This window comes from Bilifractor sp. LCP21S3_F8, from assembly GCF_052117805.1.
GTDB lineage: Bacteria > Bacillota > Clostridia > Lachnospirales > Lachnospiraceae > Bilifractor.
Window position 1 is genome coordinate 1 of sequence record NZ_JBQKIK010000027.1, and the last position, 48,881, is coordinate 48,881.

A 48,881-nucleotide genomic window follows, 5' to 3' on the forward strand; every position below is an offset into this window, starting at 1 on the left:
TTCTTATAAGCTATGTCCTCCGATCTGATAGATTATAGAAAGTAATATTCTACCATAATCGGGACATTTTCATTTGTGGTACATCAGGACTTTATCATTTATGGCTTATATTTTACCGAACAAACATTCGTTTTTTATTGACACGTTTACAGAAGTGTAATATAATCGCAATATAAGAACAGGTGTTCGGAACCTGTGTTCGGGTTTTTCTGTTAAGCATTTTAATTGAGGGGGCAGATTTATGATTTCGAATAATTATTCCGTACATTCCCGTCGTATTTACTATAATTCAGCATATTCAGGATCAGACAGATCAGGATCGGCTAATTTTGCCAGAAGAGACGCTGCTGATCGCGCCGCAGGATATCGCCGTTCCAGTGGAAGAAGATCGCTCCGGAGAGAACAGCAGAGAAAACTTCGCCATATGAAGAGAGCTATTGTCATAATGATGATTTTCCTCGCTGCAGTCCTTCTGCTGCTCCACTTTACCGCGAACCGCACGGAAGCGGAGAAGGTGAATGTTCCCACCTACAAGTATTATACCAGTATCGAGGTGGATCAGGGCGAAAGCCTCTGGTCCATTGCCTCCGATCATATGTCGCCCGAATACAGGGATATCTACGACTACATGAGCGAGATTGCCTCTATCAACCATCTCCACGGAGATCAGCTCGACAGAGGGCAGCGGATTATCATCCCCTACTACTCCACGGAGCTCAAGGAATGATCCATACCTTTTCATCCCGTTGGAATCGAATCCTGCGAAAGGATACGATAAAGGCATCAGACAGCCCATGCAGGCCCATGAGAATCGATCGGAGTACCGGAAGCGCCAGAAAGTCTGGAAATCATCAGAGGCGTGGAGATCATCTGCGCCTTTAACACTCGACGCATAGACAACAGCAACGGACTCTGCTATGCTAAATGAAAGGATACAAATGGTGTGACAAATACGATAAACATCGGGGATACAAATACGAATTGAAGACAGAAGCGATAAATAAAAAAAGTTCCTTTGAAAGAATCTATGAGGTCGTGCGGCAGATTCCCGCAGGCAAAGTGGCGACATATGGTCAGATCGCGTCTCTTGCCGGCAATAAACGGTGGGCGCGCGTTGTCGGTTACGCCCTACACGTGAATCCCGACCCGGAACACATACCCTGTTACCGTGTCGTTAACCGGAATGGACAGGTTTCTCCCGCCTTCGCGTTTGGCGGAAGAAACCGTCAGATCGAACTTCTTGAAGCAGACGGAGTGCCCTGTCCCGATGGGATTGTAGATCTGGCAAAATATCAGTGGAAGAGATTTTCTCTGGCCGACTTTCAATAAGCCTATCAGAACACCAGATCCTGTTCTTGTCTTCCAGCCTCTAATGCCCGTCCGTCAAAATCCGTCAAAGGGAGATCCTTCCATAAGAACGGACTCTCCCATATGAGACCCGGCATTATACCGATTGTGGTGCCTCTCTTCCGGGGCATTACGGTTTATTTCTCCTCCGATTCAGATCCATCCTCAAGTGCTTCCGGAGAGATGACCCTGCCGTCTCTCCAGATCCGCTCCAAATCATAGAACAGACGATTTTCCTCATCAAACAGATGAACGACGATATCACCATAGTCAAGCAGAATCCAGTTCGCGTTCTGATACCCTTCTGTGCTTCTGGCATGAACACCTGTTTTGTCAAGTGCCTCATCAACGGCATCTGCCATCGCCTGAACCTGACTGCGGTTAGATCCGCTGGCGATAATAAAGTAATCCGCCAGTGTCGAGATATGAGAAATGTCGATGACCTTGATATCAATAGCCTTTTTCTCTTCCAGTGCTTTTACGGCAATATCTGCCATTTCTCTGGGCTCTGTCATTTTTTCCTCCTTAATAAATCCGTAGCTTATACAGTTTGTGGCACGATGTATCATCCGGCATTAATCGATGTGTTTCGTGAGCGTCCGATAGTAGTCATATGCTGAAAGCGTCGTCTCGTCCATTGACTTCGGATTTTCACTGAGATACTGCACCGTATCCTTCAGGATCATATACATGCATTCATTAATATCGCAGAATGCGACTTTCCGTATCTCCGCCAGATGAGGAGCCTTATCACGATTCGGTTCGATATAGTCCGCGATAAACGTGATTTTCTCAAGCGTTGTCATCTCCGGCTTTCCTGTCGTATGCCAGGTAATGGAATCCAGAACCTCCGTATCCTGGCACCCGTAGTCCTTCCTTGCAATATACGCGCCGAGCTTTGCATGAAGCAGCACCGGATGCTCCAGTTCAAACTTTTTCACCGGAATATTCTTCTTGGTGCAGATTTCAATTTTCTGCGCATTCGGTATGCACTTTGCACAGTCGTGCAGAAGTCCCGCCATCCGCGCCTTCTTCAAATCCACATCATAGCGCATTGCAAGTGCGCATGCCGTATAAGTGACTCCAAGCGTGTGGCGGTAACGGCTGTCCGTCAGTTCTTTCTTTAACTTGGATTCGATTGCATTCCACTCTGTTTTATCTTTGCCCATTTTCTGTCCTTCTTTGAACATTTTCTATGCTGATCATCTGCCCATCAGTTAACAGGGCTGTATTATCTTTTTCCGGAGCACGCCACCTTCTCCTTATTCTCAGCGGAAGACAGATAAATCCTGTTTTTCCGGATATATTCCCGCACCGGATCCGGAAGATAATATCTCGCCGATATTCCGTTTCGGATCAGCTCGCGGATATGCTTGGAGGAGATATCCAGATTCGGAGTGTCAAGCTTCAGGAAGTCTCCGTGAAACTCTTCTCTCCGCTGATCCAGAAGCCTGTTGAAGACATCCGGATCTGTCTGATTTCTTGTCGCGACAACGATATGGGCAGCATTGACAATTCTCTGCGGTTCACGCCACTGGTCAAAATCAAACAGAGAATCTGCACCCATGATAAAATAAAAATCCATGTCCGGATTTTTCTTCCGCAGCATCTCCAGTGTTCGATACGTGTAGCTGTAGCCATCCTCATTCATCTCAAAAAGAGAGAGCTCAAAGCCCGGATTCGATGCGATGGCCAGTCTTACCATATCCACCCGCTGTTCATCTCCGGCTCTTCCGGCACGGTTCCTTTTGTGAGGCGGGTTGCCTGCAGGCATGAAGAAAACCTTATCCAGACGAAACTGCTGCCTCGCTGCCTCTCCCAGTATCAGATGCCCGATGTGAATCGGATCAAAGGTTCCTCCCATGATACCGATCTTTCGTTTTCTCTCTTCTGACATAGAAATCCCCTGTCCCAAATACCCATATGAACGGTTCCGTATCAGATGATGTCCGCAGCGCCGCCCTATCCCCGGTATGCCCGTTCTGCGGCACTGCCCGCAGGGAGTGCGAACGGAACAGCAAGGCCGACGAAGCCGGTCACCTCTTAACGGCGCAGAAGCTGTGAAGTGACGCGGGAACTTATACATATTATTGCGTCCCGTCTACGGGGTATGACGGTTTTTATTATAATAGGTGCGGACCTCTTGCCGGCCTTTTACTTCGGGAATACAATTTTCCTGTCATCACCCTGTCCCTCTTTATACAGAACGATCTTCTTGCCGATGATCTGTACAATCTGGGATTTGGTCCTCTCCGCCAGCATCTGTGCCATCTCCTTTGGATCGTCCATGCAGTTCTGAAGGATGCCGATCTTTATCAATTCCCTCGCGGCAAGCGCAAGGCGGACATTTTCCGTCAGTTCCGGCGTGATTCCGCTCTTTCCGATATGAAGAATAGTATCCACGTTCATTGCCAGCCCTTTCAGGTAGGCTCTCTGTTTACTTGTCATCTGATTCTCCTGTTTTTATCTATCAATGTCATTTACGCGGCTCTCCTATACATCTGACAGACAGCCGCTGTCCTTTGTTCGTTCTCTCTCCGGCAGCGCTCACGTCCCGCCGCCCTTTGTTCATTCTCTCTCCGGCAGTACCCATGCCCCGCGGCCCTTCAGATCATCAAAACGAAGCTTTGACGCCTCCCGGCATTCCCGGAACGCGATTTCCTGATAATTGTCCTCATCGTCGGTGTGAAGAGAAAAATACTTCTCAACCCGGATCGGACTCTCTTCAAAAGCCGTAATCGCATAATGACGTGTAACCTTCTCCCTGGTTTCATTTACCCTTATGGAAAAAGAAGTGATCTGAGAAGTCTCGCAGAGAATCAGATGTCTTCCCTGCAGATTACGGAACAAAAAGCCGCAGGAATTATTTTCCTGTTCCAGATACTGCTCAAGCTGCCACGGAGAATCCGCATCCGGCTCGTCCATCCAGGTTCTCAGTTCAAAATTGCAGTTTGCGAACGGTTCTATCGTCTGGCGAAAGACCAGAAGATGCTCATTGCGCGGCGCCCCGAACCACTCTCTCTTCGAGGTGAACCGGATCCCTTCCCAGGTGAATTCCGCATCTCTGCAGAAAATATCGAAAGGCGGAATCTTCCGTGTCTCCGAGTAGGTCTCATCCCTGTCGGAATGGCTCAGGTAATTAAATTCCAGATTTCTGACTTCCGGCAGCTCCTGCCAGATCTCGATCAGCCCCATTTGCAGGCACCTCCGTTACTTATACAGTATGTGGCAGCCGCGGGAATTGCGAAGCAGCTCCCGCACCTGGCTTTATACATATTGTGGCGCCCCGCTTGCGGGGCATGAACGTTTACTTATAATAGTCAAAATGAAGTCCGTACATCCGTACTGTATCGCCGTCCTGAATACCTGCCTTCTCGAGATCACTGAGAATACCGGAATCCTTCAGGAACTTCTGGAAGAACTGGAATCCCTTCTCGGAATCCAGATTCGTGTATCCGAGCATCTTCTCGATCTTTGGTCCCTCAACGATGTAGGTGTGATCCTCCGTCTCTGACTTTGTGACGGTATAAGGAAGGTTGTCCTCGGGGATCATGATTTCCGGATCAAACTCCTGCGCGTACAGCTCCGTATTCTTCGGGATCTCATCCAGACGGTTCTGTACATAGTATAGCAGTTCTTTAATTCCTTTTCCAGTCGCAGCCGAAATCGGGAATACGCGAATGCCCTTCGGCTCGAACTCCTTTTTCAGCCTCTCCACCGGATCCTCTGTTCCATCCTCCGGGAAAATCAAATCAACCTTGTTTGCAGCGATCACCTGCGGCAGCTTCTCAAGGTTCGCATTGTATTTCTTCAGTTCGCCGTTTATGGTATAGATGTCTTCCACAGGGTCCCGTCCCTCTGTACCCGCGGCATCCACGAGATGGATCAGCATCCGGCAGCGCTCAATGTGACGCAGGAACTCGTATCCCAGTCCCGCTCCCGCAGAGGCTCCCTCAATCAATCCCGGAATATCTGCCATGACAAATCCATTGCAGCCTTCCAGGTCAACTACACCGAGATTCGGAATCAAAGTTGTGAAATGATACTCGGCAATCTTCGGCTGCGCATTGCTGACTCTCGACAGCAGTGTTGACTTGCCGACACTCGGAAAACCAATCAGTCCCACATCGGCAATCATTTTCAGCTCCAGCCTCAGCTCAAGCTCTCTGGACGGCTGACCCGGCTGCGCGTACTTCGGTACCTGCATGGTAGGCGTCGCGTAATTCATATTACCCTTGCCTCCCCTTCCGCCCTTCAGAAGCACCACACGGGTGTTTTTGCCGGACATATCCGCGATAACCTTCCCGCTTTGTGCCTCATAGATCACCGTTCCGTCCGGAACCTTCAGGACAACGTCCGCTCCGTCCTTCCCGGTACAGCGCCTTTTTCCGCCCTCCTGTCCATCCTCCGCCTTGAATTTGTAATGATGACGAAAGCTGGCAAGCGTATTCAGTCCGGGATCCACCTCGAAAATGACACTTCCGCCATTTCCTCCGTTTCCGCCGTCCGGTCCGCCTGCCGCCACAAACTTCTCACGGCGGAAGCTCACATGGCCATCCCCGCCCTTTCCGGATTTCACCGCAATTTTCGCACGATCTGCAAACATAATGATCACCTCAGTTCATAAAAAAAGAATGTAACTTATATCGCCGACTCAGAAAAAATAAACAACAACTACAAAAACACATGGGTAGGCCATATAAATTGCATTCTCAACAATAATTTGCCCTGTTCCGCGCTTCTGGCCCCTGCAATTCTCTGTATAGCACAGGCAGCCTAAGCTTCGCGTCTGGCACTGCCGCAGTTCTTTGCCCACATAGCAGAAAGAGCCGTCACAGCGAATGTGACAGCCCTTATGTTTCAAAAATTATTCAGCTGCTTCAGCCTGCGGAATAACAGAACAGATCTTTCTGTCTCTTCCCTTACGGGTAAATCTCACGATACCATCTGCTGTAGCAAACAGAGTATCATCTTTACCAAGGCCTACATTCAGACCCGGATGAATATGAGTTCCACGCTGTCTGTAAAGGATGTTGCCGGCTTTTACAAGCTGTCCGTCTGCTCTCTTGGCGCCCAGTCTCTTGGACTCGGAATCACGGCCGTTCTTTGTAGAACCTACTCCCTTTTTATGAGCGAAGAACTGAAGATTTAAATTCATCATTTCTTACACCTCCACGAAATTAACATCAATGAAGTCCTGATAGGACTCTTCTTCCTGCATATCGGAAAGGGTGGAAGCCAATGCCCGAAGCAGCAGCTCCGATCCGTCAGACGGAATGCCCTTTACACGGACACAAATCACCGCATTCTCAGGATCCGAGGATTCCTCTATCTGATCTCCGGTAAAACGATCCAGTGAATTCACTGTGTGAATGACCAGAGCAGATATGGCTGCACAGACGATATCCTCGCCCGCCTCCGCATATCCGGAATGATCTCTTGCCTCAAAGCCGGTAATCCTGCCGTTCCGATTCTGATAAAAAGTAACCTTGGTCATTTAAGCATTGATCTTGCTGATCTGTACCTTTGTGTACTGCTGTCTGTGACCGTTCTTCTTATGATAGCCGGTTTTTCTCTTGTACTTGTAAACGATTACCTTCTTCGCCTTTGCATTGGCAAGAACCTTTGCTTCTACAGAAGCACCGGCTGTCTCGCCGCCGACTTTGATGGTATCATCGTCGCGAACTGCAAGTACCTGATCAAATGTTACTGTCTCTCCAGCCTCTGCACCGAGCTTCTCAACACGGATAACATCGCCTTCGGAAACCTTGTACTGCTTTCCGCCAGTTGCAATAATAGCGTACATATAGGACACCTCCTACTTTCTAAAACTCGCCAGATCCGGTGGCCTGCATGAATTCAGGCAGACTCTTATACCTCTCTGTGCGGCATACTTTGATATTATTGCATATGGCTTGATAATTGTCAACCAGAAAATCAAAAAATATGACTCGTTAATGCAGCTCACACTCCAATCACAAAGCCGCAGAATCCTCCTCCTGTCAGGAATGAGACTTATCCGGGACGTCCTTTCAGAAATAGCTGCTCGCAATGGTCTCTGAGGAACAGATCCGTGGAGAACGCCACCCGAAGATGCTCTCTCAGGAATGACCCCTGGGAACCTTTCCGAGCATATCCCTTTCATATGTGCGGTCGGCCACCATAAGCCGGATAAAGGTATACAGAAGAATCGGCACGCTCCCCCAGATCGCTCTGACCGAAAAAACCTCGCACAGCAACGTGGAAAGAATTCCTCCGGCCAGGAAAAACAGAATCATTGACCCATGCATCTTCCAGCGGAGTGCAGCCTTCGGATCCTTATCCCGCACAGCCTTGACCAGATTGCTGCCCGTCTGGCGGATATGATTAGTCACAAAGGTAGTTGCCATCGGAATTCCCTCATTCTGACGGAAGGTGTTGAATTGCATGGAACAGATAAAATTCAACGTAACCTGGCAGATCTGGTCAGGAGCGTTTTCCGGAAGAGCTCCGAGCAGGATCGCCACAGGGATCTCAAATCCAACCAGAATCGTGTCCCAACGCAGCATATGCAGCTGCTTCACTCGTTTGGCCAGAAACTCTGACAGAATTGCGCCGGCAAAGTAGGCAGAAATCGGTATCAGCAGGTATAATGCCTTATCCCAGTCTCTCTCGCCGATCGCCATGGACAGAAGAACGACATTTGCCGTCTGTGCGTTGCAGAACACACCACCCCGAACCATGAAGGTATATGCTCCGTAATAACCGCCTACCAGGATCAGCGACCAGAAAACCCAGTGCTTCTCACACTCCAAAAAAAATTCCCGATGTGCATCATGTTCGGATAGCTCTTTTGCATTATGTCTCATTTCGATTGCCTTTTCCAATTGTCTCTAAGGCAGAACCGCTCTTCCGCAGGTGCATCGAACTGCGCCGTCTGCATAATAAGCGGAAAAAGTACAGACAGTACCTGCGTCTTTGCGTTCCTGTCTGTACTTTAATGTTATACCGTGATTCATGTTATACTGTGATTTTATGATTGATGGTAATCGCCAGGCTTCCGGGCCCGATATGGCATCCGATGACAAGAGAAAGCGGATCGCCCTTGATTTCGTCATTCGGGAAGGCTGCCTGTATCTCATCCACCCACTCTTTCACTTCTTCGGGATCGTCTCCCTCAGAATATGAATAACGGATGGTATATTCTCCTTTATCCACAAATTCCTTAAATCTTCCGGTCATGTCCTTCCGCACAGCGTCCAGCATGATTTTCTTCGCCTGCTTTGTACCCCTGGCTTTCGCGTAAGCATCCAGCTTTTCGCCCTGAATCTGCAGTACCGGTTTGATGTGAAGCACACTTCCGATCAATGCGGCAGCAGCTGTGATGCGGCCGCCTCTTTTCAGATATTTCAGAGTATCTACCATAATATATATGCTGGAATTGAACTTGTCCTCTTCCAGCTTCTCGCGGATCTGTTCTGCATTCCACCCGGCATCTCTCAGCGTCTGTGCGTCTTCCACCGACTGGCGCATGGTAACGGAAATCCTCTGGTTATTCACCACCTGAACCTTGCCGTCATAGTTCTCCGCCAGCAGCCTGGCCGTCTGATAGGAATTGGAAAGTCCGCTGGAGAGCGGAATGTATACAATCTCATCATTCTCTCTGAGCACTTTGTCCCAGAGATCCGTAACCTCGGCGGGAGCCGGCTGAGAGGTGGAGACACTGACATTCGGGTCCTCAAGCTCCTTGAAAAATTCCGCCTGCGTTATATCAATATCTTCACGAACCACCTTTCCGTTGATCAGAAATGACATCGGCAGCACATATACCCCGAGCTCCTTCGCCATTTTCTGTGTGATTCCGCTGTTACTGTCGGTTACGATTGCAACCTTCGACATGAAATATCCTCCTCACCCTGCTTGTAAACATATTATTAATTCATTTTACAATAGCCCCGATAAAATGCAAACACCCACTTTTAAAAAATTGTGTCCTCATCAGGTTTTTCAAAAACCGCTCAGGAAAAGGAAAAAACCCCTATTTTAGTCTGCAGAGCAAAAAAAACAAAAAGCAGAAAGACGGCGCTTCCTGACGAAATAATGCCCATAACGGCTATCCTTATCTGCGGATCAAAAGAAAAAGAATTCCGGTCAGAAGGATCACCCCGGTCGGCACCAGAATCTGTGCCAGCCGTTTTTCCTCCAGACCCGGTTCGATAAAAGCAGGCTTCTTCCACGTGACGGATCTCCGGATCAGCCAGCATCCCGTGTAAATCAGTATTGGAATCGGAATACCGTAAAACAGCAGAGAAACTCCGACCATCTGCGAGGACGCAGTATACGACGCCTGGGCAGTGGTATCCGATGCGAGAAAGGAGATCACCACCAGAAGCCCGTTATAACAAAAATGCAGCAGACTTGTGTAGAAGATATTATCTGTCTCGAGAATTACCCAGGTCATCAGCGCTCCGAGGATTCCGGGAATCCACCAGCGGACGGGATAGATATGAAAGACGCCGAACAGAACCCCTCCCACGAGGATGATCTGCCATCTCTTCCGGAAGCTCGTACGAAGGCCTGATACCAGGACTCCGCGGTGAAGAGCCTCTTCACACACGGCAGGCATGAAGGCGGTGAGAAAAAGCTCAACGGGCAGACTCGAGGAATAGGTGCCCGCAAGGCCCTCATCGATGCTCTGCAATGCATGCGGAACGAAAAACATCTCCAGAATCGTCACAACATCTGCTGCCAGATAACCGACGACTACCAGAATCAGGACTCCGAAAACAGCGGACATCCGTGGTTTGTGCAGCGGAAATACCTCCTTCGGATCTGCTCTCATGAAAAACACAAAGAGAACGGAGGCCACAACAAATTCAAGCTCCATCGCAAAGGAATCCAGATCCATGTTCCCGGTCAGCAGGTAAACCCATCCATTCGTAAAAATCCAGACCGCCATCATGCAGATGAAGAAGACCAGGCACTGCCAGAATTTCAGCTCACGCTTCGTCCGCGGTTTCTTCAGTCCCCTGGGCGCTGTTCCGGATATGCTCTCGTATGGCACCCACTCGTGTTCATACCTGTTTTCATTCCCGCGTGGATCATTCTCCCAGTTTCTGCTTCCGAACGATCCATTCTGCCGGAATCTGCTTCCTGACGGGTCGTCCTGCCGGGATCTGCTTCCAGATAGATCATTCTCCTGCTGGTATCTGCTTCCTGAAGAATCGTCCTGCCGGTTCCTGTCTCCGTAGAGATAATCCTGCCGGCTTCGGTCATCTCCGGAATGATTAAGATTGAAGGAATTATTCTGCATCTGCTTCAATATCCTTTAACTGCTCCTTGAATGATTTTCTCTTCTTGGTCCGCGTAATTTCCATGATGTCAAGCGCGGTGATATCGATGACCTGAGGCCGTGAGGGGTCTTTCCGGAATTCCTCCGTCATCCTCTCTCTCAGTCTTCTCTGATCACCCGGTTCTCTCATATTGATGAAATCCACGAGAATCGTTCCAGACAGCTGCCGCAGACGAATCTGCCTCGCGATCTCGGGAGCCGCTTCATCATTTGTCATCTGAACCGTTTTTGAGAAGCTTTTATTCCCGGAATAACGTCCGGTGTTCACATCGACAGATACAAAGGCCTCCGTCTGCTCGATCACGAGGAATCCTCCGGACTTCAGCCAAACTGTTCGGCTCTGAAGGGCTTCGAAAAGCGTCGTCAGATTATAGAGCTTGTAGAGATCCACCATCCGGTCCTCATAGAAAACCGCCTCCGGCCGGTCATCCTCCGAAAATGTCCGGAGGATATAATCGTCCAGCTCCCGTTTCGTCTCCGGATCGTCGGTGACGAGGCGCTTCAGTTCCCTGACCGGGCATTGCTTCAGAAGATAGATCGCATCGCTTTCTGACTGATACAGACATGAATAACAGGTTCTCTCCAGTCCGTGATCCAGAATCCGGTTCATCTGACCCGATAGTGCGTCCCATTCCCCCCGGAGTTCCTCCTCATCAGCCTCGGCGGCGTTCGTTCTGACAATCAGGCCGAAGCGGCCGTCGCAGAGCGGACGGAAAAAATCTTCCAGGCGCTTACGGTCGTCTTCCGCAAGCTTTCTGGAAAAGTTCAGGGTCTTTCGCTCCGAGGTCAGCACCAGGAATCTGCCCGGAACCGTCAGGTTCTGCGTCAGCCTCGGAAGCTTCTGCTTCATCGCCTCTTTCTCGACCTGTACCAGAATCTCGTCTCCCGCCTTCAGTGTCCTGTCCTGCCTTGCATGCTTCGGAGGCAGCGGAAGATATCCGTTCCGGTCGGGGCCGATCCGGACAAAGGCAGCATTCAGATTGTTCTGGATGCTCTCGATCTTTCCCACATAAATATTGCCCAGTATGGACGGGCTGTCTTTTCTCCGGATATAAAATTCCACCGGTTTGTCATCCTCATAAAGCACCGATGCAAGACACGGAACTTCTCCCGCCGGATATTTTGCGATTACAATCTTCTTCTCTCCCATGTTCTCTGCTTCCCCCGCGGGTATACTCATGTCCTGTTTCTCAATCACCTTCAGACCTGATCTGTTTATACAGACAGCCGCTCCCACTTTATCGGTTTCTTCACAAAGCCCGCATGCCTGTGACGAATTATGATTATGTACAGACTTGCGCCAGCCACATCGATTTCTTCGCACAGCCCGCACGTCCCTGACGGACTATATACAGATAATCACTCGAACTGCCGCATCGATTCTGCCGCATGGGGAACATGATCCAGCGGCACAAGCTTTCTGTCTTCAGCCGTTCCGATATTCGTATAGATGTCGTTGCGGTGAATCAGAAGACTGAAAGTCGGAATCTCAAAGCCTGCGGATTCCGCGAATGCGCTCATGACCAACTCCGGCTTCAGATTGCTGACGCTTCCGGCGGAAAGCAGCATATGGAAGGCGACACGCTCCGCGTCCGTCCCCTGGGGATGCTCCGCCAGTTCCTGGTCATCCAGCTCTGTCAGGTTCATCACATAGATCCAGGGAAGGATATCCGTCTCCGCCTCACTGCGTTTTGTTTTTCGAAGTACAATGACGGAAGGCGACGACAGAAAAGCGTTCAGCTTATCCTGGAGTACGTCACGCTCCTGAAGCTTCACGCTTCCCTTCCGGAAACTTACCGTATAGTCAGCCGCGTTTACCAGCGTCATGCATTTCTCCGCCTTTGTGATTCCGATTCGGATGCAGCTTTCCGCATGCATCCCCGGAACCATCTGCCGGTTCAGTCTCTCAAGGATCTCTTTCTCGGGGATTTCTTCCTTCAGATCAAGATCAAAATATTCGCCGCTGCTTGTCTTGCCCACGCCGAGCGGAGCCGCGAAAGACATCAGCATATGAGGGCTGAATCCTTCGGACAGGGAAACCGGCAGCCCGGCTCTGCGGATTGCCTTCTGAAAGAAACGCATGACATCCAGATGACCTATGAATTTCAGACATCCGGTTTTTGTAAATTTAATCCTGACTCTCATAGCACACTCCTCCCCTGTAGACGCGGCATCCGCATCCACTGCATCTCTGCCGGCAGTTCGGTGTGATGATTCCCTCCTTGGCCCGCTTCCACTCCCGGATCAGAAAGTCCCGGCTGACCTGGCAGTCCAGAAAATCCCACGGAAGCAGCTCGGAGGTGTCTCTCTCCCGCGCGGTATAGAAATACGGATCAATTCCGCACTCCCGGAAGCTTTCCTGCCATCTGTCCTCATCAAAATACTCTGTCCAGGCATCGAAGATCGCGCCTTTGCGGTAAGCTGTCTCGATTGCCTGAGCAACGCGCCGGTCTCCTCTTGCGAGGACACCCTCCAGGACCGAAATATACGCATCATGATAGGTGTACCGGATGCTCTTCTGGTTCGTCATCGCGCGAACCTCGTCCTTGACCATATGCGCCTTATCAAGGAATTCCTGCTCCCGGTCCATCCGTGCCCACTGAAAAGGCGTGAAGGGCTTTGGAACGAAGAACGAGCTGCTCGCGGTTATGCTGATTTTTCCCGTTCTCTCCTCCTTTGGAATATTGTCATAGTAGCACTCGGCCACCTTCTGACAGAGGTGCGCAATATCCTTGACATCCTCTTCATTCTCTCCCGGAAGTCCAAGCATGAAATAGAGCTTTACCTTGTTCCACCCGCCGCGGAACGCCTCGAGAGCGCCGCCAAGGATATCCTCCTCGGTGATGCCCTTGTTGATAACATCACGCATCCGCTGTGAACCTGCCTCCGCCGCGAAGGTCAGGCTGCTCTTCTTCACATCCTGCACCTTCGACATCACATCGAGCGAGAAGGCATCGATCCTGAGGGACGGAAGCGAAATGTTGATGCCCTTTTCGTTGCAGATCTGAATCAGGAAGTTCAGAAGCTCATTCAGCTGTGAGTAATCGCTGCTGGAAAGCGAGCTCAGGGAAATTTCATCATAGCCGGTATTTTTCAGCATCACCTCCGCCTGCCGCTTCAGCCGCTCTACATTCTTCTCCCGAAGCGGACGGTAGATCATTCCTGCCTGGCAGAAACGGCAGCCACGGATGCAGCCTCTCTGAATCTCCAGAACGACCCGGTCCTGTGTGGCCTGAAGATAGGGAACAATCGGCGCGTCCGGATAGGTCACTTCACTGAAATCCATGACGATCCGCTTACGCACCTTTTCCGGCACGCCTTCCTCTGTCGGTGCAAAGGACGCGAGCGTCCCGTCCTCGTGATAGGACGCACGGTAGAACTGCGGCACATAAATTCCCTCGATACGGGAGGCTCGCAAAAGAAAATCCCGGCGGCTCATACCGGTTCTTTTTTTCTCCTGATACAGATCGAACAGCTCGTCGTACGCGACTTCGCCCTCACCGATATAAAACAGATCGAAGAATTCCGCGATCGGCTCCGGATTGTAGGTGCAGGGGCCGCCGCCAATGACGATGGGTTCATCCTCTCCCCTGTCCGCGGCGTGAAGAGCAATCCCGGACAGATCCAGGATCTGGAGGATATTTGTATAGCACATCTCGTACTGAATCGTGATTCCGAGAAAATCAAATGAGCGAACCGGTTCCTGAGACTCAAGGGCAAAGAGAGGAATTTTCTTCTCCCGCATGATCTCATCCAGATCCGGCCATGGAGAATAGACTCTCTCGCACCAGACATCCTCTCGTTTATTAAACATATCATACAGGATCTGAATCCCCAGATGAGACATACCGATCTCGTAGACATCCGGGAAACACATACAGAACCGAATCATCTTCTCCGGATCGAAAGATTCTGATTTGTCAACCGCATTCACCTCATTGCCGATATACCTGGCAGGCTTGTCAATTGACAGCAGAATTTCATCGCTCAATGCCAATCTTCTCATACATTCACCCTTTAAATATTTTATTTCGTTCAGGAAAAAACGAGATAAAACACGCTGCGCGAGTTTTATCTCGCTATCGCGACGCTCGCCGCACACAAATACTTCGCATTCGGCTGCGGCTCACTGTTCGCGTAAATCCACCTGTCCGCGGGTCAGAACAGAATCTCTGACAGCCGCGGGCAGGCATGCAGTTTATTCGGCGCTTCCCTGACCGGCCGGCTTCTGCGTCCCGTCAACCGGCTGTTTCCGGGTGTCACGGATGATATCGTCCCGGAACATGGAGAATTTGTCCATTGGATAATTCTCAAGGTTCTTCAGCACCTTTCTGCCGTCCGCCTTCTTCAGCAGCTTCTCACGGTCCTTCATTATCTCGGCGGCGGTTACCTTGCGGGACGGACCGCCCACGCAGCCGCCCGGACAGATCATACCCTCGATGAAATCTTCCTGAAGTCTTCCGAACTTCAGCATCGTGAGTGCCTTTTTGCACTCCGGACCGCCCGCGGCTTTCAGAAGCCGGATACCTGAGGTATCCTCACCGCGCTCCTTCATGCACTCAATCACGGCATTCGCAACTCCGCCGGAGGTGGCGAATCTCTTACCGAAGATGGAAGCCTCCTGATACGGATCGGTACAGGGCTTCAGCTCCACATCTTTGGAGCGTAAAAGCGCGGAGAACTCACCATAGGTCATGACATAATCCGCGTTTTTCGGCACACCCTCTACATCTGCCGCCTCGGATTTCTTCGCTACACAGGGTCCGAGGAAAACCGTCACGCATCCCGGATGCATGGCCTTGAGATATCGGGACACGGCGCACATCGGAGACACAACGGTGGACATGTTGTTCTTGTACTGCTCCGGGAAATGTACCTTCAGCATATTGATAAAGGCGGAGCAGCAGGAGGTCGTCATCTTCCGCCCTTCCTTCAGAGCTTCACTCCACTCTTCAGACTCAAAGGCTGCCGTCATATCTGCTCCCAGGCCGACCTCGACCAGATCCTTGAACCCGAGCTCCTTCACCGCCTGACGGATGGACCCCATTGTGATATCCGGTCCGTACTGACCCTCGGTCGCGGGCGCAACCATCGCATAGACTTCCTTTCCGGCCTTGATGTCACGGATGATGTCTACGAGGTAGGATTTTGACGCTGGTGCGCCGAACGGGCAGGAATGAATGCAGAGCCCGCACTGAATGCATTTCGAATCATCAATGACGCAGATCCCGTACTCATCATAGGTAATGGCGCCTACCGGGCAGGCCTTTTTGCAGGGCCGGACCAGATGAACGATCGCATTGTAGGGACACGCCTCCGCACATTTTCCGCACTCCTTACACTTTGTCGCGTCAATATGAGAACGATGCGCACCCATATCGATCGCCCCGAATCTGCACGAGCTCTGGCATGGCTGTCCCATACATTTGCGGCAGTTGTCGGTTACGGTATAGGCGGAAATCGGACACTCCTCACATGCCGGTCCGAGAACGCGCACGATATTCTTTGAGGTATCGTTCGGATCCGGGTTCTTGCCCTCCGCCAGACGAATCCGGCGCTTGATCAGCTCGCGGTCTTTGTAGACGCAGCATCTGTATTTTGCAAGAGGTCCCGGGCTCAGCTTCAGAATCAGTTTTTCCTTGCCGTCCTCATCCAGCTCGTCGTTCCAGGCGAGCCTTGCCGTTTCCTCAAGAATCTTATGCTTCAGCTGAATCAGATTTTCATCATTTGTAACCATACCACATACATCCTTTCCAATTTTAGGTCAAGTTCAAACTCACAAAGAACACTAACAGAGGAACGGATTCAACCGCAAGATCCGCCCCGCCAATTCTCCGAAAATAGTCTCCGCACCGGGAGAATTGTACTCTTTTTATACGCACGCACGGGCCCCTGCATTCGGAAAAAATACATATTATGTAAGCCAAATGCTCTGTGCAGCGCTACATACTGTATAAGCTGCGGATTGTAGACAGTCTCTTACACACGCTTCGCGCGTGACGATCCTGTCTGCGTTTCCGAAGAGCTTATACACTAATCTTACTATTTTTGGAAGGCTGATTCAACCGGTACCCTTTTGTGCGGACAAATGTTCTTTGAAAAATACACCTCATTGTTTTCCTTTGTGTTTTCTTTTGTTTTTTTTTCCGGTTCGTCCATGTTTTCTTTTTTCAGCGGATTTGCTATAATATAGCGGCCCGTATAATAGTGACCCGTGAAATAGCGGCCCGTGTAATTCGTGCCGCTATTTCAGGAATGTTTGATTCACGTATGATTAGGAGGTAAAGATGAAGTTTTATTATCCCGTTATTGTAAAGAAAACCGAAAACGGATATCACGCGAAGTTTGCTGATCTTGAGATGTGTGAGGCAGACGGCGATACCCTCGACGAGGTGCTCGACAACGCGAAGGATGCCGCCTATAACTGGATTGAGGCGGAGTTTCAGGAGCCGGATCCGCAGCTTCCTCCCTCTTCCGATAAAGCGGATCTCGAGGCGGAAGCCGCGGAAGGCGAGATTGTCCGGGAGATTCTCATCACCTACCGGATGATGGAGGGATGGGAGGAATAAACCCTGTACGATAGCTTGTTCCAAAAACTGTAGAAGTTACGGATTGCTCCGTGTTTCGCACTCCCGCTGTCAATATCCCCTGTCGCTGCTCAGCATGTACAGCAGAGCGTTGCAGATGCAGGCGGCGATGTTGCTCCCGCCTTTGCGCCCTCTTGCTACGATGTATGGCACATCGGTCTGCATGATAAGCTCCTTCGACTGCACGACATTCACAAAGCCGACCGGGACGCCGATGATGAGCTCGGGCTTCACCGTCCCGTTCTCGATCATCTCATACAGGCGCACCAGCGCCGTCGGCGCGTTTCCCACCGCAAAGATAAGCTTCCGGTCCAGCCTGGCAGCTTTTTCCATGCATACCGCGGCGCGGGTGACGCCCCGTTTTTTCGCCTCTTCTGCCACATCCGGATCGGACATGAAGCACAGTGCCTCTCCTCCGTATCGGGCAAGCGCATGCTTGTTGATTCCGGAGTGCGCCATATGCGTGTCCGTAACGATGCTCGCCCCGCCGCGGATCGCATCCAGTGCCTTTTCCACGACGTTCTCTGAGAAGCAGAGGTTATCCGCGTAATCAAAATCCGCGCTGGTATGGATACACCGCTTCACAATCAGCTCCGTTCCGGGTATCAGCAGACGATTCTTCTCTCCTAGTTCCTCCGTGATGATTTCGAAGCTTCGCTTCTCAATATCCATCGGCTTCACATTTTCCAGTTCGATCTTTACTTCTGACATATCGGTAATTCCCATCCTTTTCGATAAAACCTGCACTATTATATAATCACACGCCGGCATCCAGAATCTTAATCACACACCGGCATCCAGAATCCTGTAGATTTTTTTCAGATCCATGTTCTTGCGAAGCTCCTCTGCCAGAATGTCATACTGACTTTCCTTAAAGGTCTGATAATCCACGCCCGTCATATCCGAGGTGTCCATCCCCTTCCTTCGTCCCAGAGCCTCCACAATTCTGTCGGCTACCATTTCCCGGTCGAAGACGCTGTGGACATAGGTTCCATATACGTTTCCCTGCTGAGCGCCGTCCTGTTTTTCGGTCGCGCCCTCCACATTCGTATCCCGGATATGCACCGTCGGCACTGCGTTCTCATTCAAGGTGCTGACACCCATATGGATCTCATATCCCTCGATTGCCGTCCCGGACAGGTTTTTCAGTGCGCCCTGAAGCTGTCCGAAGTTTCCTTCCACACGGGTGCGGGTTTTTTCTCCCGCAAAAACAGTGTGCATCGGAAGCAGGCCCATTCCCTTGATGGAACCGCCGTTCTCAACGCCCAGAGGATCGGAGAGCGTCTCCCCGAGCATCTGATATCCGCCGCAGACGCCGAAAATCACGGTGCCCTCCGAAGCCGCCTTCAGGACAGCCGCCTCCAGACCGTTCTGTCTCATCCAGAGAAGATCTTCCATGGTATTTTTGGTGCCGGGAAGAATGATCATATCGGGATTCTTCAGCTCCGACACCCGATCCACATACCGAAGAGAGACGCCCTTCATCTTCTCAAATGGATTGAAATCCGTGAAATTTGAAATCCGGGGCGTGCGGATGACCACAATATCAATCGCGGCGACGGTCTGACTGCCCGAGAACCGCTCCGTGAGACTGTCCTCATCCTCTACCTCGATGTGAAGGTAGGGCGCGACACCGACAACCGGAATCCCGGATCTTTCTTCCAGCATCCGGATTCCCGGATCCAGAATGGTCCGGTCTCCCCGGAACTTGTTGATCACAAGTCCCTTCACCATCTTCCTCTCGTCCTCTTCCAGAAGCTCAACCGTTCCGATCAGCTGCGCAAAAACGCCGCCACGGTCGATGTCGCCGACCAGAAGAACCGGCGCACCGGCGATTTTCGCCATTCCCATATTAACGAAACAGTCGGCATCCTTCAGATTGATTTCCGCAGGGCTGCCCGCGCCCTCGATCACGATAATGTCATTCTCCGCGGCGAGGGACTCGTACGCCTTTCTGACCTCCGGGATCAGGTTCGGCTTATAGCGGAAATATTCCCTGGCATCCATGTTCCCCAGGACCTCCCCGTTTACGATGACCTGAGAGCCGGTGTCATTCGTGGGCTTCAGAAGAATCGGGTTCATCCGCACATCCGGTTCCACACCGGCGCACTCCGCCTGCATCACCTGCGCCCGTCCCATCTCCAGGCCCTGGCGCGTGATAAAGGAATTCAGTGCCATATTCTGCGCCTTGAACGGCGCCACCCTGTATCCGTCCTGCCTGAAAATGCGGCACAGTCCCGCGGCGATCAGGCTCTTCCCGGCGTTGGACATTGTGCCTTGAATCATTATTGCTTTTGCCATAATCAAATCCTCTTATCTGATGTCTTCTGATGTCTCTGTATCCCTGCGCACAATATTCCGCCGGGTCATTCCAAGCGCTTCAATCAGCCTTTCGTTGTCCGGATGCAGCCGTACCGCAACGCGGTAATACCCGTTTCCGAGATTGTGATAGTTAGAACAGTCCCGGATCATGATCCCGTAAGGCAGAAGCTTTTCGGAAAGCCCCTCCTCTCCCTTGAAGAAGATATAATTTGCGCAGGAATCGAATACCTGAAATCCCAGATTTTTCAGCGATTTTTTCAGATATGCCCGCTCCTTGCGCACAACTGCCCTTGCCTTCTCCACGTATTCCTCTTCTTGAAGAGCTGCCGTCCCCGCCTTCTGTGCCGGAATCGAGACATTCCATGGCTGCACCGCCGAACGCATCCGGGACAAAAGATCCGCATCCGACGTCATCCCATACCCGAGCCGAAGACCGGCCATCGCGTACCGCTTGGTAAACGCCTTCAGAATAAAGATTTCCGGCTCCTCCTCCAGATACCCCCTGACTGTCAGACGCTTCGGATTATCACAAAAATCCTGGAAGCATTCATCCACAAAAAGCCTCACGCCCCTTGCCCGGCAGGTTTGGATAATCTCCCGCATCAGCTCCGGATCAACAGGAATGCCGGTCGGATTATTCGGATTACAGAGAACGGCAACGTCCAGATCCTCTGTAATCGCTTCCGCGAAATCCCGCGTCAGCCGGTAACCATCGGACTCCCGCAGAGCATAGAGCCGCACCGCGCATCCGGTGCTTTTCAGTGCCTGCTCATATTCCGCAAAGGTCGGGGCAAGGATGAGTGCCTGTTTCGGCCGCTGCGCCCAGGCATACGCAAAAATCACCTCCGCCGCGCCGTTTCCGCAGAACAGATACTCCTCCGGCACCTTCTCGTATGCAGACAAGGCACGGATCAGCTGTTCCTGCCGCACATCGGGGTAATGGCAGATCTCTGTCATACTCTCCTGTGCCGCGCGGATCACGCCCTCCGGCGTCCCGAGCGGATTCATATTTGATGAAAAATCAATGACGCCGGGATGCCGGTAGACATCCCCGCCATGTACTGTCTTAACCATTCCTTCACCTCTCCCGCCGGCACAGAAATCATCACCTGCACCAAGCTCCGACTGTCCGGCCATTCCTTTCCGGCAAATCACAGCTGTGCTGAAATCCCCGCCTGTGCCGGGTCCCGACTGTCCGGTCTTTCCTTTCTTCCGGCGCACGGGCACAGGAATCAACGCCTGCGCCGGGTAATAACTCTGGTTCTTTCCTTCCGCGCCGCCTCACACCAGCACAAGAATCAGCACTCGCACCGCTGCTGACAGAAGGAAGGCAAGCACGGCAGTTCCGTACATGATCCGGTTTGCGCGGGGAATGTCCTCCGGTACAATCTCGCGGATCGGGTCCCCGATATATGGTTTCCGGTGCAATTCCCCGAAGTACCACGCATCTCCCGCAAGCCGGATATCCAGCGCGCCGGCCATCGCGGCCTCGGTGTGCGCCGAATTCGGACTGGCGTGCTTCCGCCGGTCGCGCTTAAAAATCTTCATGGCATTTTTTCCGTCATTTCCGCAGATCTGCGCGGCAAGCACCATGAGCAGGCCGGAAATTCTCGCCGGAATGAAGTTCAGAACATCATCCAGCCTTGCCGCGAAGGTCCCGAACCACCGATACCGGTCATTGACGTACCCGATCATGGAATCCATCGTATTAACGGACTTGTAGAAGAATCCCCCCGCAGCTCCTCCGATCATCAGAAAAATCAGAGGCGCCACAACGCCGTCGGAGGCGTTTTCCGCGACGGTCTCAACCGCCGCCTTTGTGACTCCTGTCATATCCAGTTTTTCCGTATCCCTCCCCACAATCATGGAGACTGCCTTTCTGGCCCTTCCAAGATCTCCGGTCTTCACCTCACGGTAGACCTTCATGCTCTCATCCCGGAGTGATCTTGCCGCAAGAATCTGATAACACCAGAACGTCTCGACAGCAAAGCCAAGCCAGAAATTGACGTGATAGAAAAGTTTCAGAAGAACCACGGGAATCAGAGTGCTCACCGCCATGACACAGAGCGCGGTCAGAACGCCTGCTGTCCGCTCTCCTGTTTTTCCGGAAGGGAAAATCTTCCGGAAGAGCTTTTCAAAAAAGGTAATAAACTTTCCGATAAGCTGAACCGGGTGGTACAGACCGTGCGGATCCCCGAACACAAGGTCCAGAATTCCGCCGAGCAGTACCGCCGGAACGATATGGTCAAAGGTTTCTATTAGCATGATACTCTGCACACCTCTCGATAAATGCCTCAGCGATCCCCGGGTTTGCATAGAAATACAGATGAGGGAACCCTGCATAAAGGGTATCCGTGCTTCTGACGCAGCGCCAGGAGCGGTTTCCGACCGGTTTGCGCGCGAGGAAAGTGCTGCCGGGGTCCTCTGATTCGTAGTAATGGAATTCGTGGGACCGGATCTCTCCGACATCCCTTCCGAACATGGTTCCTCCTGTGAGCGTCACATAGCCGAACCGCGTCAGACGTCCGGTATAGTACGCACTCTCCGGAAAAACACCCGCCATTGGCCATACATTACCCTCCAGGTCGGTCAGCTGCCTGTGCAGGTAGAGAAATCCCCCGCATTCCGCCAGTGTGGGGAGTCCCCCTGTCACAGCTCTGCGGACAGACTCCCGCATCGAAGCATTCTCTCCCAGCTCTTTTCCGTAAAGCTCCGGGTATCCGCCGTGGAGCATCAGACCATCCAGGTTATCGGGAAGGCAGGAATCGTGAATCGGAGAAAAAGGAACCAGCTCAGCGCCCATCTCCCTCAGAAGATCCAGATTGTCCGCATAGAAAAAACAGAAGGCCTCATCCTTTGCGAGGCCGATCCTGACCTTTCCACTTCCGCATTCTTTCCCGCTCTGCTCTGCCGCACCGCAATCCGGGGTACTGTACTTTTCAGGATTACTTTTCTGCACGGTCAGTGCCGGGGCGCTCCCGGCAATTTCAAGGATCTGACTCAGATCCAGCGTCCCGTCCAGTACGTCTGCCAGCCTGTCCAGCCTGTCCTGAAAAGAGGCAATCTCATCCGGCATCAGAAGTCCCAGATGCCGGCTCTCCAGCGCGCAGTCCTTTACGACCGGCACATAGCCGACAACGGGTATTCCGACCTCCCTCTCGATCATTTCTTTCATCCTGGGATAGAGTCCCGCGGAAACACGGTTTAATATCAACCCCCGGATACAGCGCTTTTCCTGAAAATCCAGAAAGCCCCGGATCAGAGGAAGTACAGAACGGCTGACTCCCTTTGCGGGAACAATCAGAAGAACCGGCGTGTCCGTGACAGAGGCCAGATCACTTGCCCCTGCTCTCGAGCTGTCAATTCCCATCCCGTCAAAATATCCCATTACGCCTTCCAGAACGGCCAGATCCGCGTCCTTTGCGTTCCGCGCCAGAAGACCTCTGGTCGTATCCGGGTCCGTGAAAAAGGTGTCCAGATTCCGGCTTCTCGTACCGAGAACCTTCGTATGGAACATCGGGTCGATGAAATCCGGTCCGCATTTAAAGGAAGCCGGCTTCAATCCCTTTTTCTTCAGAAGATTCAGCAATCCGCAGGTGATCAGCGTCTTGCCGCTGCCGCTGGAAGGCGCCGCGATCATGATCCGGCTGATTCTGATCTTCTCATAATTATCCGTGTCTGCTTTTGCAATTTCCGTACGTACCCGATTATCATCCATATGTACTGTATCATTTTTTATATGTGCCGTATTGTTTCCCATATGTACCGTATTCTTTTCTACATGAACCGTATTTTTTCAAGTGAACCGTGTTTTTCCCAAGTGAACCGTGTTTTTCCAAGTGAACCGTCTTATTTTTCACATCAGCAACGACTTCTCAGCTTTCCTCGTCGAACTTCTCGCCGTCAACTCCGGTGTGGACGAGAGCTCTCTCCAGTTCATTCTCCGATTCTTTCGCCTCAGCGCCTTCCGCTGTGATCACGTACACCGGATTCTGCCCCATCATCATGTGATAGGGCCCCGCCTTCTTCGACTTCGCAACCGTGATGCAGGCGATGTCCGGCTCACTAAACGGAAGCTTTTTCAGAATTTCCAGTGCCTGCGAGACTGTCTCGAGCGTAATGGCATTCAGTACGATGCGGATCCGCGGATTCTTGTCCAGCAGGGTCCGCAGAATCTCCTCCATATTTCCGCCGGTGCCGCCGAGAAAGGCATGCGTCGGTACCGGAAGGTCCTTCAGTGCCTCCGGTGCCAGCCCCTCTACGATCTCCATATTGTCCACGCGGAACTTCAGCTTGTTCGAATAGAGAAGCCGAACCGCCGCGGGGTTCTTCTCGATTGCGTAAACCTTTCCGTTCACCGCCCGCAGTGCCGCTTCAACCGAGCACGAACCGCTGCCGGCACCGATATCGTATACAACCGACCGATCCGTCAGCCGGAGCTTTCCGATCGAAACGATGCGTACCTCTTCCTTCGTCATGGGAACCTTGTCCCGCAGGAAATCCTCGTCCGGCACCCCGCTCGTCACGACAGGATTCACGTTCGGATTTTCCACCAGAATCACACTGAGGGCGGATGACTCATAATCCGCAAAATCGACCGGACGCCCCGAAAGAATTTTCTCCTCCGGATATCCGAGATTCTCACCAATATGTACCGTCACCTCATTCATGTCATAAGTGATTAGCTTCCGGCAGATCTCCGCCGCCTGATCCTTCGTGCCAAGGATGGAAAAAACCTTTCCGTTCCGGCAGATTTCGCCGATGAGGTTGCAGTTCATCCCGTGCATGCTTGTCAGCTTCACGTCCTCCCAGGCGATGCGGAGCTGACTGCAGAAATAGACGACCGATGAAATCCCCGGCATGACGCGGATCGAATCGTCCGGATTGTGCCGTGTGCCGAGCGCCGCGTACAGTTTCTTTGCTCCGCTGAAAAATCCGACATCGCCGGACATCAGAATGGAGATCCTCGAAGCATTTGGATGCTCTTCAATTGCCGCAGCTACCCTCGCGGGCAGATATTCCGCGCAGGTTTCCTGCCCTTTTCCCGCGACATCCCGCAGCATACGCTCCGCCCCGATCAACAGATCAGAAGAACGGATAAAATCCACCGCCTCCACGGTCAGTCCCTTTTCTGTTCCCATACCAATGCCAATCACGGCAATTTCACTCATAAATCATTCTCCTGTCAAAAAATCCCATCCCCGAGGCGTTCCAAATCCGACAATCACATGTCCGGCTTTCACGGAACGCATCCTGCGCCGAAGTCAGTTACCTGTCTGACACTCTCGAAACCGGCTTTCACAGAACGCATCCTGCGCCGAACCCGTCTTCTCATTCCAAATCAGCTGGTTTCCTGCCCGATCTTTTCACGGATCCGTTTTACACAATCCTCCACAGATATGCCCTTCTCGTCAAGAGGCCTGCGGATGATAATCATCCGGCAGCCGCAGGCCTTTGCCGCACTTTCCTTCTCCGGGAAGCCGCCCTCTCTTCCGGTATCCTTTGTAACCAGGTATTTCGCCTTCGTCTGATGGATCAGGGCGATATTCATCTCCTCGGAGAACGGTCCCTGCATGCAGATCAGGTTTCTTCCCTGAAAGCCGAGATCCGCGCATGAAGCCACCACAGAAGGAAGAGAGAGCACCCTGGCAAAGAGACGCTCCCGATAATCCGGAACCGAGGTGAAAACCCTCAGCTCCTTGCTTCCGGTCGTGAGGAGCACGTTTCCTTCTGTCCCCGCGAGCCATGCGGCAGCCTCCTCTGTGCTTCCGACCACAATATTTCCGTCAGGAAGCTCATAGAAAGAATCCGGCGCCATCTGCTCTCCGACCATCCTTCCTGCGACCTCAGCCGCACGGTCCGCCGGAGCATGGTCGTCCGGCGTCTCCTCCTCCATGGTCGTCCCGCGGAGCACCCGGATATATTCCCTTCCCGCTTCTGCACAGGCCTTCCGGATATTCTCCGTCACAGCCGCTGCATACGGATGGGTGGCATCTATGATGACGGCATCCTCTGGCGTGTTCTCGAGGATCTCACGGACCATATCCACTTGCGTCAGCCTTCCGCTGTGGACATCCAGATTTTCCCCCGGAGAGATCAGACTTTTCCCGTACTCCGTCGCGGTAAAGCAGCAGATCTGTATTTTTCTCCGGCCGTTCCGTTCCCCGATCTCCTTCAGACGATCCGCCAGGACGCGGCCCTCTGTCGTTCCGGCAAACAAGAATACATCATACATTCCGATATCCTCTCGGCGTCACCATATGTCCGTTGACGATTTTTGTCTGGGAGTTTCCGATGAAAACCGTCGTAAACATGTTGACCGGCGTATCCCGAAGCTCGCGGAGCGTCAGAATCTTCATCGACTCTCCCTCCCTGCCGATATTTTCCACAATCCCGCACACATTGTCATCCTTCCGGTACTGCAGCAGTATGTCACAGGCCTTCTGGAGATAGTCGGATCTCTTCCGGCTCTGCGGGTTGTAAATCACGATCGCAAAATCCGCCTCACCGGCCGCTGCCAAACGCTTCTCGATCTTTTCGATCGGCGTCAGAAGATCGGACAGACTGATCAGACAGAAATCATGAATCAGAGGAGCTCCAAGCACCGCGGCTCCTCCAAGAGCAGCCGTAACGCCCGGAATAATTCGGAGAGATACCTCCGGGTAACGCTCCCCGACCTCATACATCAGCCCTGCCATTCCGTAAACTCCTGCGTCTCCGCTGCAGATCATGGACACCTTCTTGTCCTTTTCCGCCTCCTCAAAGGCCAGGACGCAGCGGTCCACTTCCTTGCGCATCGGGGTCGACAGAAATTCCTTCCCCGGAAGATGATCTCTGACCAGATCGATATACACGGTATAGCCGATGATCGTGTCGCTGTTTTGCAAAGCCTCCGCGGCTTCCACTGTCATTTTTTCCCAGGCACCCGGTCCGATACCCACTACATTTATCTGTTTCATAAATAGAATCCTTTCGTTTTCTGCAGGCGGGAATCCGCTGCCTTTCGATTGCGGGCAGCTGACAGATTCCCTCCGGGCGGATCAAACCGCCCTCTCCGCTTTCATCGTATATGTGCATCTGCTGCCGTCCGGCATTAAGCTTCCGATTCAATGCTGTCCGGCATTGAGCTTTCGGTTCAATGCTGTCCAGCGCCAAGCTTCCGGTTCAATACTACTCTGCTACCCGACCTTGATCTTCCGGTTCAGCAGAGCGACTGCTACCGTAACCCCGTCCTCAGCGACCTTCCGGATGATCAGGTCTCCGCCGCCGTCACAGACCGCGCTTCGCTCGCACACATTATCGGTGCCCGTTGTTTTTCTCACGAAGTCTGATTTTGTGAAGCTGCCCTCTGCCATGTTCAGCTCATCCGCGGAGAAGGTATGCAGCGGCACTCCCAGGGATTTGCAGTACTCGACCAGCCCCGGCTCGTCCCTCTTCAGATCGATGCTCGCCACCGAGGCGATGGCTTCCGGGTAGAGGCTGTACTGCCGCAGGGTATCATCCACCAGCTTCCGGATCACCGAAGCCGGCGTTCCCCTCTTGCATCCGATTCCGAGGACAAGGCACTTCGGAATCAGCCAGAGCGTGTGATCAAAATACTGCCGGTTGTAGGAGGGACTGATGTAGATTCCCAGAGAAGTTCCCTCCTCCTCATTCTCCGCGCTCAGCGCTCTCGCCGTATCCAGCTTGTCAGACCAGTAAATGCCCTCGGGCAGATCTCCCTCCACCGGGAAATGTGTGTAAAATCCCACCGGCTCGCCGGCGAGAAGGGCAGCCGAAACCTCCTTGGCGTAGGTCATATTTGAGATCACCATGTCATTCCGGTCGGCATAGACATCGACCGCGAACTTGTGGCTCACATCGGTCGCCGTCGTGATGACCGGAACACTTCCCAGTCCCGCCGAAAGGTTCTCCACCATTTCATTGGCCCCGCCGATGTGCCCGGACAGCAGAGAGATGCAGAACTTTCCTCTCTCATCTACCACAATGACCGCCGGATCCGTGCGCTTATCCCGAACGTACGGCGCGATCGCGCGAACCGCGATGCCCGCTGCTCCTACAAAAATGAGGGTGTCGCAGGTGTGAAAGCACTTACCGGCCCACTCCTGAACCGGGACACTCAGCTCCCGGAAGCCTGTGCCGGCCAGATACTTGCCCTTCCCATACCACTCGATCTCCACATCGTCTGCATCCCCGGACGCGAATGATCCACGCAGAACCCGGATGATTCGTTTCGATACTTCACTTCCCGATTTTGTAAAACATATTCCTGCAATCTTCATCTAAAAGCCCCTGCTCTCTGTTGTGCCCCCGCATTCCGTATGTTCCAGATCCTTCCATATGTTTCTAAGCCAAGCCGCTCTTGGCGTCCGCGCCTTCCTCTCAGGATTTTTTCCCGGAGGAAGCCTCTCTGAATTCCGTCGTAAATTCCGGGTCATAGAGCTTTGACCGGTCGTAGTGGGAATGTGTAACCACATCTCCAATAATCATCAGCGCTGTCTTCGTCACATGGTTTTCTCTCGCCGTCTCGGCCAGAGTCCCGACGGTACAGATATACGCCCGTTCATCCGGCCAGGTTGCGCGGTACACGATTGCCGCAGGGGTGTCTGCGGTATATCCGCCCTCGATCAGCCGCTTCGAAAGCTCCTCCAGCATGCCTGTACTCAGAAATACAACCATGGTCGCGTGATGCGCGGCAAAGGACTGAATGCTTTCCTTCTCCGGTACCGGCGTCCGTCCTTCCATTCTCGTAATGATCACACTCTGAGAGACGTCAGGAAGAGTGTACTCCAGATTCAGTGCCGAGGCTGCTCCGCAGAAGGAGCTGACCCCCGGTGTATAATCATACGCAATGCCCTTCTCGTCAAGTACGTCCATCTGCTCCCGGATCGCCCCGTACAGGCATGGATCTCCGGTATGGAGACGGACCGTCATAAAGCCCTTTTTCTCTGCCTCAAAGATGACATCCAGCACCTCTTCCAGCGTCATCTTCGCGGAATTCCAGATTTTGCAGTTTTTCTTCGCGTACTGCAGAAGCTCCGGATTCACCAGCGAACCCGCGTAGATGATCACATCCGCCTTCTCCAGATACTCTTTTCCGCGGACTGTAATCAGATCCGCGGCACCGGAACCGGCGCCTACAAAATGTACCATTCTTTTTTCCTCCTGTCGCGTCCCCTATGCGGAACGCTGTCTTCAATTTTCTCCGTTGCGTCCCCGATGCGGAACGCTGTCTTCACTTCTTATATACAATACAATGCCCGCCGCTTCTCCGGATCATCCGGAGGCAGCAAAAACCGGTTGTTCAAAGTACAAAATTCTTCAGCCCTGTCTTCGCAGCTTCTCCACCAGATCCGGCACGTTCTCCGTCCCTCCGAGCTTTCCGAAGACATTCGAGAAGATCACGGCGCCGGTTTCGATTCTTCCCTGCACTCTGGCATTCAGATAAAAGCCGATCCGTTCGGTGATACGCTTCATCGCCGCGTCAAAGAGTCCGTCGCCGCCCTCCTGTTTCAGGATCTTCAGCGCATCCTCCGTCGTATTGGTGGAGAGAACCTCTCTCGCCAGATCCGCGCCGCCTCCGGCGCGCAGCACCGCTGCGGCCATCAGCTCTGCCCGGCAATCCGCCTCATGAGAATGCGTGTTCATGATTCCCCCGGAAACCTTGATAAATTTTCCGATATGGGAGATAAAAAGGATGCCCTTTACTCCCAGATCCACCGCCATGTCCAGCGTCTCGCCGACGAAATTGCTGCATTTCATCTCATGCGTGCGGACCAGATCCGGCATCTCCGAAGCAAACCTCTCGCCGAAATTTCCCGGGGTAATGACAAGATATTCTCCGCCGTTCTCCCGGCGCATCTTCATCTCCACCCGGATCGTATCGATCAGAGCCTTTTCACTCATCGGCATGACGATGCCGCTGGTGCCGAGCACGGAGATTCCCCCGACAATACCGAGCCTCGGATTAAATGTCTTCTCCGCGATCCTCTGTCCCTCCGGGATCCGGATGATCACGGAAATTCCTCCCGTGTAACCCTGTTCTCTGCAGACCTCCAGAACGCCCTTTGTGATCATTTCCCTGGGAACATGATTGATCGCCGCGTTTCCGACCGGCTGATCAAGGCCCGGCTTCGTCACCCGGCCGACTCCTTCGCCGCCGTCAATGGTCACGCCGGCCTCCCCGGTACACGAAACCTCCGCATAGATCAGGGCTCCGTTCGTCGCGTCAATATCATCTCCGCCGTCCTTTCGGACCGCGCAGCACACCTTTACGGGAATACCGCTCTCATCTCTCTGGATATGGATATCCTCGACCGGGAGATGCAGCCGGATTCCCTTCGGCGTATCCAGAACGATTTCCTCGGTCTCCACTCCGGTCAGGAGCGTTCTCGTTCCTGCCTTTGCCGCAGCCGCGGCACAGGAGCCGGTTGTGTATCCCATTCTGAGCTTTTTGTGATCATAGAGCACGAAGGATTCTTCCAGACCTGTCCGGGGTGAATCCTTGCTCTTATCCCTTCCACCGTTTAATTTTTTTTCTTTATCCATTGATGAATCCGTTTCTCTGACTGTGCAAGCCACTCGTCAAGTTCCGGGTCATCCGGAAAAATATCCTGAAATGCCCGATATTCATCCCGGATGCCCTGTCCGTGCAGAACGCGATAAGCTCCCGCGTCGCTGCCAAGAGCGACCGGAATCCCAAGCTCACGTCCCCTTCGGATATTTTTCCTGAGACCGCTCCAGATCTCTGTCAGAACCGCGTCGGAAAAACGTCCGGAACCGATCAGATTCCGAACCGTCGAGCAGGTCGGTACCCAGACCGCTCCGCTCTCCGCCAGAGCCTCCAGACTTTCCTCGTTCTGAAAATTTCCATGCTCCAGAGAATCCACACCGGCCTCCGCAGCGTCAATCACCCCTCTGCTTCCGTTTGTGTGACTCATGACCTTCATGCCGGACTCATGGGCGATATGAACCATCTCCCTGACATCCTCTCTTTTGAGCCCCTCCTCCGAAAGACCGTCGGATGTCTCAAAAGTCATGATTCCCGAAGTCATGATTTTGATGAAGTCTCCGCCCTGCTCCTTCACCTCCGAGACGAGCTGTGCGTATTCTCTGAGGTTCGAAAAAGGTTTTCCGACCACCCTGCCGTAATGTCCCTCCCGGAAAATTCCGAAAACCGGCGTAAGATACCGGATTCCGTACTCCGGCGCCAGCTTTCTTGCAAGACTTGAGACGCCATAGTGATCTCCGCCGTCGCGCACAAACGTGACGCCCGCGTCTCTGTATGCCTCAAGTTCTTTTCGGATCACCTTCTCATCCGGATGATCCCGGTGCGTTCTTACCGCGGCATGGTAATCATAACCATTCATAAACAAATGCGCATGACATTCACCGAACATTCCGATCTCCAGAATTTCCTCCTGAACAACACAGCTTCCAATACTCTACTCTCCAGAATTTCCTCCTGAACAACACAGCTTCCAATACTCTCCGGAATTCTCTCCTGAACAACACAGTTTCCAATACTCTCCGGAATTCTCTCTTGAATCAATCAAAGAGTGCTCTGCTAGAAACCGCGTCTGACAGAAAGTTGGAGATCGTCCCCCGTTTCCCTGACGGAAAGCAGAAAACCATCTCCGTTTCCTACATGCCATTCAAAATAGCTCTTCCGGGGATACCCGTATTTCTCAAGAACAGCCATGATTGTTCCTCCGTGTACCACCATGGCAGCCCGGATCACCGGATCGCCGGATGTACCGGAAATACTCCGGTCCTGCGCCTCTTCCGATGCTTTGCCGGTTCTCCCGGTTTTGCCGCAGAGATACTCCGATGCCCCGCCGGCTCTCCCGGCTTCGCCGCAGAGATGCTCCGACGCCTCTCGGACAACCCGGTCAAAGGCACGGCAGACTCTCTCCTGAAAGGAGCTCATGGATTCTCCGCCCGGAAAAGGCAGCCTTCCGCCGCTGTCAATCCAGCGCTGATAATCCACGTTTCCGCTCAGCTCCTGATAGTTCTTGTTTTCAAATTCACCGAAATCACACTCCCGGAAATCCGGAACGATCACCGGCTCCGATTCCGGAAACAGAATCGCCGCCGTCTCCACACAGCGCTTCATGGGACTTGCAAAGAGTATATCCGGATGATCCATCCGCATCTCTTCCAGCGATTTCCGCTTCGCCGAAAGACGCTCCGCCTCGGAAGCGAGCAACGGCTCGTCCGTCGTGCCAATGTAACGGTTCTCCGTATTCCCCTTTGTTCTGCCGTGCCGGATCATGACCAGCTCCATCATGCCTTCGTGAATCCTCATGTCTTCATGCCTTTTTCAATTCCCGTATCTTCAGGGGGGCTCGTGCCTCTTCAATGCTCGTTTCTTCAGGAGTTCAACTTCCTTCGAGCCTCGTGAGTCCTCATACCTTCTTGATAATGGTCGGTATTCCGCACACGATGCGGATCACCTCGTCCGCGCGCGACGCGATTTCCGTACAGATTCTTCCGTCCGTTTCCCTGTATCTGCGGTCAAAGCTGTCCGCCGGAACAATTCCGTAACCCAGTTCATTCGCCACAATGATGATGTCCGGATTACGCGCCATCAGCTCATCCACAAAATTGTCCAGTGTATCTCCATTCTGCAGGCTTCTTCCCACAAACTGGTGAAAATGCATGACGCCCCTGCTGTGATAGATCTCATTTCTGGAGCAGTCCTGTCCGTCCGCCCAGTCCTCCGGAGCAATCCCGTACTTTTCCTCCGCATAATGCGTTTTTCCCTGAAATGCACCGCCGATAATAAACTTCATACTATTAACCTCTCAACCATATTCTTCCGATACCGTCGCCGGCCACTGCCAGAATCAGCATCAGGAGCTCCGCGCCCGATACAAAAAATCCCGCAAGGTCTCCTGTCATTCCCCCGAAGTAATGCATGCAGGTCCGATAATAAATCAAAAATGCCAGCACAGAACCGGCGATCACACAGATGCCGGCAAGCGGGTCGATCAGAATCAGGCAGACGTAAAGTGCCGCAAGATAGACGATCATCACCCGTCGCACCATCCTCTTTCTCGCATGGCTGCCAAAAGCGGCAGCGGTTCCCTTCGGATTCGCGTTCGGAAAGGAAACCACGGATATCGCCGAATACGAGCGTGAAACCGCAAACATCAGGCACAGACATGCTGCTGTTTTCCCTGATACCTCCGACGCAAAGCCCAGTGCAATCAGAAAGAAGACACAGGCTCCGATCACCGCGAATGCTCCCACATGAGAATCTTTAAGAATGCGAAGGCGCTCCTCTCTGGTTCTCCATGAACTAAGCGCGTCCGTCGTGTCGAGAAACCCGTCGAAATGGATTCCGCCTGTCACCAGAAGCGGTATCACAACCGCGATTGCGGAGCGGAGCAGATCCGAAGCGCCGGTCCGTCCGCAAAGCAGAAACCACAGATACTCCAGCAGACCGATCACAAGACCGATCCAGGGAAAAAAACACATGGAATACTTCATGCTTTTTTCCGACCACTCGATATGCGGCATCGGAATCTTGGAATACATCGAGAACGCAACGATAAAGCTTTCAAATAAAGATTTCAATGTACAAAAACCTCTGTGCTTCCTTTATTTCACCGTGAGGGGAATTCCGTAAACCACCTCTGTGACCTTGTCGGCCAGCTCTCCGAGCTCCTGATTCACCAGACCCATGAACTGCTGAAAAACGCGGGTGGCATTGTCATAGTCTACTCCGTCCGAATTGATCTCATTCGTGACGATGATCAGATTTGCGGCAATATCCATCAGATAATTGAAGCCGTCCAGCACGGAGTTGACCGCATGGATTCCCGATGCATCCGGCAGAAACATCTCATTCGCCACAAGGTTTCCAACATCCTCCAGCAGAACATTCGAATTCTCCGGAATTGCAGCAGCGGACAGATTCGTCGGACATTCAATCGTCTCAAAATTCATCGGTGCTCTGCGGTCACGGTGCTTCTGTATGCGCTCCGAATTCTCCGGATCAACGCCCGGAAACATCGTCGCGACATAGATTCTTCTGCCCTCACCGAGCTCCAGAATCTTCTGCTCCGCATAGGCGGATTTTCCGCTCCCGGCACCGCCGGTAATTAAATGGATCATTTCAACTCCTTATATGCTTCAATATCATCCTCCGCGAAGGTTGACATCCGGTCATACACCTCAAGAGCCATGTCCAGCACCGGGAACAGAACAACCGCTCCGGTTCCCTCTCCCAGACACATATCCGCGTGCAGCACAGGATCCTTTCCGAGCGTCTTCATCATCAGCTCCGCCGCCGGCTCGTGGGACATATGGGAAGCAATCATGTAATCCTTTGAGATCGGACAGATCTCAGAAGCGACAAGTGCCGCGACACCTGAGATAAACCCGTCGATCACTACCGGTATTCCTTCCGCCGCCCCGCCGAGAAAAACGCCTGCCATTCCCGCGATATCCAGACCGCCGATCTTTGCGAGAACATCCACCGGGTCCGACGGATCGGGCTGATTCACCTCGATCGCCCTGCGGATCGCGTGGATCTTGCGCTGTAATCCCTCCGATGTAAGGCCTGCACCCCGACCGGTCATCTTCTCTACGGGCTGCTTTAAAAAGAATGAGGCAAGAGCGCTGCTCGTCGTGGTGTTGCCGATACCCATCTCACCGGTTGCGAGAATCCGGTAGCCGTCTTCCTTCTTCTCGCGGACGAGTGCAATTCCCGTCTCCAGGGCCTTCACCGCTTCCGCGCGCGTCATCGCCGGTCCCTTTGTCATATTCTTCGTTCCGTAGGAAATCTTGCAGTTCCGGACAATCGTGTCCCTCGCGATACCGATGTCGATCGGAAAAATATCAGCTCCCGCCTTACGGCACAGAATTCCCGCCGTTGCCTTTTCCGAAAGGAAGTTCTCCGCGACCTGCGCCGTCACTTCCTGTCCGGTCTGGGTCACGCCCTCCTCCACGACGCCGTTATCGGCGCACATTGTAATCAGGCCCTTTTTGTCAAGCTTCACACGCGAGGTCCGCTGTATGCCGGCGATCTGTATAATCATATCCTCCAGCTTGCCCAGACTGTGCAGAGGATGTGCAATCGCATTCCAGCGATTCTGCGCCTCCTCCATGGCGCCTTTATCCGGCGCCTGTATCCGGCTCACCGTCTCCTCGAGGAGGCCGTCATACAGATTCAGTTTTCTCTCTTCACTCATTCCTCATGCCTCTGCAGTCAAAATTTATTTTCAGATGCCGAGCATCTTCCGGATAACGTCCTTCATCTCGCCGATTTCCGCAACGGTGCTGTGACGGATCGGCGCCGTCTTGATCTCCTCGATCGCTGCCGGAATCTTCACGCCCGATACTTCGTGCAGAGCGTCAAACTGCTCCAGATCCGTCATCGGATCATACTTCGCCGCGTCAATCGCGTGCAGAACATTTCTCGCGAACTTGTACGGACTCGCCGTGGAGGCGATAACCGTCGGTGTCGTATCACCCGTCTTCTTCTCATAGCGGTCATAGACGGTCGCGGCAACCGCAGTGTGGGGATCAATGACATAATGATCCTTTGTGTAGATCTTGTGAATCGTGGCAAAGACCTCGTCCTCCGCAGCGTATCCGCCCACAAAATCTGACAGCTTAGCCCTCATCTCCGGTGTGATCTCGTACCTGCCGCCATCAGAGAGCGCCTTCATCAGAGAAGCGGTCTTTGCGGCATCCCGGTCTGCGATCAGATAGATCAGCCTCTCCAGGTTGCTGGATACCAGAATATCCATCGATGGAGAAGAAGTCAGAATGAACGGACGGTTCCGGTCATAGATTCCGGTAGAGAAGAAATCAAAGAGAACCTTGTTCTCATTAGACGCACAGATCAGTTTGCCAACCGGGAGCCCGATCTGCTTCGCGTAGTACGCCGCGAGAATATTTCCGAAGTTTCCGGTCGGAACAACGACATTGATCGGATCTCCTGCCTTGATCACTCCGTCGCGGACAAGGGTGGCGTAGGCGTATACATAGTATGCCGCCTGCGGAACCAGACGTCCGATATTGATCGAATTCGCGGAACTGAACTGAATGCCGTGAGAAGCCATCTCCTCATTCATCTCCCGGTCACCGAAGATCTTCTTCACGCCGGTCTGGGCATCGTCAAAATTCCCCTTGATGGCAACGACATGCGTATTCTCACCCTTCTGGGTCCGCATCTGGCGCTCCTGAACCGGACTTACGCCGCCCTCCGGATAGAACACAATGATCTCTGTGCCGGGAACATCCTGGAATCCCGCCATGGCCGCCTTTCCGGTATCACCGGAGGTAGCCGTCAGGATGCAGATTTTGTTCGTGATATTGTTCTTTCTTGCGGCGGTAGTCATCAGATACGGAAGAATCGAGAGTGCCATGTCCTTGAAGGCAATTGTCTTGCCATGGAAAAGCTCCAGGAAATAAGCACCGTCCGCCTTGTGAAGCGGAGCGATCTCCGGGACATCGAACTTCGAATCATACGCGCTGTCAATGCAGCGGCGAAGCTCCTCCTCCGTATAATCCGTCAGAAAAAGAGACATCACCTCGTAAGCCAGATCTCTGTAGTTCATCTTCGAGAGATCCTCCAGAGAAACCCTCAGTTTTGGAAAACTGTCCGGAACATAAAGGCCTCCGTCGCAGGCAAGTCCGTTCAGAACCGCCCTGGATGCCGGAATATCCTTTTCGCCGCCCCTGGTGCTCTTGTAAAGAATCTGCATTTGTTTATTCCTCCTGTCAGATGGCTTCCGCCGTCTCGATAAACTAGGCCTAAAGAAAACAAGCGCGGAACCGGACAAGCGAAACCTGTCCGAAAACGCTAATATTAGTATTATAGCATAAGCAAACTTGAGTGTGAAGTAGAGAAAACCGCCGGCTGGAAACTGCGGATGCAGTCCGATCGGCGGTTTTCCCGTGCAATATGAAAGATGTATTCGTCTCCGGCGGTTTTCCCCGGTTCTCAACGGTTGTTGATTGCGGTAATCAGTGCGTCAATGGATGCCCGGATAATATCCGGATCTACCGCGGCGCCCCATGCCTGTGTGCCGTCCGGCTTTGTAATTCCGACATAAGCGATCGCATTTGAGCTCGAGCTCTTGGAAAGCGCATGCTCCTGATATGTAGAGAGCTGATACTCGAAGCCGTATGCCTTCTTCAGCGCATTGCTGACAGCGTCAAGACGTCCGTTGCCTTCAGCCACGGTAACACGGTAATCTCCGCTTCCGTTCTTCGCATTGACGCTTGCCTCGATCTGTCCGTCATCCAGCTGTCTGAAATGAACGCCGTGAACAGAAAGCGGCTCCTGAATATTTTCAAATTTTTCCTTGAAGAGGCTGAAGATCTCATCGGGCTGCAGCTCCTTGTGCAGATGATCGGAGAGATCCTTGGCCGCATATCCCATGGCCTCACGCATCTTCTTCGGGAGAATGAGGTCATAGTTCGTCTCAAGAACATATCCGACGCCGCCCTTTCCGGACTGGCTGTTGATACGGATGACATCCTTGTCGTAGCTTCTTCCGATATCGGTCGGATCGATCGGAAGATATGGAACGGTCCAGTGATCCGGATCCTTTTCCTCTCTCCAGTGCATGCCCTTTGCAATCGCGTCCTGATGCGATCCGGAGAATGCGGCAAAGACCAGCTTGCCGCAGTACGGACTTCTCGGATTCACTTCCATTCCGGTGAATTCCTCATACTTCCGGCAGATCTCCGGCATGTTGTCGAAGTGCATCTTCGGATCGGTTCCCTGCATATAGAGGTTCATCGCAAGAGTGATGATATCCACGTTTCCGGTTCTCTCTCCGTTTCCGAAAAGCGTGCCTTCCACGCGGTCCGCTCCGGCGAGAACTCCGAGCTCCGCGTCCGCCACTCCGCTTCCGCGGTCATTGTGCGGATGAAGAGACAGCATTACATTGTCGCGGTATTTCAGGTTCTTGCTCATGTATTCCACCTGCTGCGCGTAGACATGCGGCATGGAAAGCTCAACCGTACTCGGAAGATTAATGATCGCCTTCCTGTCAGCAGTCGGTTTCCACACGTCCAGAACTGCGTTGCAGACCTCAAGAGCATATTCCGGCTCTGTTCCGGTGAAGCTCTCCGGGCTGTACTCGAAGCGGTACTTCTCTCCCGCCTCCTCGGTCAGCTCCTTCAGAAGCCTTGCGCCATCGACAGCGATCTGCTTGATGTGCTCCTTATCCTTCTTGAACACCTGCTGTCTCTGTGCAAAAGAAGTAGAGTTGTAAACGTGAACAATCGCGTTTTTGCAGCCCTTCAGAGCCTCGAAGGTTCTCTTGATGATATGCTCCCTTGCCTGTGTCAGAACCTGAACAGTCACATCGTCAGGGATCAGATTCTCCTCAATCAGACGGCGAAGAAAAACGAACTCCGTCTCGGAAGCGGCCGGGAATCCGACCTCAATCTCCTTGAATCCAACCTCGCAGAGCATCTTGAAGAACTCAATCTTCGTATCCAGATCCATCGGAATCACAAGAGCCTGGTTGCCGTCACGCAGATCGACGGAACACCAGAGCGGTGCCTTGTCGATGGCATCCTTCTTCACCCAGTCATTGCACTCAACCGGCGGCATATAATACTGTTTCTGATATTTTCTGTAATTCATCATAGCTGCGTTCCTCCTTATGCTTCAAGATTCTTCAAGGTTTTCCAAAAAGCTTCACAACATCTCCGGATATCCGGGTAAAACAGGAGAAAAGAAAAAGCCTTACGTCTCCTGTCATTTGCAAGAGACGTAAGGCTGTTAATCACCTGAAAACTAACAGGAACCCTGCGCGGTACCACTCTTCTTCACGGTTTCCCGTGCTCTCATCCGGATACATGCATATCCTCACCCCTGTAACGGTGGGCTTCCGTCTGCGTCTAATCTCAGAGTATCTGATTTCGGGCAGCCACTCGGAGGGCAGTTCCAAAAGGACCTTCTGCTGCCTCACACCACCCGGCAGCTCTCTGAATTCCAGTCACTGATGTACTATTCCTCGTCAACGTATTTAACTGTTTTCTACCATAACATCTTGCCCGGAAAAAGTCAACCGCGGAAAGCAGAACGAAAATGCAAAAAATCAGCCAATTTTTTTCATCTCATCAAACACATCCGTGATCTCCTTCTCCGGAGCCGGAGTCAGAAGACTGACGATTACATTTACGAGAATCGCAACGATGAATGCCGGGAGAAGCTCGTAGATATTCCATGCTCCGCCGATCGGACGAACCGCATATTTCCAGACGAATACCATGATGCCGCCGCTGATCATTCCGAAAAAGGCTCCGTACTTGTTCGACCTTCTCCAGAACAGGGCCAGAAGAACGATGGGACCGAAGGTCGCGCCGAAGCCTGCCCATGCGAAGGACACAATGCCGAAGACAGAGCTGTTCGGATTCCAGGCGATTCCCACGCCGATCACGGCGATGATCGCGAGACTGAAACGGGCGATCAGCATCAGCTTTTTCTCATCCAGATCCAGATGGAAAAACTCATGGATGATGTTCTCGGATACGGACGAGGAAGCCGCGAGAAGCTGAGAATCAGAGGTGGACATGGTTGCGGCAAGAATTCCGGAAAGAACAATGCCCGCGAATACAGCCGCGATCACGCCGTGCTCACTCATAAGCGCGGATATCTTCACGATAATCGTCTCAGACGCGGATCCCTCCAGGAATGGAACGACGCCCGCCTTTGTCATGCCGAGGCCGACAATACCGATCAGAACAGCGATTCCCATGGAGATCACAACCCATACGGAGGCAACTCTTCTGGAAATCTTCAGCTTGCTGTCATCCTCAATCGCCATGAAGCGCAGCAGAATGTGAGGCATTCCGAAGTATCCGAGACCCCACGCAAGCGTCGAGATGATGGTCACGACGCCATAGGGGGAAGCCTTTCCTGCCGCCGCGTCATAGCTCTGCACCATACTGAAATAGCCCGGAAGAGACTTCGCGTTTGCGATAACCGCGTCCATTCCTCCCGCCTGGCTGATGCCGAAGATCAGGATGATGATCAGAGCAACCGTCATGACAATGCTCTGAATCAGATCGGTCAGGCTGGCAGCAAGGAAACCGCCGGTCAGCGTATAGGAAATGATAACCGCTGCGCTGATCACCATCGCGATGTGATAATCTACCGAAAACAGACTGGAAAAAAGCTTTCCGCACGCAGCAAAGCCGGAGCCGGTGTACGGAATAAAGAAAATGATAATGATGCATGCCGCGATCAGCATCAGCGCCCTGTGCTTATCCTTGTAGCGGTCTGAAAAGAAATCCGGAATCGTGATCGAACCCGTCCTGGCAGTGTAGCGCCGGATCCTTTTCGCGACGAGCAGCCAGTTGATATAGGTGCCCGCGGCAAGACCGATACAGGTCCACCCCACATCGGCCATACCGGACAGATAAGCCAGTCCCGGAAGTCCCATCAGAAGATAGGAACTCATATCCGAAGCCTCCGCACTCATAGCGGTCACAATCGGCCCGAGCTTTCTGCCCCCGAGGTAAAAATCACTGATATTCTCATTCTGTTTTGCCACCACGAATCCAATCGCCAGCATACCGAGCAGGTACACGATCATGACGATCAGAATTCCAACCTGTGAACTTGTCATTTCTCTCCCTCACTTCTTCATAAAATCCTGTAAAACACCTGAAAATATCCTGATATAAATACGGCTCGAAAATACGCAGCACAGGTTTCTGTCTGCAGCTTAATCCATGATACACACCAGCCCGAAATCACCCGCCGCGCATCTCAAATTAATCCTGCAATAGAATCATTACAAATTCGCATATATAGCATGAGATTTTCAAATGCATTGTGGAGAGTTTACCACATTCCAGTGGTAAACTCAATATCTCTAAGCAGTTTTTCTCCGATCGGATAGCTTTAAGCGGTTTTTCTCCGACCTGAATATCTGAATATCCGCAGGCATTTTTGTCCAAAGACAGACAGCAATGCAGTGACGGCAGGCAGCAAAAAGGCGTGAAGAGGTAATCTCCACGCCTTTTCCAAGAATAAATTTTATTCAGCTTCGCAGTTTCGAGTTGCTTCTTCCCAAACATTGCATCCACGTTTTGTATGAATTTAAAATTTTATATCAGCTTCGCAGTGCCGTTACCGGATCACTTCTGGACGCCTTCCGGGAAGGAATCAGGCCGGCAAACATGGTCAGCGCCACACTGAGCGCGATCAGCATCAGCGCCGCTGCCGGTGGAAGTGCCGCATGTATCTCCTGACCGGTCACACGCACAATCAGCGCATTGATCGGGATCGTAAGCAGCAATGTGACGCCGACACCGATGCCCCCGGCCAGGATACCTGTGATGAAGGTTTCCGCATTGAACACCTGCGCCACGTTGTGACGCGATGCGCCCATCGCCCGCAGGATTCCGATCTCCTTTCTCCGCTCCAGCACACTGATATAGGTAATAACCCCAATCATTATCGAAGAAACAACCAGCGAGATCGCGACAAAAGCGATCAGGACATAGCTGATGGTATCAATGATCTTTGTGACGGACGACATCATGGCAGTAACCATATCCGTGTAGGTGATCATCTTGCTGTCCTCGCCCTTCTTCTCCATCTGCTTATTGTAAGAGGTCAGGAGATTCACGACCTCATTTTTTGCCTTGAAATCCTTTGGATAAATATTGATTTCGGAGGGCTCGGCAGGATCGGCATAACCAAGAGAAGACAGATTGTTCTCCAGCGAGCTGCTGTTGCCCTGCATCATAGAACTCATCAGTTTCTGCAGCTGTCCGGCGTCCATGTTCGCCCGAAAGGCAGATGCCAGCTGGTCCGGATCGATCTGGAACATTTTCTCCATATTCCCGGAGATCGCGCTGACGGTCTGACCGAGCGCCTGTGAGAGCGCCTGCTGAAGCTGTCCGGTCATTTGCGTCATAGCCGATGTGATCGCACCTTCGATCTGCGCGGTAACCGCCTGAATCAGCGCGCTGACCGTGCTCTGAAGCGTATCCGAGAGGGCGCTCTGAAGCCCGCTTACATCAATCATCTGCCCCGCCGCATTCAGAAGAAGCTTCTGCGCATCCTCGGACTGCAGATAGGCAGCAAAAGAATCCGCGGCCTTAGACAGCTGCGGCGCGTCATGTTCACCCGCCCACTCGTCATAGCTCTTCGAAAGCGTCTCCGTCATGGAAGCTGCATCCCCGTCTGTGACCGTAAAGCGACTGAGCTTGTCTGTGATGACGGAAAAAGCTTTTCCGACGGTTTCCTCCGCATCCGGAGAGGACAGCCAGCTTTTGAAGCCGTCCGGACTCAGGGGATCATCGGACAGATTCTTCTGTACATATTCCGAATATCCTTCAAAAATCTCAGATGCCATTTGTACCACATCGTCCCGGGTAATGAGATTTTCCTTGTTGGCATCAAGAATCTTCTGCATTTCCGACTGAACCGCGGCTCTCCCCGTCTCCGACTGAAGATATTCCGCGAATGCGCTGCCAAGCTTCGTATAGTCGGTGGAAGGATCCTTCGAGATGCTTTCCAGATAGCCCTTCGCCGCCTCCTGAAAGAGACTCTGAAGCTGTTCCCCGGTCACATGCACCTGAACCTTCGAGAGAAGCCCCGGGAGGTCTACACTTCCGAGATCCGGCATCGCGTTCTGCATTGCCGACGGGTCAAGGCTTTCCTCCAGATTCAGATTGCTGAAATCCAGATTCTGAAGATTCAGGTTTTGAAGAATCTTGTTCAGATCCAGGCTGTCCGGCGAGATCGATTCTGCCTTCGACGAGAATGCCTTCTGAAGCGCGTCCCCGTCGATGGAAAAAAGCCTGCTTAAATCCAGATCGGACGAGACGTTCTCCTCGGAAAACTTCTTGCCTGTCAGTACATTGACTTCCGGATTCTTCAGCTGATCCTTTACGACCTCACTTTGAGCGGCCTCCTTCATCAGTTCTTCCTCCAGCAGCGGGGAGTAAGCGATCCCGGTACTCAGAGCCTCTGACATTGTTTCCTTCTTCGGCTGTACGATTCCCGTGATCGTCAGTTTCTTCCCGTTCTCCGCCAGTTTTTTCACAAAATCCCTGTCGTCGCTCTGGTCGGTCCAGACATTGTATGTATCATCACGGGTATAATAGTCACAGGCATTCACCAGCCGAAAACTCTTACCGAGAAAATCATCATAGGCATAGACAGCTTCCGCGCTTTCTGTGCTGCTGTCCTGTACGGCGCGATCCGAACCAGAGGAAACCACGGACCCGCTTCCGTCTTCTGTCCCGCTTCTGTCTTCTGCCCCGCTGTCAGACGTTTTCCTTACAACTGCCTTCGTGTCGTCCTTCTTTCCGTCCGCAAAATTCTCGATCCGCTGCTCCAGCTCCTTCCGGTCCCGAAGCCCCAGGGCATAGAGGATCACATCGCTGACCTCACCGCTTGAATTCAGAACCAGAGTCAGATCGGTATCTTTTTCCGGCCAGTGTCCCGCCTTCAGATCATAGGACTCCTGATAAAGCTCTTTCGACGTCGGAAGCTTGCTGAAAAGGTTCACGCTGAGAGAACCGGTCATCATCCCGGCAATGTCCATATTCCCCGAATCATCAGAAGAGAGGGAATCAAACAGATGATTCGGATTCAGCTGTTCGGCCGTGCCATCCTCCAGCGTATAGATCTGAGGCGTGATGCCGTAGTTGTACTCGATGGCATTCACATACTTCTGAATTCCACTTTCCCTGCTGTCCAGATAGCTTTTCAGAGCCCCCAGATCGTTTGTGCTTACATCCTTCAGCAGCCTTCCCGCCGTTTCATCCACACCAACCGCGTCGGTATAGGTCTTTGTGCCGCCTGATCCAAACATAGATCCCGGATCATCGCCCATGCTCTTCATCATAGAGGTCAGATCATATCCGGTCTTCTCAATCTGAAGCGGATACATCGCAAGCGTCTCTGCCTCCTGTGTCTGTATAAAGCGGTTCGCGCCGCTCGAGAGCGCAAGGATCAACGCGATGCCGATGATGCCGATGGATCCCGCGAAGGAAACCAGCAATGTCCTCGCCTTCTTTGTCCGAAGATTGTTGCCGCTTAAGGCAAGCGCGGTCAGAAAAGACATGGCGGCTTTTCCCATGTTCCGGTGAACCGGTGCTTTCTCCTCTCTTCCGGTTTCCGGCGGATTGGTGTCGGACAGAATCCGCCCATCCTTGATGGTCACTATCCGGGTGGCATACTTCTGCGCCAGATCCGGATTATGCGTCACCATAACGACCAGCCGGTCCTTTGCGACCTCCTTCAGAATATCCATCACCTGAATGCTCGTCTCTGTGTCAAGCGCGCCGGTCGGCTCATCCGCCAGTACAATGTCCGGATCGTTGACAAGCGCCCTTGCGATTGCCACCCGCTGCATCTGTCCGCCGGAAAGCTGTGAGGGTTTCTTGTGCTCCTGCCCGGCAAGTCCGACCCGGCGGAGCGCCTCCATCGATCTCTCCCGCCTCTCATTTCCGGAGACGCCCGAAATGGACAGTGCCAGCTCTACGTTGGCAAGCACACTCTGGTGCATGATCAGGTTGTAGCTCTGGAAGACAAAACCGATCGTGTGGTTCCGGTAGGAATCCCAGTCTCTGTCCTTGTATTTCTTCGTGGAAATTCCGTTGATCACCAGATCTCCGCTGTCATACTGGTCCAGACCTCCCACAATATTCAATAAGGTTGTTTTTCCGGATCCGCTCGGCCCGAGAACGGCCACGAACTCACTGTCCCGCAGATCGAGGCTCACGTGATCCAGTGCCTTCTGGACCAGATCGCCGGTTCGGTACTCCTTGCTGATATTTTTTATCTGAAGCATAAAATCAATTTCTCCCTTAATAAACGGCCCTGCTGCCAAGCCACCATTTACATCCGCAGCAATGTCCGGCAAGCCCTCCCCTGGCAAACTTCCCTGCTACAAAGCCGAAATTTACATAAATGACAATGTCCGGCAAGCGCAACTGCAGGGATCCGCCTAGCTTCGGTGCCACCATTTGAATCGTGCCTGATACGGCAATACGGTCATTTTATGCAAAACCACTTCGAAACGCAATGATCTTGTGCAAAAAATCCAGACCTGATGTTATCCGGAAACAGGGCTGCGAATTCATTTCTATATTTTTTATTTATCAAAATTCGATCACGTATACTATTTTTATATGGTTATTCAAAAGATTTCGTATTTGTGTTTTCTATACTTCCGGCGTACACTTCTATACAGCATAAGTCCTGTCGCCTGTAAGGCGCAAAATCGTGCAGCGTCTGATAAATGGACTCAATCATTACAGCCGGGACAGATTGACTCATTTCATTGTTATTTCATTATTTATAGAAAGGACTCATTTCATGAAACGACTCTGGCCTTATCTGAAGCGGCATCTGGCGGCGACCATCTGCGCCCCGCTTTTCAAGATGCTGGAAGCAACCTTTGAACTGATCGTTCCGCTGATCGTCGCAAAGATGATCGATGTCGGAATCGCCAACCGCGATGTCTCTTACATCATTCACAACGGAATCCTGCTGATCATACTCGGATTCATCGGCCTCGCATCCGCAATCACCGCGCAGTATTTTGCCGCAAAGGTCGCCACCAGCACCTCAACGATGATGCGAAATGACCTCTACGCACATATCCAGACACTTTCCTGGAAGCAGATTGACAGCATCGGGACCTCTACTCTGATCACGCGGATGACGAGTGACATCAACACCGTTCAGAACGGCGTCAACATGTTCCTCCGTCTCTTTCTGCGTTCACCGTTCGTCGTTTTCGGCGCCATGATCCTGGCCTTCACCGTCGATGTCCCGACAGCCGTCAGCTTTGCCATCATCATCCCGGTGCTGCTCTTTATCATCATGTCGATCATTCTCATCACGATGCCTCTGAACCGCAAGGTACAGTCGCAGCTCGACAGAATTCTCCGGAAGACCCGTGAGAATCTGCAGGGCGTCCGCGTCGTCCGCGCGTTCAACCAGCAGAAACGGGAGACCTCCTCCTTCGACAGCGAAACCGAACGGCTTTATCAGAAGCAGGTCCACGTGGGAAAAATATCCGCGCTTCTGAATCCCATGACCTATGTCGTCATCAACCTCGGCATCGTCGCTATTCTCTGGATCGGCGGCAAAAGAGTCAATACCGGCGCCCTGACACAGGGAAGCATCACCGCCCTGGTCAACTATATGACACAGATTCTCACCGAGCTGATAAAACTCGCCAATCTTATCATCCTGCTCTCCCGGGCAGCCGCATCCATGAACCGCGTGGACGATGTCTTCCGAATGCAGAATACACGGGCAGACGGCACGGTCGATTTCCCTGCCGGAGCAGACGGAGCCTCCATCGACTTCGATCACGTCACCTTTACCTATCAGGAAGGCTCCTCCCCCGCGCTCGATGACATCAGCTTTCACGCGGACGCAGGCTCCACCCTCGGCATTATCGGCGGTACCGGTGCCGGAAAGAGCACGCTGATCAATCTTCTTCCGCGATTCTACGACACGGACTCCGGATCGGTGTCCCTGAACGGGAAAAACGTCCGCGACATCCGCGAAAAGGATCTCCGCTCCAGCATCGGCGTCGTTCCCCAGAAGGCTGTACTCTTTCAGGGAACCCTTCGCGACAATATGAAATGGGGAAATGACGACGCCACAGACGAACAGATCTACAAGGCGCTCGATATCGCCCAGGCCAGAGAATTTGTAGACCAGAAGGGAGAGGGCCTCGATCTTCCGATCGAACAGGAGGGACGCAATCTCTCCGGCGGCCAGAAACAGCGCCTGACCATCGCCCGTGCCGTGGTGCGGGACCCGCAGATCCTGATCCTGGACGACAGCGCTTCCGCCCTCGATTTTGCCACAGACGCAAAGCTGCGGAAGGCCATCCACAACGACATCTCCAGACGTACCGTCATTCTCGTCTCCCAGCGTGTCAGCACCATCCGGAGCGCCGACCAGATTCTGGTTCTCGATGACGGAAGGCTGGCCGGAAGCGGGAACCACTTTGAACTTCTGAAAAACTGCAGCATATACCGGGACATCTGCCAGTCACAGATGACACCGGATGAAATTGAGCGAGATCTGAAGGGGCCACTTGAGAGCGAAGGCAGCCGGAAGAACACAGACGCGACAGCAGTCAATCGAAAGACACAGGACGCCTCGGCAGGCAATCAAAAGACACAGAATGAGAGTGACCCCACCCAGAAGGGATGTGAATAAAATGACGATAAACACAAAAGATCCGAAAAACGCGAAAAAAGCGATGCGCAAGAATACCCTCCTGCGGATCATCAGCTACGTGAAGCCCTACATGGGATTTGTGATCCTGTCCTTGGTCCTGGCCGTTCTGTCTGTCGCTCTGACCCTGCTGATCCCCATCTTCATCGGTAATGGTGTGGATCTGATCGTCTCAAAGGGACATGTCGATTTCGCGGGTCTGCTCCGCATCATCCGCAGAATCGTCATCTGCATCGCAGTGACGGCAGCTGCCCAGTGGACCATGAATCACATCAACAACAAAATCACGTACCTGATTGTTCGGGATCTGCGCAAGGAGGCCTTTCACAAGATTCACAGCCTGCCGCTCTCCTACATTGACGCGCATCCCACCGGCGATCTGATCAGCCGTGTCATCACAGATGTCGAGCAGCTTTCCGATGGAATTCTGCTTGGATTCACCAACCTGTTCACCGGTATCGTAACCATCGTGGGAACGATTATCTTCATGCTGACGCTGCAGCCCCTGATCACGCTCATCGTCGCGGTTCTGACGCCGCTGACATTTTTTGCCGCAAAATTCATCTCCGACCGTTCCTTCCGTTTCTTTAAAAAGCAATCGGAATCCAGAGGAAACCTGACGACGCTGACCAACGAGATGATCGGGAATCTGACCGTCGTCCAGACCTTCGGTCACGAGGCGGCCGCCCTGAAGGAATTCGAAAAACGCAGCCGGGAACTCGGCGAGAACAGCATGAAAGCCACCTTCTACTCGTCCCTGACCAATCCGACGACAAGATTTCTCAACACCCTGATCTACAACGGCGTGGTCATCGCCGGATGTCTGCTCTGCTTCCTGTCGCCCATCGGCTCCTCGCTGCTGACGATCGGAAAGCTGACCAGCTTCCTCGCCTATGTCAAGCAGTACAGCCAGCCGTTCAACGATATCACAAACGTGATCACAGAATTTCAGAACTCCGTCGCATCCGCAGGACGCGTGTTCGAGATGCTCGATGAGGAGCCGGAACCGGCGGATGATCCGGACGCCATTTCCATCGAACACGCAAAGGGCGCTGTTCAGATCAAAAATGTTGCCTTCTCCTATACGCCGGACCATCCGCTGATCGAGAATCTCAATGTGGATGTCGCGCCCGGCAGACGAATTGCCATCGTCGGCCCGACCGGCTGCGGCAAAACCACCATCATCAACCTGCTCATGCGTTTCTACGACGTAAACAGCGGTTCCATCTCCGTGGACGGTACCGATATCCGCAGGATCCGCCGCCTGAGTCTCCGCGACAACTACGGAATGGTTCTCCAGGACACTTGGCTGAAGGCTGGAACAATCCGGGAGAACATCGCGTACGGCAGACCCGACGCCACCGATGAGGAAGTCGTCGCAGCGGCGAAAAAGGCATACGCCCACAGCTTTATCCTCCGCATGCCCAACGGCTACGACACGGAAATCGAGGAAAACGGAGGAAACCTCTCCGCGGGACAGAAGCAGCTCCTCTGCATCGCCAGAGTCATGCTGAACCTCCCACCGATCCTGATCCTTGACGAGGCGACCTCCTCCATCGATACGCTCACCGAAATCCGTATTCAGAAGGCCTTCGATGAAATGATGAAGGGACGGACCAGCTTCGTGGTCGCGCACCGTCTCTCCACCATCCGGGACGCCGATGAAATCCTCGTCATGCGCGACGGCCACATCATCGAACAGGGCAATCATGAACAGCTGCTCGCAAAGAACGGCTTCTACAGCAGGCTCTACCACGCGCAGTTTGAGAGAAGCTGAATATTGTATCTGACTCCGTTGCGGCCGGATATGCTCCTGTGAACGTAAATAAAGAAGCTGGATGCGGCACCTGACTTTGCTGTTGCCGGATACTCCCCTTTGTACACGTAAATTAACAAAGACCTCTGTACGAGATTTGATGTTCTCATCAGAGGTCTTTTTACTATATTTTTCTACTAAATTTTTTCTGCTATATTTTACTGTATAGCCTAATAAGTTGTGGGGCCAAGCCCCATTAAAAAAGCGCAAAAAACCCCTATCCAATCTAAACGTGCTTTTATGGGGTAAAATATCAAATGCTATGCG

At 52.5% G+C, this 48,881-nt stretch carries 43 protein-coding genes; 5 read left to right on the top strand and 38 right to left on the bottom strand.

Annotated elements, in window-relative coordinates; translation table 11 throughout:
- The first annotated feature begins 424 nt into the window (after positions 1 to 424).
- Entirely contained in the window at positions 425 to 727 is a 303-nt protein-coding gene (locus tag ACTQ3A_RS11255) for a LysM peptidoglycan-binding domain-containing protein (protein ID WP_441100176.1), read from the top strand.
- A 197-nt stretch (positions 728 to 924) separates the two neighbouring features.
- Complete coding sequence (locus tag ACTQ3A_RS11260; protein ID WP_441494916.1) at positions 925 to 1,329, top strand: MGMT family protein; 405 nt, start codon at positions 925 to 927, stop codon at positions 1,327 to 1,329.
- A 155-nt stretch (positions 1,330 to 1,484) separates the two neighbouring features.
- Here ACTQ3A_RS11260 and rsfS read toward each other — a convergent pair whose 3' ends face one another.
- From rsfS to ACTQ3A_RS11340, 16 genes are all read right to left on the bottom strand, one after another.
- Positions 1,485 to 1,862 carry a ribosome silencing factor gene (gene rsfS / locus ACTQ3A_RS11265; protein WP_441100179.1) on the bottom strand — a complete coding sequence of 126 codons (378 nt, stop codon included), beginning with the start codon at positions 1,860 to 1,862 and terminating at the stop codon, positions 1,485 to 1,487.
- 60 nt (positions 1,863 to 1,922) lie between these two features.
- The gene (yqeK, locus tag ACTQ3A_RS11270) at positions 1,923 to 2,516 is read right to left on the bottom strand and encodes a bis(5'-nucleosyl)-tetraphosphatase (symmetrical) YqeK (RefSeq protein WP_441494915.1); all 594 of its coding nucleotides are present in this window, start codon (positions 2,514 to 2,516) and stop codon (positions 1,923 to 1,925) included.
- 62 nt (positions 2,517 to 2,578) lie between these two features.
- Positions 2,579 to 3,244 carry a nicotinate-nucleotide adenylyltransferase gene (nadD, locus tag ACTQ3A_RS11275; RefSeq protein ID WP_441494914.1) on the bottom strand — a complete coding sequence of 222 codons (666 nt, stop codon included), beginning with the start codon at positions 3,242 to 3,244 and terminating at the stop codon, positions 2,579 to 2,581.
- Between the two features lie 257 nt (positions 3,245 to 3,501).
- Positions 3,502 to 3,795 (bottom strand): YhbY family RNA-binding protein, encoded by a 294-nt coding sequence (locus tag ACTQ3A_RS11280; RefSeq protein ID WP_441494913.1) that lies wholly within the window; start codon positions 3,793 to 3,795, stop codon positions 3,502 to 3,504.
- A gap of 120 nt (positions 3,796 to 3,915) precedes the next feature.
- Positions 3,916 to 4,542 carry a hypothetical protein gene (locus tag ACTQ3A_RS11285; RefSeq protein WP_441494912.1) on the bottom strand — a complete coding sequence of 209 codons (627 nt, stop codon included), beginning with the start codon at positions 4,540 to 4,542 and terminating at the stop codon, positions 3,916 to 3,918.
- A 112-nt stretch (positions 4,543 to 4,654) separates the two neighbouring features.
- Positions 4,655 to 5,953, bottom strand: coding sequence for a GTPase ObgE (gene obgE, locus ACTQ3A_RS11290; RefSeq protein ID WP_441494911.1), 1,299 nt, complete (start codon positions 5,951 to 5,953; stop codon positions 4,655 to 4,657).
- Between the two features lie 261 nt (positions 5,954 to 6,214).
- Positions 6,215 to 6,508, bottom strand: a complete 294-nt coding sequence (gene rpmA / locus ACTQ3A_RS11295; RefSeq protein ID WP_441100189.1) for a 50S ribosomal protein L27 — start codon at positions 6,506 to 6,508, stop codon at positions 6,215 to 6,217.
- 3 nt (positions 6,509 to 6,511) lie between these two features.
- Positions 6,512 to 6,844: a ribosomal-processing cysteine protease Prp gene (locus ACTQ3A_RS11300; protein ID WP_441494910.1), complete on the bottom strand. Its 333-nt coding sequence runs from the start codon at positions 6,842 to 6,844 to the stop codon at positions 6,512 to 6,514.
- Positions 6,845 to 7,153, bottom strand: coding sequence for a 50S ribosomal protein L21 (gene rplU / locus ACTQ3A_RS11305; RefSeq protein ID WP_441100192.1), 309 nt, complete (start codon positions 7,151 to 7,153; stop codon positions 6,845 to 6,847).
- 295 nt (positions 7,154 to 7,448) lie between these two features.
- Positions 7,449 to 8,195 (bottom strand): YoaK family protein, encoded by a 747-nt coding sequence (locus ACTQ3A_RS11310; protein WP_441494909.1) that lies wholly within the window; start codon positions 8,193 to 8,195, stop codon positions 7,449 to 7,451.
- Positions 8,196 to 8,346: 151 nt separating this feature from the next.
- On the bottom strand, positions 8,347 to 9,225 hold the full coding sequence (locus tag ACTQ3A_RS11315) for a DegV family protein (RefSeq protein WP_441494908.1): 879 nt from the start codon (positions 9,223 to 9,225) through the stop codon (positions 8,347 to 8,349).
- A 220-nt stretch (positions 9,226 to 9,445) separates the two neighbouring features.
- On the bottom strand, positions 9,446 to 10,639 hold the full coding sequence (locus ACTQ3A_RS11320) for a CPBP family intramembrane glutamic endopeptidase (RefSeq protein ID WP_441494907.1): 1,194 nt from the start codon (positions 10,637 to 10,639) through the stop codon (positions 9,446 to 9,448).
- Positions 10,629 to 11,876, bottom strand: coding sequence for a ribonuclease E/G (locus tag ACTQ3A_RS11325; RefSeq protein ID WP_441494906.1), 1,248 nt, complete (start codon positions 11,874 to 11,876; stop codon positions 10,629 to 10,631). Before ACTQ3A_RS11325 ends, ACTQ3A_RS11320 begins: the two co-directional genes overlap by 11 nt.
- Before the next feature lie 161 nt (positions 11,877 to 12,037).
- The gene (locus ACTQ3A_RS11330) at positions 12,038 to 12,823 is read right to left on the bottom strand and encodes a TIGR03936 family radical SAM-associated protein (protein WP_441494905.1); all 786 of its coding nucleotides are present in this window, start codon (positions 12,821 to 12,823) and stop codon (positions 12,038 to 12,040) included.
- A complete protein-coding gene (locus tag ACTQ3A_RS11335; protein WP_441100203.1) occupies positions 12,807 to 14,684 on the bottom strand; it encodes a TIGR03960 family B12-binding radical SAM protein in 1,878 nt (625 codons plus the stop codon). The genes ACTQ3A_RS11330 and ACTQ3A_RS11335 overlap by 17 nt, the downstream gene beginning before the upstream one ends.
- Positions 14,685 to 14,876: 192 nt before the next feature.
- Positions 14,877 to 16,415 carry a 4Fe-4S dicluster domain-containing protein gene (locus ACTQ3A_RS11340; protein WP_441100204.1) on the bottom strand — a complete coding sequence of 513 codons (1,539 nt, stop codon included), beginning with the start codon at positions 16,413 to 16,415 and terminating at the stop codon, positions 14,877 to 14,879.
- 550 nt (positions 16,416 to 16,965) lie between these two features.
- On the opposite strand from ACTQ3A_RS11340, the gene ACTQ3A_RS11345 reads away from it, so the two are divergent.
- Complete coding sequence (locus tag ACTQ3A_RS11345; RefSeq protein WP_441100205.1) at positions 16,966 to 17,247, top strand: type II toxin-antitoxin system HicB family antitoxin; 282 nt, start codon at positions 16,966 to 16,968, stop codon at positions 17,245 to 17,247.
- A gap of 69 nt (positions 17,248 to 17,316) precedes the next feature.
- Here ACTQ3A_RS11345 and ACTQ3A_RS11350 read toward each other — a convergent pair whose 3' ends face one another.
- The 22 genes from ACTQ3A_RS11350 to ACTQ3A_RS11455 form a co-directional block, all read right to left on the bottom strand.
- Positions 17,317 to 17,976, bottom strand: a complete 660-nt coding sequence (locus tag ACTQ3A_RS11350) for a precorrin-8X methylmutase (protein WP_441474488.1) — start codon at positions 17,974 to 17,976, stop codon at positions 17,317 to 17,319.
- 72 nt (positions 17,977 to 18,048) lie between these two features.
- Positions 18,049 to 19,566: a cobyric acid synthase gene (locus tag ACTQ3A_RS11355; protein ID WP_441494904.1), complete on the bottom strand. Its 1,518-nt coding sequence runs from the start codon at positions 19,564 to 19,566 to the stop codon at positions 18,049 to 18,051.
- A gap of 12 nt (positions 19,567 to 19,578) precedes the next feature.
- Positions 19,579 to 20,661, bottom strand: coding sequence for a pyridoxal phosphate-dependent aminotransferase (locus tag ACTQ3A_RS11360; RefSeq protein ID WP_441494903.1), 1,083 nt, complete (start codon positions 20,659 to 20,661; stop codon positions 19,579 to 19,581).
- Positions 20,662 to 20,868: 207 nt separating this feature from the next.
- Positions 20,869 to 21,852, bottom strand: a complete 984-nt coding sequence (gene cbiB / locus ACTQ3A_RS11365) for an adenosylcobinamide-phosphate synthase CbiB (RefSeq protein ID WP_441494902.1) — start codon at positions 21,850 to 21,852, stop codon at positions 20,869 to 20,871.
- Entirely contained in the window at positions 21,833 to 23,305 is a 1,473-nt protein-coding gene (locus ACTQ3A_RS11370) for a cobyrinate a,c-diamide synthase (protein WP_441494901.1), read from the bottom strand. Before ACTQ3A_RS11370 ends, cbiB begins: the two co-directional genes overlap by 20 nt.
- Positions 23,306 to 23,315: 10 nt before the next feature.
- A complete protein-coding gene (locus tag ACTQ3A_RS11375; RefSeq protein ID WP_441495327.1) occupies positions 23,316 to 23,447 on the bottom strand; it encodes a hypothetical protein in 132 nt (43 codons plus the stop codon).
- A 15-nt stretch (positions 23,448 to 23,462) separates the two neighbouring features.
- Positions 23,463 to 24,758: a precorrin-6y C5,15-methyltransferase (decarboxylating) subunit CbiE gene (gene cbiE, locus ACTQ3A_RS11380; RefSeq protein ID WP_441494900.1), complete on the bottom strand. Its 1,296-nt coding sequence runs from the start codon at positions 24,756 to 24,758 to the stop codon at positions 23,463 to 23,465.
- A 170-nt stretch (positions 24,759 to 24,928) separates the two neighbouring features.
- The gene (locus ACTQ3A_RS11385) at positions 24,929 to 25,822 is read right to left on the bottom strand and encodes a precorrin-6A/cobalt-precorrin-6A reductase (protein ID WP_441494899.1); all 894 of its coding nucleotides are present in this window, start codon (positions 25,820 to 25,822) and stop codon (positions 24,929 to 24,931) included.
- Positions 25,815 to 26,546: a precorrin-3B C(17)-methyltransferase gene (gene cobJ, locus ACTQ3A_RS11390; RefSeq protein WP_441100216.1), complete on the bottom strand. Its 732-nt coding sequence runs from the start codon at positions 26,544 to 26,546 to the stop codon at positions 25,815 to 25,817. Before cobJ ends, ACTQ3A_RS11385 begins: the two co-directional genes overlap by 8 nt.
- Positions 26,547 to 26,765: 219 nt before the next feature.
- Positions 26,766 to 27,869 (bottom strand): cobalt-precorrin 5A hydrolase, encoded by a 1,104-nt coding sequence (locus tag ACTQ3A_RS11395; protein WP_441494898.1) that lies wholly within the window; start codon positions 27,867 to 27,869, stop codon positions 26,766 to 26,768.
- A gap of 100 nt (positions 27,870 to 27,969) precedes the next feature.
- Positions 27,970 to 28,740 (bottom strand): precorrin-4 C(11)-methyltransferase, encoded by a 771-nt coding sequence (gene cobM / locus ACTQ3A_RS11400; protein ID WP_441494897.1) that lies wholly within the window; start codon positions 28,738 to 28,740, stop codon positions 27,970 to 27,972.
- 168 nt (positions 28,741 to 28,908) lie between these two features.
- Positions 28,909 to 30,135, bottom strand: a complete 1,227-nt coding sequence (cbiD, locus tag ACTQ3A_RS11405; protein ID WP_441494896.1) for a cobalt-precorrin-5B (C(1))-methyltransferase CbiD — start codon at positions 30,133 to 30,135, stop codon at positions 28,909 to 28,911.
- The gene (locus ACTQ3A_RS11410) at positions 30,114 to 30,986 is read right to left on the bottom strand and encodes an amidohydrolase family protein (protein ID WP_441494895.1); all 873 of its coding nucleotides are present in this window, start codon (positions 30,984 to 30,986) and stop codon (positions 30,114 to 30,116) included. The genes cbiD and ACTQ3A_RS11410 overlap by 22 nt, the downstream gene beginning before the upstream one ends.
- 167 nt (positions 30,987 to 31,153) lie before the next feature.
- Positions 31,154 to 31,894 (bottom strand): histidine phosphatase family protein, encoded by a 741-nt coding sequence (locus tag ACTQ3A_RS11415; protein WP_441494894.1) that lies wholly within the window; start codon positions 31,892 to 31,894, stop codon positions 31,154 to 31,156.
- Between the two features lie 100 nt (positions 31,895 to 31,994).
- On the bottom strand, positions 31,995 to 32,381 hold the full coding sequence (locus tag ACTQ3A_RS11420) for a bifunctional adenosylcobinamide kinase/adenosylcobinamide-phosphate guanylyltransferase (protein WP_441100225.1): 387 nt from the start codon (positions 32,379 to 32,381) through the stop codon (positions 31,995 to 31,997).
- A gap of 4 nt (positions 32,382 to 32,385) precedes the next feature.
- Positions 32,386 to 33,168, bottom strand: coding sequence for an adenosylcobinamide-GDP ribazoletransferase (locus ACTQ3A_RS11425; protein ID WP_441494893.1), 783 nt, complete (start codon positions 33,166 to 33,168; stop codon positions 32,386 to 32,388).
- Between the two features lie 24 nt (positions 33,169 to 33,192).
- A complete protein-coding gene (locus ACTQ3A_RS11430; protein WP_441494892.1) occupies positions 33,193 to 33,708 on the bottom strand; it encodes a bifunctional adenosylcobinamide kinase/adenosylcobinamide-phosphate guanylyltransferase in 516 nt (171 codons plus the stop codon).
- Entirely contained in the window at positions 33,705 to 34,787 is a 1,083-nt protein-coding gene (gene cobT / locus ACTQ3A_RS11435; RefSeq protein WP_441494891.1) for a nicotinate-nucleotide--dimethylbenzimidazole phosphoribosyltransferase, read from the bottom strand. The genes ACTQ3A_RS11430 and cobT overlap by 4 nt, the downstream gene beginning before the upstream one ends.
- Positions 34,788 to 34,817: 30 nt before the next feature.
- Complete coding sequence (thrC, locus tag ACTQ3A_RS11440) at positions 34,818 to 36,308, bottom strand: threonine synthase (protein ID WP_441100231.1); 1,491 nt, start codon at positions 36,306 to 36,308, stop codon at positions 34,818 to 34,820.
- Positions 36,309 to 36,547: 239 nt separating this feature from the next.
- A complete protein-coding gene (locus ACTQ3A_RS11445) occupies positions 36,548 to 38,209 on the bottom strand; it encodes a 2-isopropylmalate synthase (protein ID WP_441100233.1) in 1,662 nt (553 codons plus the stop codon).
- A gap of 454 nt (positions 38,210 to 38,663) precedes the next feature.
- On the bottom strand, positions 38,664 to 40,196 hold the full coding sequence (locus ACTQ3A_RS11450; protein ID WP_441100235.1) for a sodium/proline symporter: 1,533 nt from the start codon (positions 40,194 to 40,196) through the stop codon (positions 38,664 to 38,666).
- A 489-nt stretch (positions 40,197 to 40,685) separates the two neighbouring features.
- Positions 40,686 to 44,384, bottom strand: a complete 3,699-nt coding sequence (locus tag ACTQ3A_RS11455) for an ABC transporter ATP-binding protein/permease (RefSeq protein ID WP_441494890.1) — start codon at positions 44,382 to 44,384, stop codon at positions 40,686 to 40,688.
- A 527-nt stretch (positions 44,385 to 44,911) separates the two neighbouring features.
- Between ACTQ3A_RS11455 and ACTQ3A_RS11460 the strand changes: the two genes are divergently transcribed.
- Both ACTQ3A_RS11460 and ACTQ3A_RS11465 read left to right on the top strand, forming a co-directional pair.
- Positions 44,912 to 46,780, top strand: a complete 1,869-nt coding sequence (locus ACTQ3A_RS11460; protein ID WP_441494889.1) for an ABC transporter ATP-binding protein — start codon at positions 44,912 to 44,914, stop codon at positions 46,778 to 46,780.
- Position 46,781: 1 nt separating this feature from the next.
- Positions 46,782 to 48,575, top strand: coding sequence for an ABC transporter ATP-binding protein (locus ACTQ3A_RS11465; protein ID WP_441494888.1), 1,794 nt, complete (start codon positions 46,782 to 46,784; stop codon positions 48,573 to 48,575).
- Positions 48,576 to 48,881: the final 306 nt, after the last annotated feature.

What these genes read in the sequence shown, in the direction of transcription:
- ACTQ3A_RS11410 (WP_441494895.1), bottom strand. Translation starts at nt 30,986, where the DNA reads ATGTTCGGTGAATGTCATGCGCATTTGTTTATGAATGGTTATGATTAC.
- obgE (WP_441494911.1), bottom strand. Translation starts at nt 5,953, where the DNA reads ATGTTTGCAGATCGTGCGAAAATTGCGGTGAAATCCGGAAAGGGCGGG.
- ACTQ3A_RS11370 (WP_441494901.1), bottom strand. Translation starts at nt 23,305, where the DNA reads ATGGATGATAATCGGGTACGTACGGAAATTGCAAAAGCAGACACGGAT.
- cobJ (WP_441100216.1), bottom strand. Translation starts at nt 26,546, where the DNA reads ATGAAACAGATAAATGTAGTGGGTATCGGACCGGGTGCCTGGGAAAAA.
- ACTQ3A_RS11280 (WP_441494913.1), bottom strand. Translation starts at nt 3,795, where the DNA reads ATGACAAGTAAACAGAGAGCCTACCTGAAAGGGCTGGCAATGAACGTG.
- ACTQ3A_RS11445 (WP_441100233.1), bottom strand. Translation starts at nt 38,209, where the DNA reads ATGATGAATTACAGAAAATATCAGAAACAGTATTATATGCCGCCGGTT.
- cobM (WP_441494897.1), bottom strand. Translation starts at nt 28,740, where the DNA reads ATGGTACATTTTGTAGGCGCCGGTTCCGGTGCCGCGGATCTGATTACA.
- ACTQ3A_RS11415 (WP_441494894.1), bottom strand. Translation starts at nt 31,894, where the DNA reads ATGAGGATTCACGAAGGCATGATGGAGCTGGTCATGATCCGGCACGGC.
- ACTQ3A_RS11315 (WP_441494908.1), bottom strand. Translation starts at nt 9,225, where the DNA reads ATGTCGAAGGTTGCAATCGTAACCGACAGTAACAGCGGAATCACACAG.
- ACTQ3A_RS11355 (WP_441494904.1), bottom strand. Translation starts at nt 19,566, where the DNA reads ATGGCAAAAGCAATAATGATTCAAGGCACAATGTCCAACGCCGGGAAG.
- cbiB (WP_441494902.1), bottom strand. Translation starts at nt 21,852, where the DNA reads ATGCTAATAGAAACCTTTGACCATATCGTTCCGGCGGTACTGCTCGGC.
- ACTQ3A_RS11460 (WP_441494889.1), top strand. Translation starts at nt 44,912, where the DNA reads ATGAAACGACTCTGGCCTTATCTGAAGCGGCATCTGGCGGCGACCATC.
- ACTQ3A_RS11285 (WP_441494912.1), bottom strand. Translation starts at nt 4,542, where the DNA reads ATGGGGCTGATCGAGATCTGGCAGGAGCTGCCGGAAGTCAGAAATCTG.
- cbiD (WP_441494896.1), bottom strand. Translation starts at nt 30,135, where the DNA reads ATGGATAAAGAAAAAAAATTAAACGGTGGAAGGGATAAGAGCAAGGAT.
- ACTQ3A_RS11420 (WP_441100225.1), bottom strand. Translation starts at nt 32,381, where the DNA reads ATGAAGTTTATTATCGGCGGTGCATTTCAGGGAAAAACGCATTATGCG.
- nadD (WP_441494914.1), bottom strand. Translation starts at nt 3,244, where the DNA reads ATGTCAGAAGAGAGAAAACGAAAGATCGGTATCATGGGAGGAACCTTT.
- ACTQ3A_RS11310 (WP_441494909.1), bottom strand. Translation starts at nt 8,195, where the DNA reads ATGAGACATAATGCAAAAGAGCTATCCGAACATGATGCACATCGGGAA.
- ACTQ3A_RS11260 (WP_441494916.1), top strand. Translation starts at nt 925, where the DNA reads ATGAAAGGATACAAATGGTGTGACAAATACGATAAACATCGGGGATAC.
- yqeK (WP_441494915.1), bottom strand. Translation starts at nt 2,516, where the DNA reads ATGGGCAAAGATAAAACAGAGTGGAATGCAATCGAATCCAAGTTAAAG.
- ACTQ3A_RS11345 (WP_441100205.1), top strand. Translation starts at nt 16,966, where the DNA reads ATGAAGTTTTATTATCCCGTTATTGTAAAGAAAACCGAAAACGGATAT.
- rsfS (WP_441100179.1), bottom strand. Translation starts at nt 1,862, where the DNA reads ATGACAGAGCCCAGAGAAATGGCAGATATTGCCGTAAAAGCACTGGAA.
- ACTQ3A_RS11350 (WP_441474488.1), bottom strand. Translation starts at nt 17,976, where the DNA reads ATGTCAGAAGTAAAGATCGAACTGGAAAATGTGAAGCCGATGGATATT.
- ACTQ3A_RS11450 (WP_441100235.1), bottom strand. Translation starts at nt 40,196, where the DNA reads ATGACAAGTTCACAGGTTGGAATTCTGATCGTCATGATCGTGTACCTG.
- ACTQ3A_RS11300 (WP_441494910.1), bottom strand. Translation starts at nt 6,844, where the DNA reads ATGACCAAGGTTACTTTTTATCAGAATCGGAACGGCAGGATTACCGGC.
- ACTQ3A_RS11360 (WP_441494903.1), bottom strand. Translation starts at nt 20,661, where the DNA reads ATGGTTAAGACAGTACATGGCGGGGATGTCTACCGGCATCCCGGCGTC.
- rplU (WP_441100192.1), bottom strand. Translation starts at nt 7,153, where the DNA reads ATGTACGCTATTATTGCAACTGGCGGAAAGCAGTACAAGGTTTCCGAA.
- ACTQ3A_RS11340 (WP_441100204.1), bottom strand. Translation starts at nt 16,415, where the DNA reads ATGGTTACAAATGATGAAAATCTGATTCAGCTGAAGCATAAGATTCTT.
- cbiE (WP_441494900.1), bottom strand. Translation starts at nt 24,758, where the DNA reads ATGAGTGAAATTGCCGTGATTGGCATTGGTATGGGAACAGAAAAGGGA.
- ACTQ3A_RS11335 (WP_441100203.1), bottom strand. Translation starts at nt 14,684, where the DNA reads ATGAGAAGATTGGCATTGAGCGATGAAATTCTGCTGTCAATTGACAAG.
- ACTQ3A_RS11320 (WP_441494907.1), bottom strand. Translation starts at nt 10,639, where the DNA reads ATGCAGAATAATTCCTTCAATCTTAATCATTCCGGAGATGACCGAAGC.
- rpmA (WP_441100189.1), bottom strand. Translation starts at nt 6,508, where the DNA reads ATGATGAATTTAAATCTTCAGTTCTTCGCTCATAAAAAGGGAGTAGGT.
- ACTQ3A_RS11385 (WP_441494899.1), bottom strand. Translation starts at nt 25,822, where the DNA reads ATGTATGATGTATTCTTGTTTGCCGGAACGACAGAGGGCCGCGTCCTG.
- ACTQ3A_RS11430 (WP_441494892.1), bottom strand. Translation starts at nt 33,708, where the DNA reads ATGATCCATTTAATTACCGGCGGTGCCGGGAGCGGAAAATCCGCCTAT.
- ACTQ3A_RS11465 (WP_441494888.1), top strand. Translation starts at nt 46,782, where the DNA reads ATGACGATAAACACAAAAGATCCGAAAAACGCGAAAAAAGCGATGCGC.
- ACTQ3A_RS11455 (WP_441494890.1), bottom strand. Translation starts at nt 44,384, where the DNA reads ATGCTTCAGATAAAAAATATCAGCAAGGAGTACCGAACCGGCGATCTG.
- thrC (WP_441100231.1), bottom strand. Translation starts at nt 36,308, where the DNA reads ATGCAGATTCTTTACAAGAGCACCAGGGGCGGCGAAAAGGATATTCCG.
- ACTQ3A_RS11255 (WP_441100176.1), top strand. Translation starts at nt 425, where the DNA reads ATGAAGAGAGCTATTGTCATAATGATGATTTTCCTCGCTGCAGTCCTT.
- ACTQ3A_RS11395 (WP_441494898.1), bottom strand. Translation starts at nt 27,869, where the DNA reads ATGAAGATTGCAGGAATATGTTTTACAAAATCGGGAAGTGAAGTATCG.
- cobT (WP_441494891.1), bottom strand. Translation starts at nt 34,787, where the DNA reads ATGAGTGAAGAGAGAAAACTGAATCTGTATGACGGCCTCCTCGAGGAG.
- ACTQ3A_RS11330 (WP_441494905.1), bottom strand. Translation starts at nt 12,823, where the DNA reads ATGAGAGTCAGGATTAAATTTACAAAAACCGGATGTCTGAAATTCATA.